Origin of the sequence: uncultured Gemmiger sp. (assembly GCF_934561205.1) — a bacterium.
Classification (GTDB): Bacteria; Bacillota; Clostridia; order Oscillospirales; family Ruminococcaceae; genus Gemmiger.
This window is the reverse complement of sequence record NZ_CAKTFU010000002.1, coordinates 56,125-113,795: the sequence shown is the minus strand read 5'-3', so window position 1 is coordinate 113,795 and position 57,671 is coordinate 56,125. Positions and strand designations below refer to the sequence as shown.

At 58.2% G+C, this 57,671-nt stretch carries 47 protein-coding genes and 1 tRNA gene (2 of these 48 only partly in view); 32 read left to right on the top strand and 16 right to left on the bottom strand.

The genetic code is table 11. The annotated features are described in order from the left end of the window. Together Q0I19_RS01935 and Q0I19_RS01930 are read right to left on the bottom strand one after the other, a co-directional pair. Positions 1-34: the 5' end (the start) of a biotin--[acetyl-CoA-carboxylase] ligase gene (locus Q0I19_RS01935; RefSeq protein WP_294758496.1), read on the bottom strand. The gene continues 947 nt to the left of window position 1, outside the view; 34 of the gene's 981 nt are visible here — the first part of the coding sequence; the start codon lies at positions 32-34; its stop codon lies off the left edge, out of view. Between the two features lie 146 nt (positions 35-180). Beyond that, a complete protein-coding gene (locus Q0I19_RS01930; RefSeq protein WP_294758498.1) occupies positions 181-948 on the bottom strand; it encodes an IclR family transcriptional regulator in 768 nt (255 codons plus the stop codon). Positions 949-1,221: 273 nt separating this feature from the next. Here Q0I19_RS01930 and eda point away from each other — a divergent pair, with 273 nt between their 5' ends. Further along, positions 1,222-2,184 (top strand): bifunctional 4-hydroxy-2-oxoglutarate aldolase/2-dehydro-3-deoxy-phosphogluconate aldolase, encoded by a 963-nt coding sequence (eda, locus tag Q0I19_RS01925; protein ID WP_294758500.1) that lies wholly within the window; start codon positions 1,222-1,224, stop codon positions 2,182-2,184. Positions 2,185-2,253: 69 nt separating this feature from the next. Beyond that, a complete protein-coding gene (locus Q0I19_RS01920) occupies positions 2,254-3,279 on the top strand; it encodes a sugar kinase (RefSeq protein ID WP_294758502.1) in 1,026 nt (341 codons plus the stop codon). Between the two features lie 125 nt (positions 3,280-3,404). Here Q0I19_RS01920 and Q0I19_RS01915 read toward each other — a convergent pair whose 3' ends face one another. Together Q0I19_RS01915 and Q0I19_RS01910 are read right to left on the bottom strand one after the other, a co-directional pair. Further along, positions 3,405-4,475 (bottom strand): hypothetical protein, encoded by a 1,071-nt coding sequence (locus Q0I19_RS01915; protein ID WP_294758504.1) that lies wholly within the window; start codon positions 4,473-4,475, stop codon positions 3,405-3,407. An 11-nt stretch (positions 4,476-4,486) separates the two neighbouring features. Further along, on the bottom strand, positions 4,487-5,896 hold the full coding sequence (locus Q0I19_RS01910; RefSeq protein ID WP_294758506.1) for an MBOAT family O-acyltransferase: 1,410 nt from the start codon (positions 5,894-5,896) through the stop codon (positions 4,487-4,489). 224 nt (positions 5,897-6,120) lie between these two features. Between Q0I19_RS01910 and Q0I19_RS01905 the strand changes: the two genes are divergently transcribed. From Q0I19_RS01905 to Q0I19_RS01805, 21 genes are all read left to right on the top strand, one after another. Further along, positions 6,121-7,101 (top strand): alpha/beta hydrolase, encoded by a 981-nt coding sequence (locus Q0I19_RS01905; protein WP_294758507.1) that lies wholly within the window; start codon positions 6,121-6,123, stop codon positions 7,099-7,101. Between the two features lie 32 nt (positions 7,102-7,133). Next, complete coding sequence (locus Q0I19_RS01900; RefSeq protein ID WP_294758509.1) at positions 7,134-8,384, top strand: hypothetical protein; 1,251 nt, start codon at positions 7,134-7,136, stop codon at positions 8,382-8,384. After that, positions 8,381-9,061 (top strand): DUF6320 domain-containing protein, encoded by a 681-nt coding sequence (locus Q0I19_RS01895; RefSeq protein ID WP_294758510.1) that lies wholly within the window; start codon positions 8,381-8,383, stop codon positions 9,059-9,061. Before Q0I19_RS01900 ends, Q0I19_RS01895 begins: the two co-directional genes overlap by 4 nt. Before the next feature lie 345 nt (positions 9,062-9,406). Further along, entirely contained in the window at positions 9,407-10,429 is a 1,023-nt protein-coding gene (pheS, locus tag Q0I19_RS01890; RefSeq protein ID WP_294758512.1) for a phenylalanine--tRNA ligase subunit alpha, read from the top strand. Between the two features lie 20 nt (positions 10,430-10,449). Further along, positions 10,450-12,873 carry a phenylalanine--tRNA ligase subunit beta gene (gene pheT, locus Q0I19_RS01885; protein ID WP_294758514.1) on the top strand — a complete coding sequence of 808 codons (2,424 nt, stop codon included), beginning with the start codon at positions 10,450-10,452 and terminating at the stop codon, positions 12,871-12,873. A gap of 103 nt (positions 12,874-12,976) precedes the next feature. After that, on the top strand, positions 12,977-13,645 hold the full coding sequence (locus Q0I19_RS01880) for a response regulator transcription factor (RefSeq protein ID WP_294758516.1): 669 nt from the start codon (positions 12,977-12,979) through the stop codon (positions 13,643-13,645). Continuing rightward, positions 13,642-14,967, top strand: a complete 1,326-nt coding sequence (locus tag Q0I19_RS01875) for a hypothetical protein (RefSeq protein WP_294758518.1) — start codon at positions 13,642-13,644, stop codon at positions 14,965-14,967. The genes Q0I19_RS01880 and Q0I19_RS01875 overlap by 4 nt, the downstream gene beginning before the upstream one ends. Positions 14,968-14,991: 24 nt before the next feature. Beyond that, positions 14,992-16,425 carry a HAMP domain-containing sensor histidine kinase gene (locus Q0I19_RS01870; RefSeq protein ID WP_294758520.1) on the top strand — a complete coding sequence of 478 codons (1,434 nt, stop codon included), beginning with the start codon at positions 14,992-14,994 and terminating at the stop codon, positions 16,423-16,425. Then, positions 16,415-17,176, top strand: a complete 762-nt coding sequence (locus tag Q0I19_RS01865) for a hypothetical protein (RefSeq protein WP_294758522.1) — start codon at positions 16,415-16,417, stop codon at positions 17,174-17,176. The genes Q0I19_RS01870 and Q0I19_RS01865 overlap by 11 nt, the downstream gene beginning before the upstream one ends. Then, a complete protein-coding gene (locus tag Q0I19_RS01860; RefSeq protein ID WP_294758523.1) occupies positions 17,173-18,447 on the top strand; it encodes a hypothetical protein in 1,275 nt (424 codons plus the stop codon). Before Q0I19_RS01865 ends, Q0I19_RS01860 begins: the two co-directional genes overlap by 4 nt. Before the next feature lie 19 nt (positions 18,448-18,466). Then, positions 18,467-19,711, top strand: coding sequence for a hypothetical protein (locus Q0I19_RS01855; protein ID WP_294758525.1), 1,245 nt, complete (start codon positions 18,467-18,469; stop codon positions 19,709-19,711). 273 nt (positions 19,712-19,984) lie between these two features. Continuing rightward, positions 19,985-21,826 carry a glutamine--fructose-6-phosphate transaminase (isomerizing) gene (gene glmS, locus Q0I19_RS01850; RefSeq protein WP_294758526.1) on the top strand — a complete coding sequence of 614 codons (1,842 nt, stop codon included), beginning with the start codon at positions 19,985-19,987 and terminating at the stop codon, positions 21,824-21,826. A 136-nt stretch (positions 21,827-21,962) separates the two neighbouring features. After that, on the top strand, positions 21,963-23,963 hold the full coding sequence (locus Q0I19_RS01845) for a nucleoside-diphosphate sugar epimerase/dehydratase (protein ID WP_294758528.1): 2,001 nt from the start codon (positions 21,963-21,965) through the stop codon (positions 23,961-23,963). Between the two features lie 5 nt (positions 23,964-23,968). Beyond that, positions 23,969-24,589, top strand: coding sequence for a sugar transferase (locus Q0I19_RS01840; RefSeq protein ID WP_294758693.1), 621 nt, complete (start codon positions 23,969-23,971; stop codon positions 24,587-24,589). Positions 24,590-24,836: 247 nt separating this feature from the next. Further along, positions 24,837-25,922: a helix-turn-helix domain-containing protein gene (locus Q0I19_RS01835; protein WP_294758530.1), complete on the top strand. Its 1,086-nt coding sequence runs from the start codon at positions 24,837-24,839 to the stop codon at positions 25,920-25,922. A 182-nt stretch (positions 25,923-26,104) separates the two neighbouring features. Next, positions 26,105-26,854, top strand: coding sequence for a cell division ATP-binding protein FtsE (gene ftsE, locus Q0I19_RS01830; protein WP_294758532.1), 750 nt, complete (start codon positions 26,105-26,107; stop codon positions 26,852-26,854). Positions 26,855-26,868: 14 nt separating this feature from the next. Next, entirely contained in the window at positions 26,869-27,774 is a 906-nt protein-coding gene (gene ftsX, locus Q0I19_RS01825) for a permease-like cell division protein FtsX (RefSeq protein ID WP_294758533.1), read from the top strand. A 14-nt stretch (positions 27,775-27,788) separates the two neighbouring features. Next, positions 27,789-28,997: a peptidoglycan DD-metalloendopeptidase family protein gene (locus tag Q0I19_RS01820; protein ID WP_294758534.1), complete on the top strand. Its 1,209-nt coding sequence runs from the start codon at positions 27,789-27,791 to the stop codon at positions 28,995-28,997. A 161-nt stretch (positions 28,998-29,158) separates the two neighbouring features. Further along, complete coding sequence (locus Q0I19_RS01815) at positions 29,159-30,373, top strand: S41 family peptidase (protein WP_294758535.1); 1,215 nt, start codon at positions 29,159-29,161, stop codon at positions 30,371-30,373. Positions 30,374-30,394: 21 nt separating this feature from the next. Next, positions 30,395-31,258 (top strand): 16S rRNA (adenine(1518)-N(6)/adenine(1519)-N(6))-dimethyltransferase RsmA, encoded by an 864-nt coding sequence (gene rsmA, locus Q0I19_RS01810; RefSeq protein ID WP_294758537.1) that lies wholly within the window; start codon positions 30,395-30,397, stop codon positions 31,256-31,258. Positions 31,259-31,295: 37 nt separating this feature from the next. Further along, positions 31,296-31,371, top strand: a tRNA-Thr gene (locus Q0I19_RS01805). Between the two features lie 52 nt (positions 31,372-31,423). On the opposite strand, the gene Q0I19_RS01800 is transcribed toward Q0I19_RS01805, so the two are convergent. From Q0I19_RS01800 to Q0I19_RS01785, 4 genes are all read right to left on the bottom strand, one after another. Further along, positions 31,424-32,806, bottom strand: coding sequence for an MATE family efflux transporter (locus tag Q0I19_RS01800; RefSeq protein WP_294758538.1), 1,383 nt, complete (start codon positions 32,804-32,806; stop codon positions 31,424-31,426). A gap of 210 nt (positions 32,807-33,016) precedes the next feature. Beyond that, positions 33,017-34,027, bottom strand: coding sequence for an aspartate--ammonia ligase (asnA, locus tag Q0I19_RS01795; RefSeq protein ID WP_294758539.1), 1,011 nt, complete (start codon positions 34,025-34,027; stop codon positions 33,017-33,019). 29 nt (positions 34,028-34,056) lie between these two features. After that, positions 34,057-35,805 carry an ABC transporter ATP-binding protein gene (locus Q0I19_RS01790; protein ID WP_294758541.1) on the bottom strand — a complete coding sequence of 583 codons (1,749 nt, stop codon included), beginning with the start codon at positions 35,803-35,805 and terminating at the stop codon, positions 34,057-34,059. Continuing rightward, on the bottom strand, positions 35,802-37,541 hold the full coding sequence (locus Q0I19_RS01785; protein ID WP_294758543.1) for an ABC transporter ATP-binding protein: 1,740 nt from the start codon (positions 37,539-37,541) through the stop codon (positions 35,802-35,804). Before Q0I19_RS01785 ends, Q0I19_RS01790 begins: the two co-directional genes overlap by 4 nt. A gap of 163 nt (positions 37,542-37,704) precedes the next feature. Between Q0I19_RS01785 and Q0I19_RS01780 the strand changes: the two genes are divergently transcribed. After that, positions 37,705-39,975, top strand: coding sequence for an ATP-dependent Clp protease ATP-binding subunit (locus Q0I19_RS01780; RefSeq protein ID WP_294758544.1), 2,271 nt, complete (start codon positions 37,705-37,707; stop codon positions 39,973-39,975). Between the two features lie 53 nt (positions 39,976-40,028). On the opposite strand, the gene Q0I19_RS01775 is transcribed toward Q0I19_RS01780, so the two are convergent. From Q0I19_RS01775 to nth, 4 genes are all read right to left on the bottom strand, one after another. After that, positions 40,029-40,457: an aspartate carbamoyltransferase regulatory subunit gene (locus tag Q0I19_RS01775; RefSeq protein WP_294758547.1), complete on the bottom strand. Its 429-nt coding sequence runs from the start codon at positions 40,455-40,457 to the stop codon at positions 40,029-40,031. Beyond that, complete coding sequence (gene pyrB / locus Q0I19_RS01770; protein ID WP_294758548.1) at positions 40,451-41,398, bottom strand: aspartate carbamoyltransferase; 948 nt, start codon at positions 41,396-41,398, stop codon at positions 40,451-40,453. The genes Q0I19_RS01775 and pyrB overlap by 7 nt, the downstream gene beginning before the upstream one ends. A gap of 62 nt (positions 41,399-41,460) precedes the next feature. After that, positions 41,461-42,213 carry a GntR family transcriptional regulator gene (locus Q0I19_RS01765; RefSeq protein WP_294758549.1) on the bottom strand — a complete coding sequence of 251 codons (753 nt, stop codon included), beginning with the start codon at positions 42,211-42,213 and terminating at the stop codon, positions 41,461-41,463. Then, the gene (gene nth, locus Q0I19_RS01760; protein WP_294758551.1) at positions 42,210-42,854 is read right to left on the bottom strand and encodes an endonuclease III; all 645 of its coding nucleotides are present in this window, start codon (positions 42,852-42,854) and stop codon (positions 42,210-42,212) included. The genes Q0I19_RS01765 and nth overlap by 4 nt, the downstream gene beginning before the upstream one ends. 110 nt (positions 42,855-42,964) lie before the next feature. On the opposite strand from nth, the gene Q0I19_RS01755 reads away from it, so the two are divergent. The 3 genes from Q0I19_RS01755 (at position 42,965) to clpB (ending at position 48,058) form a co-directional block, all read left to right on the top strand. Then, a complete protein-coding gene (locus Q0I19_RS01755; RefSeq protein ID WP_294758553.1) occupies positions 42,965-44,227 on the top strand; it encodes a replication-associated recombination protein A in 1,263 nt (420 codons plus the stop codon). A gap of 4 nt (positions 44,228-44,231) precedes the next feature. Continuing rightward, the gene (locus tag Q0I19_RS01750; RefSeq protein WP_294758555.1) at positions 44,232-45,164 is read left to right on the top strand and encodes an alpha/beta fold hydrolase; all 933 of its coding nucleotides are present in this window, start codon (positions 44,232-44,234) and stop codon (positions 45,162-45,164) included. Positions 45,165-45,445: 281 nt separating this feature from the next. Then, positions 45,446-48,058 (top strand): ATP-dependent chaperone ClpB, encoded by a 2,613-nt coding sequence (clpB, locus tag Q0I19_RS01745; protein WP_294758557.1) that lies wholly within the window; start codon positions 45,446-45,448, stop codon positions 48,056-48,058. 57 nt (positions 48,059-48,115) lie between these two features. Here clpB and Q0I19_RS01740 read toward each other — a convergent pair whose 3' ends face one another. From Q0I19_RS01740 to potA, 4 genes are read right to left on the bottom strand one after another with little or no spacing between them, the layout of a single operon-like run. Beyond that, positions 48,116-49,369: a spermidine/putrescine ABC transporter substrate-binding protein gene (locus Q0I19_RS01740; protein ID WP_294758559.1), complete on the bottom strand. Its 1,254-nt coding sequence runs from the start codon at positions 49,367-49,369 to the stop codon at positions 48,116-48,118. Between the two features lies 1 nt (position 49,370). Next, entirely contained in the window at positions 49,371-50,228 is an 858-nt protein-coding gene (locus Q0I19_RS01735; RefSeq protein ID WP_294758561.1) for an ABC transporter permease, read from the bottom strand. Position 50,229: 1 nt separating this feature from the next. Continuing rightward, positions 50,230-51,051, bottom strand: coding sequence for an ABC transporter permease (locus Q0I19_RS01730; RefSeq protein WP_294758563.1), 822 nt, complete (start codon positions 51,049-51,051; stop codon positions 50,230-50,232). Positions 51,052-51,054: 3 nt separating this feature from the next. Then, positions 51,055-52,101, bottom strand: coding sequence for a spermidine/putrescine ABC transporter ATP-binding protein (potA, locus tag Q0I19_RS01725; protein WP_294758565.1), 1,047 nt, complete (start codon positions 52,099-52,101; stop codon positions 51,055-51,057). A 344-nt stretch (positions 52,102-52,445) separates the two neighbouring features. On the opposite strand from potA, the gene Q0I19_RS01720 reads away from it, so the two are divergent. The 5 genes from Q0I19_RS01720 to Q0I19_RS01700 all read left to right on the top strand — a co-directional run. Next, a complete protein-coding gene (locus Q0I19_RS01720) occupies positions 52,446-53,183 on the top strand; it encodes an acyl-ACP thioesterase domain-containing protein (RefSeq protein WP_294758567.1) in 738 nt (245 codons plus the stop codon). A gap of 78 nt (positions 53,184-53,261) precedes the next feature. Continuing rightward, the gene (locus Q0I19_RS01715) at positions 53,262-54,128 is read left to right on the top strand and encodes a TraX family protein (protein WP_294758569.1); all 867 of its coding nucleotides are present in this window, start codon (positions 53,262-53,264) and stop codon (positions 54,126-54,128) included. A gap of 15 nt (positions 54,129-54,143) precedes the next feature. Continuing rightward, entirely contained in the window at positions 54,144-54,824 is a 681-nt protein-coding gene (locus Q0I19_RS01710; protein WP_294758571.1) for a response regulator transcription factor, read from the top strand. After that, positions 54,806-56,176, top strand: coding sequence for a HAMP domain-containing sensor histidine kinase (locus Q0I19_RS01705; RefSeq protein WP_294758572.1), 1,371 nt, complete (start codon positions 54,806-54,808; stop codon positions 56,174-56,176). The genes Q0I19_RS01710 and Q0I19_RS01705 overlap by 19 nt, the downstream gene beginning before the upstream one ends. 88 nt (positions 56,177-56,264) lie before the next feature. Further along, positions 56,265-57,671: the 5' portion of a fructose-1,6-bisphosphatase gene (locus Q0I19_RS01700; protein ID WP_294758573.1), read on the top strand. It continues 561 nt past the right edge of the window; the window shows 1,407 of its 1,968 coding nt (coding positions 1-1,407); it begins with the start codon at positions 56,265-56,267; its stop codon lies beyond the right edge, outside the window.

Genomic DNA, 57,671 nt, shown 5'->3' with positions numbered 1-57,671 from the left:
CGTCCAGTGCCGCCAGAACCTGCTGCTTAACCAAACTGCCGCCCCCTTTTCTTGCCGCATTGTGGGCAGTATACCGCGCCGCCGCGCCATATGTCAACCGATTTTCTCACTAAAGGTTGACAATCCCTGCAAAAAACAGGCACACTGCCCAAAAGCGTGTGCCTGTACTTGGTTATCCTGTCAAATTCGTTTGGCCAAACCCAAATCGGCCATAATATCGGTGCGGGCATCCTGCGCCAGCGTGGCAATGCGGCGGATACGCTCCGGCGTCATATACGGTGCCAGACCGCTGATGGAAAACGCGCTGTCCGCGCGTCCGCCGACGCCTGGGATCGCCACCGCGACACAGCGCACCCCCAACTCGTTTTCCTCATCGTCAATGGCATAGCCGTTGGTGCGCACCTCGGCCAGTTGGGCTTGCAGGGCGTCAAATTCCACGATAGTGTGCGCCGTCAGCTTTTGCGGGGTGGTGTGCTGCCAGATGTTCGTCACTTCATCGGCGGGCAGGGTGGCCAAAATGGCCTTGCCCACGCCTGTGCAGTACAGTGGGCTGCGCAGTCCCACGCGGCTGGACATCCGCATCGGGCCACTTTCCGTCTTATATATGTATACAATGTCCTGCCCGTCGCGTATGACCAGATGCACCGCCTCGCCCGTGCGCTGTGCCAAACGCTCCAGATGCACCTTGGCCACGTCCATAATGTCCATACTGTTGACAATGCCGCTGGAAAGCTCGAACATCTTCAAGGTCAGGCGGTAGCGGCCGTTTTCGTCCTGGGCGGCGTAGCCGAGCGAAACCAGGCTGGCCAGCAGACGGTGCACCGTGCTTTTGGCGAGGTCGGTATCCTGTGCCAGACGCTGCAGCCCTGCCCCCGCAGGGTGTGCCGCCAGACTTTCTATCAGCTGAAAGATACGCTCAACACTTTGTACGCCCGATTTCTCCGCCATGGGTGAGCCCTCCTCAAAAATTAACAATTTGTTCATAATTTGCGGAACTTGCTTTTTTCGGAATTGCGTTCCGCATAGTGGAATAATTATAGCAAAGTTTTTCTGTTTTTGCAACCCATATGCCGAATTGCGGAATTTCAAGCATCTGTGACAAAAAATGTCGGTTGTTCCTTGTCAAAATTGACCGATTGACGTTTTTCCCGGCGATGCGTATAATAAAACTAAAGAATTGCGCCGCAGATCGCGGTGCACATAGAGTAAAGGAGAATTGCTATGAATTCTGTTTTGCAGCGTGTGTATGAGATCGGCATCATCCCGGTCATTGCCTTTAACAGCGTGGACGAGGCCCTGCCCCTGTGCAAGGCCCTGATGGACGGCGGCCTGCCTGCTGCGGAAGTCACTTTCCGTACTGCCTGCGCCGAGGAGTGCATCAAGAAGATCCACGACGAGCTGCCCGATATGCTGCTGGGTGCCGGCACGGTCCTGACCGTTGACCAGGCTGACCGCGCCATGGCCGCCGGTGCCTCTTTCATCGTTGCCCCCGGCTTTGACCCTGAGGTCTGCAAGCATGTCATCGACAAGGGCGGCATCATGATGCCCGGCACCGCCACCTCCGGCGAGATGCAGCAGGCCATGAATATGGGCTGCGAGGTCGTCAAGTTCTTCCCCGCAGAGGCCAACGGCGGCGTGGACAAGCTGAAGAACATCGGCGCAGCTCTCAAGACCTGCAAGTGGATGTGCACCGGCGGCGTCAACGCCAAGAACGTCAACAACTACCTCGGCTACAACCAGATCATCGCTGTCGGCGGCACCTGGATGTGCAAGGGCGACAAGATCAAGGCCGGTGCCTGGGACGAGATCACTGCCATGAGCCGTGAGGCCGTTGACGTCATGCTGGGCCTGGAACTGGGCCACATCGGCATCAACTGCGCCGACGAGGCCGAGGCTGCCAAGACCGCTGAGGCTATCGGCGCTCTGCTGAGCATGGCTGTCAAGCCCGGCAACTCCAGCATCTTCGTGGGCAAGAAGGAATTCGAGATCATGAAGAAGCCCGGCCGCGGCACCCACGGCCACATTGCTATCCTGACCAACAACGTCGACCGCGCCATCTACCACCTGAGCCAGCGCGGTGTCAAGTTCGATATGGACAGCAAGAACGTCAAGGACGGCAAGACTGTTGCCATCTACTTTGCTGACGAGATCGCCGGCTTTGCCCTGCATCTGGTTCAGAAATAAGTAATTTTGTATCCGAAATGGGGCACACGCCCCGTACACAGATAAAAACTAATATTAAAGGAGTTCACCATGAAAGTCGTTACTTTTGGCGAATTGATGATCCGTCTGCAGCCGTTCAACTACGAGCGCTTTGTCCAGGCCAACAACCTGGAGTTCACCTTCGGCGGCGGCGAAGCCAACGTGGCCGTTTCTCTGGCTAACTATGGCGCTGATGCCGTTTTCGTAACCAAGCTGCCCAGCCACGCCATCGGCCAGTCCGCTGTCAACAGCCTGCGCCGCTACGGCGTCGACACCAGCAAGATTACCCGCGGCGGTGACCGTGTCGGCATCTACTTCAACGAGAAGGGCGCTTCTCAGCGTGGTTCTGTCTGCATCTACGACCGTGCCAACTCCGCTATCCAGCTGGCCACCACCGCTGACTTCGATTGGGATGATATCTTCGAGGGCGTGGACTGGTTCCACTTCACCGGCATCACTCCGGCCCTGGGCGAGAATGTTGTTGAGATCTGCCGCGAGGCCTGCAAGGCTGCCAAGGCGCACGGCGTCAAGATCAGCTGCGATCTGAACTACCGCGGCAAGCTGTGGACCCGTGAGCAGGCCCGCGCTGCCATGACCGACCTGTGCCAGTACGTTGACGTCTGCATCTCCAACGAGGAGGATGCTAAGGACGTCTTTGGCATCGAGGCTGAGGCTACCGACATCTACGCCGGTGAGATCAACCGCGAGGGCTACAAGAGCGTTGCCAAGCAGCTGGCTGACAAGTTCGGCTTCGAGAAGGTTGCCATCACCCTGCGTGAGAGCCACTCTGCCTTCGACAACGGCTGGAGCGCCATGCTGTACGACGTTGCTTCCGGCGAGTATGCCTTCAGCAAGAAGTACGACCTGCACATCATCGACCGCGTCGGCGGCGGTGACAGCTTCGGCGGCGGCCTGATCTACGCCCTGCTGAGCGGCAAGACCACGCAGCAGGCTGTCGAGTTCGCCGTTGCTGCTTCTGCTCTGAAGCACTCCATCGAGGGCGACTACAACATGGTCACCGTTTCCGAGGTCGAGAAGCTGGCCGGCGGCGACGGTTCCGGCCGTATCCAGCGCTGATTTTCGCACCTGTTTTCTCCGTTTTCATCTGCCCCCTGCGGTTTGCCCCGCAGGGGGCTTTTTGCACCCAAAAGAAAGACGCATACGCCGCAGCGTATGCGTCAGGATAAGAAACCAATATCGCCTTAAAAGTTTTCTACAATGTCCAGCAATTTGTCAAGATTTCTCTCATTACATTCCAAAATCAAAATCTGGCAGTCCGGGTCGTCCAAAAGGGAGGCGTCAAAATTTTCCAGCCGTTCCCATCGCGCCTGCGCAAAGCGGCACTGCAAAAAGGGCATATACTCCTCACCAAAGCTGTCACCGAATACCCGCACTGTACGGCTGTCGGCAGGGAACATCGTCTCATACTCCGAAATTTGCCAACAGGTTTCGTCCGGCACACTGTCGTACAGTGAGGTCGCGTAGGCCATATCCCCGGTAAGGGTACCGACAGGCGTCAGCTGATACTCCGTGGGCAGGCGGGTGGGCAGATTCAGCTCCTCCAAAATACCGTCCAGGCTCAAAAGTGCGCCCAGCGCGTTCCAGTGGCCGTCCGCTTTATAGTACAGCAGCCGGTCGGGATACAGCCGTGCCTGGCTGCGCAGCAGGGAACAGCGCCAGTTTATGGGCACCGTGGTGTGTGATTTCAAGTACGCCGCCAGGCAGTCGGTTCGGTTTTCCTCGCTCACAATGGGGTAGCCTGCCGGCAGATATTCACGGTAGATGCGCGCCTTGTCGGGGGTCATGTCCAACACCAAGGTACAGCCCGCCTCCGCAAGACGGTCGTGGATGACCTGCAATTTGGCGCTGCTCTGCGCCAGCGCGGCAAGGCTGTCCAGCGTATCGGGTCTGCCCTGATACCGCGCCAGAGGACGTGCCTCCGGCTCGTTTTCTTTGTAAAAGAACCATCCGTCCTTGCCGGGCAGCACCTTTTGGCTCTGGCTTGTGCCGAACAACATATAGTCCAGCTGTGCATTGACCCACGTCAGCTGAAAACGAAACGGCGCGTTGTCCACCATAAACAGGTTCAGCGTTTGGGGCAGCCGACGCGGGTCGGATTGCAGAGTTTGCGGCAGTTGGGTGCGCAGGCGGTTTTCATGCTTGTCGGTGGAAAAGCGCGTTGAGAAAAGGTTGTAAACCAAAAACGACAGCCCGATCACACCGCAAAACACCGCCACAAATAAATATTTAGCCGCTATACACAGTTTTTTCATAACATGACCTCTTAGAAGCGGATATACAAAAACTCGTTGTAGGTGCCCACCGACACCCGCATAATGCAAAGGAACAGCAGCACCAGCAAAACCGCCATGCTGGGTATTGACGGTACGCTTTGATCCCTCACCGCTTTTTTGCGGCGGGGCAAAAGACTGGGCAGCGGACCGCACAACAACAGTGCCGACACAAAAATCATCAGCAGCTTGGTATCGGCAAAGGCCTGCCACGCATAGCCGGGCGCACCCTTTTGCCAGGTCAGCACCCCGCGCAGCGCGGCCAGCGCCTCCCGCATACCGGGCGCACCATACAGTAAAAAGGTCAGCCACAAAAGGGCCAGCGTGTAAAGATGCTGCAGCGCACCCGGCAGTTTTTGCACCAACTGCCGCAGCCCCAGGCGCTCCGCGCACAAAATAACGCCGTGCATCGCGCCGAACGCCAGATATTTCCACGCCGCGCCGTGCCAAAAGCCCGTCAGCGCAAAGACCACCAGCAGGTTCAGGCAGGCGCGCCCTTCGCCCTTGCGGCTGCCGCCCAGCGGGATATACACATAATCCCGAAACCAATCGGACAGGGTCATGTTCCATTTGTGCCAAAAGTCGGTCACCGAGCATGCACAGTAGGGGTCGTCAAAGCTCTCCGGCAGGGTAATGCCGAAAAAGTGTCCCAGCCCCACCGCCATGTCGGCGTAGCCGGAGAACTCATAGTAAAGCTGCAGCATGTACGCTGTGTAGCCCAGCAGCAGAATCGGGGCGGGCAGCGTCGCGGCCGAAACCGAGGTCACCTTGGCACAAATCAAGGCCAGCTGGTCCGCCAGCAATACCTTTTTGGAAAGCCCCAGCACAAACCGCTTGATGCCGCCGCAAAAGCGGTCAACATCCACGCGGCGGCCCTCACTGCAGCAGGGAAGTTGGGCGGACTGCTGTTCCCACCGCACGATCGGCCCCGAAAGCGCATGGCCGAAGAACGCCAGAAACACAAAAAACCGCGCGGGGCTTTTTATCGGCTTGGCCTTCCCCTCGGCAATATCGACACAGTAGCCGATGGCCGTAAACAGATAAAAGCTGATGCCCACAGGCAGCACGGCGGAAACAGGCGGAAGCGTCAAGCCCAACACATCGTCAAGTGTTTCCACCAGCAGGGATGCGTACTTCAGCCCCGCCAGCAGCGCAATGTTACAGCCCACAAGCAGCGCCAGCAGAGGTTTTTTGTGCTCGGCATACCCCAAAAGCAGCCCGCCCAGCCAGTTGATGAACGCCGCCCCCAGCACCACGGCGGCACTGCGGTAGCCCGCCAGTGCAAAAAACAGCAGGCTGAACACCGCCAGCACACCGTTGCGGCAGACCCTTGGCATCAGATAATACACCAAAAGCGTCAGCGGCAGGAACACAAAAATAAATTGTACCGATGAAAAATCCAACACAAACATCCTGTCCGGGCAGGGAACCCCAAAATTTTACATTCTGTATCTATTATACGGACAATTTTCCGTTTCAGCAAGCGGTTTTATGCTGAATATTATGCGGTTTCTTTGTGCACAAACGACACTTTTTTGCTGTGTCGGCGGCACATTTGCATAGACAAACGCCTACAAAAACGCTATAATACAAATAACGTTCTACACACCGTTCAAAGGAGTCCCTTATGGCAAGAAGAAAACAGTCCGATTTGGCACAGCGGCTGGAAACCGTTATCAAAACATTGATTCCCCAGCGGGACACCAATGCCGAGGATCTCGGCCCCATGATGCGCGCCATCAAGGCGGTGCACAGCGCGACCGACCACACCTCCACCACGCCGGAAGATCTGGAGCGTCAGCGCAACGCACAGGAGCTTTTTGCCCGTCTGGTGACCCCCTCCCTAGGCATACGCAATGACGCACTGAATATCCACGGTCTGCCCGCCGAATGGGTCTGCCTGGAGCACGGGCACGACCGCCGCCACGCCGTTTTGTACTGCCACGGCGGCGGCTACACCTGCGGTCAGCTGGGATATGCCCGCATTTTGGCCAGCAAGCTGGCACTGTGCACCGGATATGACGTGCTTTCGTTTGAATACCGCCTGGCCCCCGATAACCCGTACCCCGCCCAGATTGAGGACGCGCTGACCGCGTGGGACTATCTGATGTATATGGGCTACGGTGCGCGGGATATCATTGTGGCGGGCGATTCCGCCGGGGGAAACCTTGCACTGGAACTTTGCCTGAAATTGAAAGAGCAGGGCCGCACCCAGCCGCGCGGGCTGGTGCTGTTCAGCCCCTGGACGGATATGACCGCCAGCGGCAAAAGCTACCGCACCTGCCGCACGCTGGACCCCATGCTCACGATGGAGTACATTGCCGCCGTGCGCGCCGCCTACACCGGGCCGGACGCCGATTGGAGCCGGCCCTGTTACAGCCCGCTGTTTGCCGACTTGCGCGGTTTGCCGCCGACGCTGATTCAGGTTGGCACCAACGAGATTTTGCGTTCCGACAGCGAGCGTCTGGCGGACGCACTGCAAAAATCCGGCGGTTACGCCGCGCTGGAGGTATACGAGGAATGCTGGCACGTTTTCCAGCAGATGCCGATTCACCGCGCCGCCGAGGCCATGGAGGCCGCCGGGCGCTTTGTACAGCGCCTGATGTGAGCTATTTTTACGCTGCAAGGAGATAATTCTTCATGTCCCAGAGTTGGTATAAAGTCGATAATGTTGCCAAGGTATTTTTGGCCACGGCCAGCCGCCGCGACCCGCGTGTCATCCGAATTTCCTGCACCTTGCAGGACCCCGTGCAGCCTGAGCTTCTCAACGAAGCGCTGCGCAGCACCGCACGCGAGTGGCCGCAGTTTCAGGTAACGCTGCACCGCGGTTTATTCTGGCATTATTTTGAATCCACCGATCTTCTGCCCACCGTACACGAGGAGGACAAGGCCCCCTGCGCACCGCTGTATGTACCGGAGCGCCGCAACCGTCTTTTGTATCGTGTGACCTATTTCAACAACCGCATCAATCTGGAAATGTTCCACGCCCTGACGGACGGCAACGGCGGCTTTTTGTTCTTAAAATCCATCGTACACAACTACCTTTCGCTGTGCCATCCGCAGGAAATGCTGGGGGCCGCCACCCCCAACAGTGCCTCGGCAGGGGAGCGCGAGCAGGACAGCTTTCGCAAATTTTACGGTGCCAGCAAGCGCAGCAACGTCCAAAAAGACCCCAAGGCCTGCCATCTGCGCGGGCTGCGTCTGCCCTATGACCAGCTGCAATTCTTTGAGGCGCACCTCAGCGTAAAAGAGGTTTTGTCCAAGGCGCGCAAGCTGGGCGTTTCGATGACAAGCTATATCGGTGCCTCCATGATGCTGGCCATCTATGCCGAGATTCCCGCGCTGGAACGCAGCAAGCCCATTACCATCAGCCTGCCGGTCAACCTGCGCAACTATTACCCCAGCGAAACCGCGCGCAACTTTTTCAATTCTGTCTATGTCGGCATCGTCGTCAAGGAAACCGACACGCTGGAAACCTTAGCCCCGCAATTTGATGCCCTGTTAAAGGAAAAGCTGCTGCCCGAAAACATACGCGCCCAGATGGACGAGTTTGAAACGCTGGAGCACATGCCCGGCATCCGCCCTGTGCCGCTGGTCATCAAAAATGCCGTGGTGAATCTGTTTACCCAAAATGCCGACAAGCGCGTCACGGCGGTGCTTTCCAATATGGGGCGGCTGTCCGTGCCCGAAAAGCTGACGCCCTATGTGCGGTCGTTCTCGGCTTTTTCCAGCGCTAAGACGCTGTTTACGGTGGTCACCTCCTACGGGGATGACCTTGTGCTGGGCACAGCCTCGGCACTGCGCAGCACCAACGTGCTGAGCCGGCTCTACCGCGGCTTTGTGCAAAACGGCTTGGCGGTCACGCTGTATGCCACGGAGGTGGAAAAATGATTACCTGCCCGCATTGTCATGTGCAAATCGGCGGTGACAGCGAATACTGCCCCCTTTGCCAGAACCGTCTGCCCGGCACGCCGGATGCTGCGTACTGGCCCGCCACCGCACCGCGCATACACCGCGTCGGTATGCTGTACAAGGTGGTGGCTTTTCTGGCGCTCGGCTCCTGCATGGCAGGGGGTGCCGTCGATTTTCTTTTGATCGACACGCCGCACACCCATTGGAGCCTGTTGGCTGTTTTGTGGGTCATCGTGGGGCTTTTGGTGCTGCGCGGCATTTTGCGCCGCCGCTACAACGGCCCGCGCCAGCTGTTTAACCTGCTGCTGATCGTTTCGGCCATGCTGGTTTTTACCGACTGGTTCCACGGCTACACAGGGTTCAGCCTGGATCTTGTCGTTCCCATTTTGTGCAGCATATCGCTGGTTTGCAACTTTATCTTTTCGATCGTGCGCAGCCGCTACACCGTCAACGCCTTGGTCTATATGCTGATGAACATCGGCATCGGCATTTTGCCGTATCTGCTGCTGTTTTTCCGTATAGGGGGCGGCACCATGAACGCCCGCAATATCCCGTGGGTGATTTGCCTGATCATCAGTATGATCACCTTTTTGGGGCTGGTCATCTTCCGCGGGCGGGACTTGCGCTGCGAGCTGGAAAAGCGGCTGCACCTGTAACGCTTGACAAACCCGCCGCAAAGGTCTATACTAAACAAGTTAAAACACTGTGACGAAGAAAGTACGCATCCGGCACCGGCACAAGAGAGGGCGGTCACCGGCTGAAAGCCGCCTGCAGGTAAGGGATGCGGAAGTTCACTTTTGAGTGGTGCGCGGGAAAGGCTGCAAAGCCCGGTAGTGCGCAACGGTGCTGCACCGTTATCGGCAGGCAAAGAGTGCCGCATTTCATGCGGAACACGGGTGGTACCGCGGAGTTTTGAATGACAAGACTTCGTCCCTGACAACAGCAGGGACGGGGTCTTTTTTATTTTGCCCTTGCCCCCAACGCAAAAAACGAGGTGTACTATGGAAGAAAAAATCAAGGAACTGCGCGCCGCCATAGAGCAGGCGGGCGCCGCTGTGGCAGACCAAGCCCAGCTTTCGGAATTCTGGCAGAAGTTTTTGAGCAAAAACGGCGAGGTCGCCGGGCTGACCAAGTCCCTGCGCGATGTCCCCAAGGAGGAGCGCCCCGCCGTCGGCAAGACCATCAACGAGTTCAAGCAGTGGGCAGAGGCGCAGTATCAGACCCTGTCCGCGCAGGTCGAGCAGGCTGCGCTGGCAGCCCGCAACGCCGCCGAGACCGTGGATATCACCATGCCCGCCAAGGTGCACCCCAACGGCAGCCTGCACCCCATCACGCTGGTCAAGAATGAGATCATCGATGTTTTTGCCGGTATGGGCTTTGAAATTTACGAGGGTCCCGAAATTGAGGACGACGACCACAACTTCACCCGCCTGAACGTACCCAAAAACCACCCCGCCCGCGATATGCAGGACACCTTCTACGTTGCTGATGACATCGTGCTGCGCACCCAGACCAGCGGCGGTCAGATTCGCGTTATGGACATGGAAAAGCCCCCCATCAAGGTGCTGGTACCCGGTCGTGTTTTCCGTTCCGACTCTGACGCAACGCATTCCCCGATGTTCCACCAGATGGAAGGTCTTGTCGTTGACAAGGGCATCACGCTGTGCGACTTGCAGGGTATGCTGGACAAGTTCGTGCAGGCGCTTTTCGGCTCTGAGGTCAAAACCCGTCTGCGCCCGTCCTACTTCCCGTTTACCGAGCCGAGCGTCGAGGTCGATGTTTCCTGCTTTGAGTGCGGCGGCAAGGGCTGCCCGCTGTGCAAGCATACCGGCTGGATCGAGGTCCTGGGCGCGGGCGTTGTACACCACAGCGTTCTGGAAAACTGCGGCATTGACCCCGAAGTGTATTCCGGCTTTGCCTTCGGCATCGGCATTGAGCGTATCGCCATGCTGAAATACGGCATCAACAACATTGGTCTGATGTTTGAGAACGATATGCGGTTCCTCAAGCAGTTCAAGGGCTAAGAAAGGGGAGGGAATACACCATGAAAGTACCGTTCAGTTGGTTAAAGCAGTATGTAGATATCGACGTCACCGCCCAAGAGCTGGAGGGCAAGCTGTTTGACTGCGGCTTTGAGGTCGAGGAACTTATCGACCTCGGCGGCGAGATCAGCAAGGTCGTTGTCGGCGTTGTCACCGAGTGTGTCCCGCAGGAGGGTACCCACCTGCACATCTGCAAGGTGGATTGCGGCGATTACGGTCACGACATCCAAATTTCCACCGGTGCCTCCAACGTTTACGCCGGTATGCACACTCCCGCCGCGTTGGACGGCTCCACGCTGCCCGGCGGCATTAAAATCAAGGCAAAGCCCCTTATGGGCATCGAGTCCAACGGTATGCTGTGCAGCGGCACCGAGCTGGGCCTGAATGATGACCTGTACCCCGGCGCCGAGGTATACGGTCTGCTGGATCTGCCCAAGGACACCGTACCCGGCACCCCCATTCAGGACGTTGTGGGGCTTAACGACTATATCTTTGATATCTCCATCACCGCCAACCGCGCCGACTGCCAGAGCGTTCTGGGCATTGCGCGTGAGGTTGCCGCCGTGCTGGGCAAGCCGCTGAAGATGCCCGCAACGGACTACACCGTCAGCGAGACCACCGAGCCGCGCCTGTCCATCACTGTGGAGTCCCCTGACCTGTGCCCGCGCTACATCGGCCACTATGTGCACAACATCACCCCCGGCGAGTCCCCGCGCTGGATGCGCCGCCGGTTGGCCCTGTGCGGGCTGCGCAGCATTTCCAACGTTGTGGACATCACCAACTATGTCATGCTGGAGATCGGTCAGCCGATGCACGCCTTTGATATGGACACGCTGGAAAGCTGCCAGATCATCGTGCGCCGCGCCAAGGACGGCGAGAAGATCACCACCCTGGACGAAAAAGAGTTCACCCTGACCCCCAACAACCTTGTCATCTGCGACGGCACCAAGCCCGTGGCGCTGGCCGGTGTTATGGGCGGCCTGAACAGCGAGATCAAGGACGGCACCACCCAGCTGCTGTTTGAAAGCGCCAAGTTCGCCCGCGACAACATCCGCAAGACCGCCCGCGGTCTGGGCCAGAACACCGATGCCTCCAGCCATTACGAAAAGGGCATCTCCGAGTATGCCACCGAACTGGGCATGGCGCGCGCCTTGCACCTGATCCAGGAGCTGGGCTGCGGCGAGGTCACCGCCACCCACTTTGACTGCTCTGCCGGTGCCGCGCGCGAGGGCAAGCATTTCACCGCAAAAATCAGCCGCATCAACAGTATTTTGGGCATCACCGTGCCTACCGATGCGATTCTGGATATCCTGAACCGTCTGCAATTTGAGGTCACCTTGGAGGCCGACGGCGACACCATGCAGGTCATTGCGCCCCGCTGGCGTGAGGACATCGAGGTCGGCGAGCCGGATCTGGCGGAGGAAGTCATCCGCGAATACGGCTACGAGCATATCAAGCCGACCTTCCTGAAAGCGGCGCAGGTCACCACCGGCGGTCTGACCGCCGAGCAGAAGGCGCACGACAAGACCAAGCGCACCATGTGCGCCCAGGGCTTCTATGAAGCGGAAACGCTGGCGTTCTACGCCGACGCCGACCTGGATATGCTGCACATTGCCGCCGACGCGCCCGAGCGCAAGGTCATCCGCATCGTGAACCCCATCTCCTCCAATCTGACCATTATGCGCTCTCTGCTGGCGCCGTCTCTGCTGAATGTCGTTGTGGACAACCTCAAAAAGGGCAACGGCGAGGGCCGCCTGTTTGAGCTGTCCAACATCTACATCCCCAAGCAGCTGCCCATCACCGAGCTGCCCGAGGAGCGTCTGCATCTGGGCTTTGCCGCTTGGGGCGCAGATGAGGATTTCTTCACCGTAAAGGGCGCTGTTGAAGCACTGGGCGAGGCTTTCGGCGCACCGCTGACCGTTGCGCGCTGCACCGACACGCCCTGGCTGCACCCTGGCATTGCCGCTTACATCCTGTGCAAGGGCGAGCGCGTGGGCGTGTTCGGCAAGCTGGCCAACGATGTGACCGGCGAGCTGAAATTGCCCAAGGACAGCCGCTCCAACCAGAACATCTATCTGGGCGAGATCGACTGGGTCGCCTTCCACGCCTTGGTGCCCGCCTCCATCCACTACACCCCGATCCCGGCGCTGGCACCCGTGCAGCGTGACCTTGCCTTGGTCGCGCCTGAAAGCACCGAGTGCGGCACCCTGATCAACGAGATGCAGCGCGCCTGCAAGCAGCTGAGCAAGGTCGAGCTGTTTGACATCTACCGCGGCGAAAAGCTGGGTGCCGGCAAAAAGAGCATGGCGTTCAGCCTGTACTTCCAGCCCACCGACGCGCCCTTTGCCGCCGATGAGGTTGACCGCTTTGTCAAGAAGATTCTGGGCAACCTCAAGTTCAAGCTGGGCATCGAGATCCGCGAGTAATTCTAACCCTTTCTATCCTGCGCTTCGGCGCAGGATTTTTTGTTTTCGGCTACAAAACGGTCACATCCTGCGGTATAATAAAAGAAGAAAGGAAGTGTACCCCGTGAAACCGATTTTAATTGTGGATGACGAGCCGTCCATCACCGCCCTGATACGCCGCGTGCTGACCACCGCCGGGTACACCTGCCAGACGGTCAACGACGGGGCGGCTGCCGCCGATTTGTTGGAGCAAAACCAGTACGACCTTGTTTTGCTGGATATTATGATGCCCGGCGTGGACGGCTATGACCTGCTGCGCTACATACGCCCCACCGGCACGCCCTGTATTTTTATTACCGCCAAGGCGACCGTAGCCGACCGCGTGCAGGGGCTGCACAGCGGCGCAGACGATTACATCATCAAGCCCTTTGCCCCCGCCGAGCTGGTGGCGCGGGTCGAGTGTGTTCTGCGCCGGGCAGGGCGGGGTATGGCGGTGTTTACCGCGTGGGATGTCACGGTGGATACCGCCGCCTGCACCGTAACACAAAACGGTGCCGCCGTGCCGCTGACCCCCAAGGAATACGAGCTGCTGTTGCTGTTGCTGCGCAGCCGTGGCAATGTTTTGTACCGCGACTATTTGTACGACACCATCTGGGGCGAACAGCTTTTGAACGACAACACCCGCACGCTGGATTCCCACATTCGGCGGCTGCGCAAAAAGCTGAACTGGGGCGATAAGATCCGCACCGTACAGCGCACCGGATACTGCCTGAAAAAGGAGGATTTCCGATGAAAAAGCTCTTGTGTATTTTGTCCGCCCTGCTGCTGTGCGCCTGCACGGCGGCTGCACCCGCCGGGAGCGATGCGGCACAGGCTATCCCCACCGCCGAGCCTGCCCCCGCAAGGGAAATGCATCAGCTTTCGATCCCGGCAGGCGGCTCAGTGGGGCAGGGTGGGTACTACCATGTCTACCGCCCCGATGACGCAGACTATGCCCTTGCCGCCGTGATCGACCCCGCCACCGGGCAGGATCGCGTTTTGTGTTCCCGCAGCGGCTGCGCCCACAACGAGGAAACCTGCCCTGCCTTTTTTGGGCGCATCACCGAGGATTCGCCCTATATTTCCGGCGGTCTGTACGCCGATGGGGACAAGCTGTACTGGCTGCGCGTCCCCATGGGCAACCAGATCAGCAACACAAACGATGCCTTTTTGGACGTCAGCGATCTTGACGGCAGCAACCGCCACCGTATCGTGGCGGGCGGCGCCATCCCCCTTTATCTGTCTATCGGCTGTTACGGCAATGACGAAAGCCTGTTCTGCTCCTACCGCTGCGGCAGTTATTTTGCCGTCTACCGCTTTAACGAAAGCGGCGTCAAAGCCATCTATGAGCGCCAAAGCACACAGCAGGTCCTGACCGACATCATCGGTGTCTGGCAGGACAAGCTGCTGCTTTCCTGGCGCGAGGATTACGTCACACCCGATTACCCGCCGGAGGGTTCCTCCGAGGAGCTGTGGTCCGCATGGGATGAAACCTGCCGCACCGCCATGAAGCAGGCACCCCTGCATCTTGCCATGCTGGACGCTGACGGAAATTTTACCGACACCGGGCTTATACTGCCCGCAGAGAGCTGCGAGGTATACCCCGTGCAGGGGGACTCTCTGTATGCGCTGGAGCATTCCGGGCGCCGCTGGCGCTATGACCTTGCCGCCAACACGATGGAGGAGCTGGAACCCCTGCCCGCCATTGAGGGTGATTATTGGGTATACGGGCAGCCCTACGGCGCATGGGTCACAGGCAGCTACTTTACGCCCGGGCAGGACGATTATACCGAATATTGGCTCAACCTTACCGACGGCAGCTATCTGGAACCCCAGCCCACATGGCTGAAGGACGAATGCGTTCCGCGCATTCCCTATACGGTCGCCGCCTTGGGCGACACCCTGCTGATGGAGATCGGCTGCCAATATTACGATACCACCACGACCGGGCAGGACGGACAGCCCTCCACCTTTACCACCAGCCGCTTTATCTACGGGCTGATCCCCGCCGAGGATTTTCTGGCAGGCAGCCAGAACTGGTCCCCGGTAACGCTGCTGGGCAACGACCTGATTTAACCGGAAAGGAGGCGGGATGTCCGTATGAAATTTTCCTCCAAGCTATCCATGGGCAGCATTCTGCTGCTTACGGCAGGGCTGTCCTTCAGCGGGCTGGCGCTGATCGGCTGCAGCTTTGCCGGTTCGCTGCACGGCGCGCGCACCGCCCTGCAGGCACGCCAAACCAAAGAGGTCCACGCGCTGGAACGTCTGATTTTATCGGACACCGGGTACAACGCCCGCGCTGACCGCAACTACCTGCTGGCGACCTACGCCCGCCAATTTGCAGCCTCGGCGCAGGATGACAGCCGCCTTTGCCTTTGGTCGGGCGACAACCTGGCGGTGTACAACGACCTGCCGCTGACCGTCAACACCGCCCTGCAAAAGGAATACGCTGCTGCAGGCGCCGACACATGGCGCATCGTGCCGGACAGCGGGCAGTATTACCTTGTACTCAGCCAGCCCATGAACCTGCCGGGGCAGCGTGCCGATTTGCTGTGCGCTTACGATATCAGCTATCTGTTTGTCACCCGCCTGACCCAGCTGCGCCTTTGGGCGGGCATTACGCTGCTGCTGTTGGCGGCGGGCAGTGCCGCTGCCGTTTGGTTCAGCCGCAAGCTGACTGCGCCGCTTTCGCTGCTGCAAACCGCCAGCGGGCAGATCGCAGCGGGGGACTACACCCGCCGCACGGCGCTTGCCACGGGGGACGAGCTGGCGGCTTTAAGCGCGAGCTTTGACGCTATGGCACAGGCGGTCGAGGACAAAATTGCCGCCATGGACGATACCGTGCAGCGGCAAAAGGATTTTATCGCCGCCTTTACGCACGAGATCAAGACCCCCATGACCGCCATGCTGGGCTACGCCGACCTGATGCGCGCCATGCCCGGCGACACCGAATTGCAGCAGGAATCCGCCGCCTACATCTACCACGAAACCCAGCGTCTGGAGCTGTTGAGCCGCCGCTTGCTGGCGCTGCTGGGTCTGGATGCCGAGGATGCCCTGCAGCCCGAAGCCGTCACCGACGCCGAGCTGTTCGCCCTTGTGCTGCGCAGCCTGCCAAAGGACGCGCAGCCCCTGCCCACTGTGCAAAGCTGCGGCTGCACGGTACAGGTCGATCCCAGCCTATGGAGCGACCTTTTGCGCAATTTGGTGTTAAACGCCCAAAAAGCCTGCCGCGGCAAGCAGGGGAGTGCGGTATTTCTTCGTTGCTGTGTGCAGGACGGGCAGGCAGTGTTCACGGTAACGGACACCGGCTGCGGCATCCCCGCCAAGGATCTGCCCCGCGTGACCGAAGCATTTTATATGGTGGATAAATCCCGTGCGCGCGCCGCCGGGGGCAGCGGCATCGGCTTAGCGCTCTGCGCCCGCATTGCCGCCGCCCATGGCGCGACCCTGCACATCGCAAGCACCGAGGGGCAGGGTACCACCGTGACCGCCGCCGTGCCTGTATATAAGGAGGTGTCCGCCCGTGAAGGCTAAAATCACCGCCTACTGCGCCGCACTGCTGGCGCTGCTTGTGCTGCCCTTTGGGGTGCTTGCCGCGTGGGACAAGCTGCTTTTGGGGCGCGATTTGCCCCAAGCCGTCCCCGCCGACACCTTGAGCGATGCCGGGCGCAGCAATGTGACCGCCTGTACGCTGTACAACTGCGCGCATATCTTCGGCGCACCTGCCGGCGGAGATTACCTGACCGACAGCTGGGCGACAACCGAAGCCGACAGCGCCGACCTTGCGCAGCTTACCTCTTTTTTGACAGACCTACACAAGGCAGGGCTTTTGGACGCTGCGCAGCTTCGCCTTTGCCTGAACGCCGCCAACGCGGGTCCCGATGCCGCGCACAGTCTTACCGCCCCCTGCGGGCTGCGGGGCTATTCCGTGCAGCTTCTCCGCGATGAGCCGTATACACACGACACCCTTCAGTTTTATTATCTGGAAAACGGTTCGCCGCTGTCGCTGCGGTTTTATGCCGCCGACCCGCAGGCGTTCGGCAGCTGCACGCCGGATGATGCCTTTGTGCAGACGCTTTTGCAGGTTCTTGGGCTGGACAGCTTTGCCGACTGGCAGCCTGCCACCTGGCGCGGGCGCACCCCCGCCACCGGTGCGGCGGCATACAGTGCCGAAGCGCAGCTGTATCTTTCGGTGACAGCGCTGGATGGCATCAGCTTTTCGTTGACAAGCCTGACCCCGCAGGATTTTGCGGCACTCTATCAGGAACAGGAGGTTCTTCCATGAAACGTATTTCCATACTGTTAGCGTCCCTGCTGCTTTTGGCGGGATGCACCGCCCCCGCGCAAAGCACGGCATCCGCCCCCGCCGAAACGGCTGCTGCCCAAGCCCCCGCCAGCGCCGGGGACGTGCATATGCTCACAAACCTGTATGACGGCGGGCAGTATCGCGCTCTATCCACACCCTATTACCCGGATTGCGTGCGCAAAATCGACTATGCCGCCGCCACGGCACAAAGTATGTGCCGGATTTCCGGCTGCCAGCACGACAGCGAAAGCTGCCCGGCATACGGCTCTGGCGTTTTTTACCAAGACGGCGATGTTCTTTTGCATTCCTACCGTGTAAATAGTGACGGCAAGCCTGACAGGGAAGTCCTGTCCCGCTACGCACCCGATGCCACGGCAGCACCCCTGTTCACACTCAGCGCACACACAGCAGACTTTGACCTTTCCGACGGCTGTCTTGCCGCCGATGACCAATATTACTATTTTGTGGCTTCCACCACGCTCGTCGGAACCAGTCCTATATGTGAAAGCAGCCCGGCACAAATTCCCGATGCAGCGCCCGGCGAGCCTGTTACCGGGGAAGGGGATTTCCTTTTCCGCGCCGACAAATCCACCGGGGAACTGACGAATTTAGCTGACCTTGGCAGCGTTTTGGAAGATACAAGCTACTGGTATTTGGCAACGGCAGGGGAACAGAAGCTGTATTTTTACGGAACTGCTATAAACGATGTTTTTCCCCTCGTTTCCTGCTATGACCTTGCGTCGCAGGAATACACCCTGCTGCCCGAATATTCCGACAAGAATGGTTTCTTTGCAGACGGCTATTATCTCAAGCCCGACACCTTGCAGGGTACGCTGACCGCCATCGACCCGATAACCGGGCAAAGCACCTTGTTGACCGATGCCTTCCCCACCGGGGAGGATCTCACCTACACCGTCAAGTCGTTTTGCGACGGCTGGGTCCTCAGCTATGATTTCTATGACGGTGAAAATCGTGTCGAACATCAGTTTTTCCGCACGCCGGACGGCACCCTGACCGAGCTGCCCCAGCAGATGTACTGCGATGCGCGCGGCAGCCAGCCCGTTCACATCTGGGACATCCAAAACGGCATGGTTTTTCTTCAGTACGACTACCGTTCCGATAGCTACCCCGGTTTTGATTATGACGGCAACCCCTGTATGTGGGAAAATATCAGCGATGTCTGCGGTATCATCCCCCTGCAGGAGCTGCTTGCCGGAAGCCAGAATTACCGCGAGCTGACCTATGACTGACCTTTGTCGGGAGGGTTCTATGAAACGTATTCCCATACTGTTAGCGTCCCTGCTGCTTTTGGCGGGCTGCACCGCCCCCGCGCAAAGCACGGCATCCGCCCCCGCCGAAACGGCTGCTGCCCAAGCCCCCGCCGCGGACGTCGGGGACGTGCATATGCTTACAAACCGCTATGACGGCGGGCAATACACAACGTGTATCGAGCCATCGGGGTCGTATTGTGTAAGCAAAATCGACTATGCCACTGCCACAGCGCACAGTATGTGCCAAATTCCCGGCTGCCAGCACACCACGTCCGACTGCCCCGTAGTATCCGCCGGGCATCTCTTAGTGGACGGCGACACCTTGTGGTACCCCTATATCGTCCACAGCGATTCCGAGTATGCCTACGCCCTGGCCGCCTACATCGATGGCGTAACACCCCCGGCACACCCCTTGTTTGCCGTGACCCACTACCAGACAGACTTTGTCTATTCCGTCAATGTGCTTGCCGCCGACGAGGAATTTCTCTATTTTGTCGGCAATTCCGGCTACGCCTTCGGCGGTTCCGGTCCCAACGGCGCAGAGGCGTATCTTTTCTCGGCAGAAAAATCCACCGGGCTGCTGGCACAGCGCCTCAGGCTGGACACTCTGCCACCCGGTCAAAACGCTTACTGGACGCTCTCGGCAGCAGATGGGCGCAGCCTGTATTTGGGGTACAACCTTTCCTCCGACAACACCTCCGGCGTTTACCGCTATGATCTGGACACGCGGCAATGCAGCCCGCTGCCACAGTTTGCCCAAAACGCAGATGCCCTTGGCGCAACGCTGTGCAACACGCAGGTCGTATATGACCCGCAGCAGGGCAGCATCACGGCCGTCGACCTTGTCAGCGGGCAGAGCACCTTGCTGACTGATGCATTTCCCACCGGAGACGAGTATACCTACTCGGCTGCATCGTTCCGCGACGGTTGGGTGCTGTCCCATTCCCTCTGGGACGAGCAGGATGCTGTCACGCATCAGTTTTTCCGCGCGCCGGACGGCACCCTGACCGAGCTGCCCCAGCAGATGTACTGCGATGCGCGCGGTACAACGCCTGTGAGTATTCTGGATATCCAAAATGGGTTGGTATTTTTGCAGTACGCCTACGACACCGTGTCGGTTTCCTCCTACGATTACGAGGGCAACCCCTACACCTACGACACCTACTTACCCGTTTACGGTATCATCCCCTTGCAGGAGCTGCTGGCAGGCAGCCAAAATTACCGCGAACTGACCTTTGATTGACCCAAAACTTAATTTTCTTTTGCATGTAACGGCAGGCACAAACTTCTTTGAACTTTGTACTTGCCGTTTTTTACTTTTTGTGCTATAATTCTTATGCGCGTTGACTTAATGGTATTTCTTATGGTGTAAGAAAACGGAAAAAGAGAATGCGCGGCGGACGGCCGTTGCCCTTGACGGCCGTCCGTTTTTTATTCAGCTGTACGGCATACTGTACAGTTTTGCTGATAAATGGATATATTGGGATAGGATCGTATTGCCAGAGGAGGGTTTCTTATGTGTGGAATTGTAGGCTTTACCGGTGCAGCACAGGCTGCCCCCATTCTGTTGGACGGACTGGAAAAACTGGAATACCGCGGCTATGATTCTGCCGGTCTTGCCGTGCAGAACGCCGCCGGAAAAATCGAGGTCGTCAAGGCAAAAGGCCGCCTGAAGGTCCTCAGCGAAATGACAGACGGCGGCCGCGCCGTGCCGGGCAACTGCGGCATCGGCCATACCCGCTGGGCCACCCATGGCGAACCCAGCGTGGTAAATGCGCACCCGCATTATTCCCGCGACCAGAAAATTGCCGTCGTGCACAACGGCATCATTGAAAACTACCAGCAAATCAAAGAGCGCCTGACGAACAAGGGCTTTACCTTTGTCTCGCAGACCGATACCGAGGTCGTGGCCCAGCTGCTGGACTACTACTATACGGGGGATTCCGCCGGTGATGCACTGGACGCCATCAGCCGCATGATGATGCATGTGCGCGGCTCCTACGCGCTGGGTATCCTGTTTGCCGATCAGCCCGGTGTCATCTATGCCGTGCGCAAGGACAGCCCGCTGATCGTCGGCCGCTGCGAGGACGGTGCCATCATCGCCTCCGATGTTCCCGCGCTGCTCAAATACACCCGCAATGTCTACTATATCGACAATTTGCAGATCGCCCGCCTCAGCGCCGAGGAAATTGAGTTTTTCAACATCGACAAGGAACCTGTCACCTGCGAGATGTCCACCGTGGAATGGGACGCCGAGGCTGCCGAAAAGGGCGGCTACGAGCATTTCATGATGAAGGAAATTCACGAGCAGCCCGCCGCCGTGCGTGACACGCTTTCGCCCCGCCTGAAGGACGGCAAAATCGATTTGTCCGAGCTTTCTCTCGGCGAGGACGACCTGCGCGCCGTGCGCCGCATCTACATCATCGGCTGCGGCTCTGCCTACCATGTGGGCATGGCAGCGCGCTATGTGTTTGAAAGTCTGGCCCGTCTGCCGGTCGAGGTGGACGTTGCCAGCGAGTTCCGCTACCGTGACCCCGTGCTGGAGCCGGACGCTCTGGCCCTGATCATCAGCCAAAGCGGCGAGACCGCCGACACCCTGGCCGCCCTGCGCCTTTGCAAGGAACGCGGTGTGCGCACCGTGGGCATTGTCAATGTGGTCGGCTCCAGCATTGCGCGCGAGGCCGACGCCACCCTGTACACCTGGGCCGGGCCGGAAATCGCCGTTGCCACCACCAAAGCCTACAGCACCCAGCTGGCCGCCTGCTACCTGCTGGCCACCGAGTTTGCCCGCGTGCGCGGGACCCTGGCCGACGGCCAGTACGAGCATCTTGTCGCGGAGCTGGAGGCCCTGCCCGACAAAATTGCCAAAACGCTGTCCGACAAGGAGCGTATCCAGTGGTTTGCCAGCAAGTACGCCAGCGCCAAGGACGCCTTCTTCATCGGCCGCGGGCTGGACTATGCCGTGGCACTGGAGGGCAGCCTGAAATTTAAGGAGATCAGCTATATCCACTCGGAGGCTTTCGCCGCCGGTGAAATGAAGCACGGCCCCATCTCCCTGATTGAAAAGGGGACACTGGTCGTCGGCGTGTTGACCCAGCCCGATTTGTTTGAAAAGAGCGTTTCCAACATGGTGGAGGCCAAGAGCCGCGGCGCGTTCCTGATGGGGCTTACCACCTACGGCAATTACAGCATCGAGGACAACGCCGGCTTCACCGTCTATGTGCCCAAGACCGACCCCCATTTTGCCACCAGCCTGTCGGTCATTCCGCTGCAGCTGCTGGCCTACTACGTCAGCTGCGCCAAGGGTCTGGATGTTGATAAGCCCCGCAACCTGGCAAAGAGTGTCACGGTCGAATAATAGAATTTGTGGTATTTACCAAAATTAACCGCTGATTTTTAGGCATTATTTGCTCCGTTTGTCTACGACAAGGCAAGACAAACGGAGCAGTTTTGTGTTATAATGAGGTAAATATTACATCGATAAAGGAACTGTTATGCATATATCCCATCAAATCCTCAAAGGTCTGCCGCGCAAGATTGCCCTGATGCTCCTGGACTGCGGGCTGATCGTCTTTTGCTACTGGCTGGCCATCATCGTACACTTTGACGGCGAGGACTCTGTCATCCCGGCGGCCGTCCTGCAGGCCGAGGTCATACGCGCCATGGCCCCCATGCTGTGGTACACGCTGCCCATCTACATGATCGTCTTTTGGTTCGGCGGCCTGTATGAGATCATGTGGGAATACGCCGGCATGCGGGACTTAGGGCGCTTGCTGTGCCTGTCCGGTCTCTCGACAGGCCTTGTCATGCTTATCGACCTCATGCTGCGCGAGCGCCCTGTCAGCGGCGCCGTGCTGATCTTCGGCTCCGTATTCAACACAGGTGCCATAGCGGGCGTGCGCTTTTTGTGGCGGCTTATCAAGACCATGCTGGTCATGTCGGCCTCCCGCAGTGAAAGCAACGACACCCCCATGCTCATTGTAGGTGCAGGCAACGCCGGTGCCTGGGCCGTAAACCTTTGCAAAAGCAAGAACCAGACCTTCGGCAAGCCGGTCTGCATCGTTGACGATGACCTGACCAAAAAAGGTCTGCGTGTGCAGGGCGTGCCCGTGCGCGGCACCATCTCGGACATTCCGGAGCTGGTGCGCAAATACCATATCATGGAAATCGTCATTGCCATCACCTCGGTGGGCGGCGACCGTATGCGGGAGATCATCAACCTCTGCAACTCCACGCACTGCCGTGTGCGGATGCTTTCCGACCCGCACGCGGTGGACGAAAACGGCAACCCGCTGGCTGCAGGCTTCCGCGAGCTGAACACGGCGGACTTCCTTTCCCGCGACGAGATCCAGCTCAACAACTCCCAGATTTCGGAATACCTGCATGATAAAATCGTTCTGGTCACCGGCGGCGGCGGGTCCATCGGCAGTGAGCTTTGCCGCCAGATCATGCGTTACCAGCCCCGACGCCTTTTGATTTTTGACATCTACGAAAACTGCGCCTATGAGCTGGAAACCGAGCTGCGCGGGCGTTACGGCGCCTCTGCGCCCATTTTGACGCTGATCGGCTCCATCCGCGACAAAGAACGTCTGGACGAGGTTTTTGAAACCTACCACCCCGAAGTCGTCTTTCATGCGGCGGCGCACAAGCATGTACCGCTGATGGAGATCAGCCCCGCCGAGGCTGTAAAAAACAACGTTGTCGGCACCAAAAACCTGCTGACCTCCGCCGCCGAGCACGGCGTGCAGCGGTTTGTGCAGCTTTCCACAGACAAGGCCGTCAACCCCACCAACGTCATGGGCTGCACCAAGCGACTGTGTGAAATGCTGATCCAAACCTTTGCCCAAAACACCGACATGAAGTGTGTAGCCGTGCGTTTCGGCAATGTGCTGGGCAGCCACGGCAGTGTTATCCCGCTGTTTGAGGAGCAAATCAAGCGCGGCGGCCCTGTCACCATCACCCACCCGGAGATCGTGCGCTATTTCATGACCATTCCCGAGGCAGCCCAGCTGGTGCTGCAGGCGGGCGGCCTGGCCGAAAGCGGCAGCATCTATGTTCTGGATATGGGCGAGCCGGTCAAGATCATGGATCTGGCCAACCGTCTGATCCGCTTTTACGGCTACGAGCCGGGCGTCAATATGGAGGTCAAGATCACCGGCCTGCGTCCCGGTGAAAAGCTGTACGAGGAGCTTATGATGGACGCCGAGCAGGACAAGATGGCAAAAACGGCGCATAACAAGATCTTTATCGCCCCGCCGATGCAGATCGACCTGGCAGCGTTTTACAGCGACCTGCAGCGTCTGCAGGCCGCCGCCCACCGCGATGACGATACGGTCATTGACATCCTGCAGCAGATGGTGCCCAGTTACCACCCCAACCGCCGCGTCTGCGCCGACCACACCGTTGTGGCTGCCAGCGGCAATACGGCGCTGCTTTCCAAGGCGGAACTGGCGCAGGCTCTCAACGAACGCAAGCCCACCGTGAAGGAGGAATGACCCCTATGTATCGCCACTGCATCAAGCGCTTGCTGGATATTGTGCTTTCTCTGGCCGGCATCTTTGTGCTGGCCATCCCCATGGCTTTGGTTGCGCTGTGGATCAAGCTCGACTCTCCCGGCCCGGTGTTTTTCCGCCAGCGCCGTGTGGGCAAGGGCAAGACCCACTTTAACATCCTGAAATTCCGCACCATGCGCGGGGACACCCCGCACGATGTACCCACCCATCTTTTGAAAAATCCAGACGCCTACATCACCAAAAGCGGTGCCTTTTTGCGCAAAACCAGCCTGGACGAGCTGCCACAGATTTTCAACATTCTCGTTGGGCAGATGAGCGTCATCGGCCCGCGTCCGGCGCTGTATAACCAGTATGACCTGATCGAGGCGCGCGACGCTGTCCACGCCAATGACATACGCCCCGGCCTCACGGGCCTGGCGCAGGTCAACGGCCGCGATGAGCTGTCCATTCCGGAAAAAGTCCGCTACGACGGTGAATATGCCGCCAACGTGACCTTTGCCATGGACTTTAAGATTTTCTTCCACAGTGTCACCTATGTTTTTAAGCGTCGCGGCGTTGTGGAGGGCGGCACCGGTGCTTTGCAGAATAAGCAAAAATCCGACCGCTGAACCGGCCTCATCGTCAAAATGACGGACGTTTTTACCGCCGCAGAACCTTGCGGCGGTAATATTTTTACGCGAAAAACAAAAATGTACAAGAAAATCTTTCAAAATTCGGTAAAATATGTTGCAAAAGTCAAGCGAATTGTGTAAAATATACATTAGATTGATTCGGTTTTCGGGCAGATTCACATAGGGCAAACTGTCCAAAGTGCTTTCCGCTGCCAACAATATACCAAAAGAGGAGTTGCTGATTATGGCAAACCGTGTGTTCCAGAACGTAGTATATCAAATGAAGGACGCTGTGGACCGTGTTGTCGGTGTTGTAGATGAGACCGGTGCCGTCATTTCCTGCTCTGAGCTGGGGCAGATCGGCGAGGTGCGCGACGGCGTGGCTGCCGTAAGCCAGGCTGCGGGGGAGACCTTTATCCTGGACGGCTACTCTTACCACCAGTTCTCCAACGCCAAGCACAACGATTACGCCGCCTTTGTGGAGGGCACCGACGAAACCGCCGCCCAGTTTGCGGCTATGCTGTCCATCAGCCTGCAGTGCATCAAGCAGTACCACGACGAAAAGTTTGACAAGACCAACTTTATCAAAAACGTCGTGTTGGACAACATTCTGCCCGGCGATATCTACGCCAAAGCGCGCGAACTGCACTTCATTTCCGACGTGCAGCGCGTCGTGCTGCTGATCCGCGTCACCTCCGGCAACGATATCTCCGCCTACGACGTTGTCAGCGGGCTGTTCCCCGACAAGCAGAAGGACTTCGTCTTTAATATCAGCGAGACCGACACCGTCCTCGTCAAGGAAATCAAGCCCGACAACAGCACCCGCGATATGGAAAAGCTCGCCGCCTCCATCGTGGACACCCTGCAGGGCGACCATTACATCAAGGCGATGGTGGGCATCGGAACCCCCATCAGCAACATCAAGGATCTGGCCTCCAGCTTTAAGGAAGCCCAAATCGCCATGGAAGTCGGCAAAGTCTTTGACACCGAGCGCCAGGTCATCTGCTATGACCACCTGGGCATTGCCCGCCTGATTTACCAGCTGCCCACCACCCTGTGCGAGGCATTCCTGCGCGAGGTCTTTAAGCAGGAGAGCATTGATTCCCTGGATGCCGAGACACTGTTTACCATCCAGCGTTTCTTTGAAAATAACCTCAACGTCTCCGAAACCAGCCGCGGCCTGTTTGTACACCGCAACACGCTGGTCTACCGCCTGGAAAAGATTCGCAAGCTGACGGGTCTGGATCTGCGCAACTTTGACGATGCCATTGTCTTTAAGGTAGCGCTCATGGTCAAAAAGTACCTGTCCGCCAACCCCGCCAAGTATTGATGACATAATTTAACAAAAATTCACAAACGGCGCTGTGACGCATAACAGCGCCGTTTTTCTTTTTGTCAAAGCCCTTTGTCGCTTGACGTAAAGCCGCTAAAATAGTAAAATACTATATGTATGGCTGTACCCAAAATTACGGCCTACCCAAGATTGTTCAAACCTACACAGGAGTTTGCCAAATGATTGATTTTGAACACGTTTCCAAAACATACGAAACCCATAATTCCGAAAATTTGGCGCTTGATGATATCAATATCCATATTGACGAGGGCGAGTTCGTCTTTATCTTAGGACATTCCGGCGCAGGCAAATCCACCTTTCTGAAATTGATGCAGATGGAGGAGCGCCCCACCGAGGGTAAGGTCTTTATCAACGGGCAGGACCTTACCAAGATCAAGCGCCGCAAGGTGCCGTATCTGCGCCGCCAGATGGGCGTGGTGTTTCAGGACTTCCGCCTGATTCCCACCATGACCGTCTACGAAAACGTGGCCTTTGCCATGCGCGTGACCAATATCTCCACCAAAAAAATCAAGGCCCGCGTGCCGTTTGCCCTCTCCCTGGTCGGGCTGGAAGATAAGCTCGACCGTCTGCCGGACGAGCTTTCCGGCGGCGAACAGCAGCGTGTTGCCGTGGCCCGCGCTCTGGCCCACGGCCCCAAGCTCATCATTGCGGACGAACCGACCGGCAACATCGACCCCGAAATGTCCATGGACATTATGCAGCTGTTTGAGGCCATCAACAAGGTAAACATCACTGTGGTGGTCGTCACGCACGAGCATGAACTGGTACATAAGCTGGCCGCCAAATACAACAACCGCGTTATCACCCTGTCGGACGGCATGGTAGCATCCGACACCGCGCACCCTGAGGTAGCCAAGGAGTATGCTGCCCGCATGGCAATGCGCGACCGTGACGATTGGGAAGAATAACAGGGGAGGATATTATGCGTTTTTCCAGCTTTACCTATCTGGTGGGGCAGGGGCTTCACAACCTGCGTGCCAACCGCCTTATGACCTTTGCCTCCATGGGCGTTCTGACCGTCTGCATGCTGCTGATCGGTGCCGCCTATCTTCTGGGTGTCAATGTGGACGCCATGGTCGATTACATCGGCAACCAGAACGAGACTGTTGTCTACATGGATCTTGACGCCAGCGAGGAGCAGCTGGCTGCCGCCGATGCCGCCATCCGCAGCACGGCCCACGTTACCGGCGTGACCTATGTTTCGCCGCAGGACGTGCTGAACATTTACAGCGACATGCTGAAGGATTACACCAACCTGCAGGAGGCCTTCGCCAACGACAACCCCTTTTACCCCAACTACCGCGTTGTTGTGGACAGCCCCGATAACATCGCAGCTGTGCGCAGCGAGCTTGTCAATATCGACGGTGTCTATCAGGTCAATGCCCCGCTGGACATGGCCAACATGTTTGTATCCCTGCAAAAGGTCGTCAGCTATGCCAGCTACACCGTGGTTCTGATTCTGGCCATCGTCAGTATTGTGGTCATCAACAACACCATTAAAATCACCGTCTTTAACCGCCGCAAGGAAATCGGCATCATGAAGCTGGTAGGTGCCACCAACGGCTTTATTCGGTTCCCGTTCTTTGTCGAGGGTGTGACGTCCGGTTTGCTGTCGGCCGCTATTGCCTCCGGCGTCATCTGCGGGGCCTACTATGCCCTGACCCGCTGGTATGCCGAAAACCCGTCCAACCTGTCGCAGATGCTGGGCGGGCAGCTTGTTCCGCTGACGGACGTCTGGTATTACATTGTGGCCGGCTTTGCACTGCTGGGCTTTATTTTGTGCGGCATCGGCACAGCCACCAGCATCCGCAAGCATTTGAACGTTTAAGAGGTCCTTACAATATGCAATTTTCACCCCGCACAAAAAAGCTGCTTTCCGGCCTTTTGGCGGTCTGCCTGACGGTCTCGGCAGCCTTTTCCTACCTGCCCTCCGCCAGTGCAGCCAGCACGGCGCAGGTACGCCAGGAACTGGCCGCCCTACAGCAAAAGCTGAATACCATCAACCAGCAGCTTAAAGAAGCACAGTCCAACACCGCCAACGCCGAGGCCATCAAAAAGCAGTTGGAGGAACAAAAAGCCACCATTTTAAACCAGATCAACCTGATCGCCGGGCAAATCGGCGAGCTGGACAACGAAATTCACGACAAAGAGGACGAGATCTCCGTCAAGGAGGACGAGCTGGTCGCCAAGCAGGCCGAATTTGACCGACGCTGGGCCGATTTCAAAGAACGCATGGGTGCCATGCAGATGCTCAACGACGGCGGCTCCATCGCCCTGCTTTCCAGTGCCACCAACCTGTATCAGCTCCTGACCTTTGCCCAGACGCTGGAGCAAATCACCGCCAAGGATCAGGCCATCTGCCAGCAGCTGGAGGACGAACATGCCGCTCTGGAGCAGCAGAAAGCCGACCTGGAGCAGGCCAAGACCGATTTGGAGACCGCCCGTGCCGCCATGCAGGAGCAGCAGGATGCTTTGCAGCAGAAAAAGAACGAGCTGCAGGGCAGTATTCAGCAGGCCAACGCCGATTTGACCGAGGCCCAGGCCGCCGAGGCTGCCGCCAAAGAGGCGCAGACCGAGATGAACAAGCTGGTGGACGCCAAGGCCGCCGAGTTGGATGCCATCCTGAACGCCGCCAACAAGCAGTACGGCAATTCTTCCATTACCTGCTCGCTGAACTTCGGCCCGCCGCTGGCTACCTATAAGTACGTTTCCTGCTATTTCGGCGGCAACGGACACCGCGGCACCGACTATGCAGCCCCCGGCGGCACCGACATCTACTCGGTAGAGGCCGGTGTCGTTACCGCCGCCGCCTACCATTACAGCTGGGGCTACTATGTGCAGGTCTACCACGGCACCGATTCCAACGGCAACAGCTACTCCACGCTGTATGCCCACATGAACGGCACCCCCGCCGTCAGCGTGGGGCAGCAGGTAAGCCGCGGTACCGTGCTGGGCCATGTCGGCTCGACCGGCTATTCCACAGGCAACCACCTGCATCTGGAAATGAAGGTCAACGGCGTGCTGACCAACGTTATGAACTATCTTTCTTAAAAACGGAGGCATCCTGTATGAAACCGCATAAGCGCAGCCTGTCGGTTCGCATTTTTTGCCTGATTATCGCCCTATTTATGATTTTGGGTCTGCTTTCCGGCGTGATTTTTGCGCTGGTATAACCTTGCGGCAGTACCGCACGAAGTTAGGAGTTTCCCTGTATGAGCAAAAAAATCAGTCTCGGTGTGGCGGCGGCCATTGCGCTGATCGCCATGGCCGTAACCTTTTCGCTGACCATGGTTGTTTCCATGAACATGTTCAACACTACGGTGTCCAGCGTCAAAAACAAGGAGCGTCAATATAATAAACTGTCGGAAATCGACCGTTTTGTTCGCGCCAACGAGTATTTTACCATCAATAACGATACCCTGAACGACACCATTGCCGCCGGTTATGTGCTGGGCATCAGCGACAAATACGCCCGCTACTACTCCGCCAAGGCCAACAGCGAGCGCCAGGCTGTGGAGTCCGGCAAGCTGACCGGCATCGGCGTTACCGTCGTCAACGATGCGTCCTCCGGCTATGCGCGCATCATTCGGCTGTTCGACAATTCGCCCGCAGGGGAAAGCGGACTGGAGGTCGGCGGCTTTATCACCGCCATCAACGGTGTCTCGACCCGTCAGATGACCGAAACCAATGCCATCACCTCCGCCCTGCTGGGGGAGGAAGGCACCACCACCACCATCGGCTACCTGACCCCCCAGCGCGAGGAGCAGACCCTTGACATTGTCCACACCAACTACAAAGCTCCCACGGTGTCCTATCAGGTCCTGAACGACTCGGTGGGCTATCTGCGGATATATTCCTTTGCAAGCACCACCGGCAGCGAGTTCAAATCCGCCGTGGATTCCCTGATGGACAGCAATGTCAAGGCCATGATTTTTGATCTGCGCGACAACAGCGGTGAAAACCTCAACGCCGCCTTGGTGGCGGCCGACTACTGCCTGCCCTCCGGCCTGATAGCCAGCCAACAGGGCAAGGACGGTGTCATCACCGACCTGCGCATGTCCGACGAGACCTGTCTGTCCGTGCCCGCTGTCTGCCTGGTCAACGGCAGCACCGCCGGCAGCGCTGAGTTGTTCGCCAATGCGCTGCGCAAGATGGGGGATGCCGTACTGGTCGGCACCGTCACCGCCGGCATGGGTGTTGTTATGAGCGACCCGCAGAGCTTCTCCGACGGTTCTGCCGCCGTCATCACCGTAGGCATTTTGCAGGATAATGAGGCCCAGACCTGGAACGACGTCGGCCTGACCCCCGATGTAGACGCCACGCTGAGCAGCGATGAGCAGAACTCCTACTATGACTTTACCATTGAAACCGACCCGCAGATTTCCAAGGCCGTTGCAGCTGCACAGATGGTTGCGGGCTTGAACTGATTTCCCGAAAGGATGTTTTTTGTGCCGAACCTTACCGATATGTCCACGATCCGCGACCTGTGTGCGCGGCACGATTTTGAACTTTCCAAAGGCTTCGGCCAGAACTTTATCATTAACCCCGGTATCTGCCCCCGCATAGCCGAGGCTGCCGGTATCACGGAAGGATGGGGTGCGCTGGAAGTCGGCCCCGGCGTCGGCGTCTTGACCGAGCAGCTCTGCAAACGCGCCGACAAGGTCGTTTCCGTTGAGGTCGACAAGCGTCTGCCGCCGATTTTGGCCGAGACCATGGCCGAATACGACAACTTCAAGCTGGTGTTGGAGGACGTCCTCAAGGTCGACCTGCGCACCCTGATTGCCGAAGAATTCGGGGATAAACCGGTGGCCGTCTGTGCCAACCTGCCGTACTACATCACCAGCCCCATTTTGATGCGCCTGCTGGAAGAAAAGCTGCCCATCCGCAACATTACCGTCATGGTGCAAAAGGAGGCCGCACAGCGCCTGTGTGCCGCCCCCGGCACCCGCGAGGCCGGAGCCATCAGCTATGCCGTAGCGTATTATGCCGAGCCGAAACTGCTGTTCAGCGTACAGCCCGGCAGCTTTTACCCGGCCCCCAAGGTGACCAGCGCCGTCATCCGGCTGGATGTACGCAAGACCCCACCTGTGCAGGTTCCCAACGGGGACGAGGCCGGATTCTTTGCCTTGATTCGGGCGGCCTTCTCGCAGCGCCGCAAAACCGCCGCCAACGCCATCTCCAACGGTCTGCATCTGCCTAAGGCCACCGTCATGCAGGCTTTGACAGACGCCGGTCTTTCTGCCACCGCCCGCCCGGAACAGCTTACCCTGCAGGACTATTGCGCCCTGCAAAGTATGCTGGCGGACCATTGACAACGCGCGGGGAATATGGTACAATAATTTAGTTCCCGCTAGTATAGCACAATTGGCAGTGCAGCTGATTTGTAATCAGCAGGTTGCAGGTTCGATTCCTGTTACTAGCTCCAAAAAACCGCCGCAGAACGATGAATTTCGTTCCGCGGCGGCTTTATTTTTTGATTAGGTTTTTACGGCAAGTTCTTCTGCAATTTTGTTTTGCTCAAATATCTGCACCGAGTGACGGTACGCGGACACAAAATAAACGATCTCGGCGGCGGCCGTGATAGCCCAAGAGCAGGGGTACAGCAGGTAAAGCGCAGGAATGGTGTGGATACGGGCAAAAATCGTGTACACCCAGATCACGCGGAACACGCAGGAACCCATGATCACGATCACCGTGGGCCCCACCGTTTTGCCAAGCCCGCGCGAGGCGGCGATCGTGCAGTCCATAAACGCCGAAATGCAGTATGCCAGCGCCATGACCTGTACGCGTTTCATACCGGCGTCCACAACGGCGGCCTCGGTGGTGAACAGGCTCAGGAATTGCCGCCCAAACAGCAGCAGCCCACCGCCCAGAACAAGACCCAAGCCAAAGGAATAGGCCAGGCTGATAAAGTAGCTTTTTTTGACGCGGTCGAGCTTTCCGGCGCCGAAATTCTGGCTCATAAAGCTGGCGCAAGCCATATAGAAGGCTGCCATAGCGTCGTAAATCACTGCATCGGCGTTGGCTGCTGCCGAGTTGCCCTTGACCATCAACGTGTCGAAGGAGTTGACGCCCGCCTGGATAAACAGGTTGGCAATGGCAAACACCGCGTTTTGCAAACCGGCCGGCACACCCAGCAGCAAAATACGGCGGGTGATGGATGCATCCAGCCCGATTTTGGCAAAATTCAGGGCGTAGCAGTCCTGCACCTTCGTCAGGGCGCGCAAAATCAGGGCGGCGGAAACGCACTGCGCAATCGTGCTGGCCAGCGCGACGCCCGCCACGCTCAGTTGGAACACAATGACGAACAGCAGGTTCAGTGCAATATTCAAAACACCGGCAATGCTCAGGTATGCCAGCGGCTTTTTGGTTTCGCCCATGGCGCTGAAAACGGCATTGCCGAAGTTGTACAACGCCAGCGCCGGCATACCCAAAAAGTAAATGCGCAGGTACAGCACCGCGCCGTCCATCAGGTCGGCCTTGGTATTGAGCAAACGCAGCATGGCAGGGGAGCCAAACAGCCCCACCAACAGCAGAGCAACGCCCGCCACAAGGCTGACCAGGAGACCGGAGTGCACTGTCTTGTCAACGTCCTTTGGGTGCTTAGCGCCGTAATAGCGGGCCACCAGAACGTTAATGCCGTTGCTTAAACCGATCAAAAAACCGGTAAACAGCGTGACAAAGGTACTGGTGGAACCCACCGCGCCCAGCGCTATGGAACCTGCAAAGCGGCCCACAACGGCAACGTCAGACATATTAAACAAGACCTGCAGCAGGTTTGACAGCGCCAGCGGCAGGCTGACCAGCAAAATTTGCTTGGCCAGGGGGCCTTCCGTCAGCGTTTTGGATGCGGAACTCATAATTTCTCCCTCTTTTTTACAAATCAACAGTGGCTTTTCATTATAGCAGATTGCCGCAGAAAAAGAAAGCCGTTTTCTGATTTTCACCCTGCATTTCTTGCTGCTTTTGTTGCTGTACTGCGTACAGCCTGTGGTTGCGGGCCGTGCCGCAAAAATACCCGCAGCTTACGGCTTTTACCCCAAGCTGCGGGTATGGTTTATATGGTCAAATTACAGCAGTTCGATTTGGTTCTTCCGGCAGATTTCGGTGGTGGCGTCATCCCACAGGCTTACCTGCACCTCACCGATATGCGCCTTGCCCAGCAGCAGCATGCACAGACGGCTCTGGCCGATGCCGCCGCCCATCGTCAGGGGCAGGGTGCCGTCCAACAGCAGCTTGTGGAAGGGAAGCTCGGCACGTTCGGGGCAGCCGGCCTCCACCAGCTGACGGCGCATGGCATCGGCGTCCACGCGGATGCCCATGCTGGACAGTTCCAGTGCACATTCCAGCGTTTTGTGCCAGAACAGGATATCGCAGTTCAGTGTCCAGTCATCGTAGTCGGGGGCGCGGCCGTCGTGCTTTTCGCCGCTTTTCAGCTTGCCGCCGATCTGCATAATGCAGACCGTTCCGTGTGCGCGGGTAATAATGTTCTCGCGCTCCTTGGGGGTCTTGTTGGGGTAGAGGTCCTCCAACTCCTGCGATGTGAAGAAAGTCACGTCACGGTTCAGGCGGATGACCTTTAACGCAGGGAATTTCCAGCGCAGCTCATCGGACGTTGCGCACACAGCGTCCACGATATCGCGCACGGTCTCCTGCAAAAATTCCAGCGTGCGGTTCTCCTTGGTGATGACGCGCTCCCAGTCCCACTGGTCAACGTAGATGCTGTGCAGGTTGTCCAGCTCCTCGTCGCGGCGGATCGCGTTCATGTCGGTGACAAGGCCCTGACCGGGGCGGTAGCCGTACTTGTACAGGGCAAAGCGCTTCCACTTGGCCAGGCTGTGCACGACCTCGGCATGGTCGTCCAGGCAGGGAACATCGAACTGCACGGGGCGCTCAACGCCGTTCAGGTCGTCGTTCAAGCCGCTGCCCTGCGGTACAAACAGGGGCGCGGTGACGCGGTTCAGGTGCAGCGCCAGGCTCAGCTTTTCCTGAAAGACCGTCTTGATAAGGCCGATGGCCTTTTGGGTGTCGTACAGCCCCAGCAGACTTTTGTAATCCTGCGGTACTACGGTTTTGCTCATAATAACCTCTCCTTTTTTCCCACTCTTTTTTATGCCTTTGCGAACTGGCTTTGGTACAGCGAAGCGTAAAAACCGCCCTGCGCCAGCAGCTCGTCATGGGTGCCGCGTTCAATAATGTTGCCGGCCTTCATGACCAAAATCTGGTCGGCATTTTTTATGGTAGAAAGCCGATGCGCCACAATAAAGCTGGTTCGGCCTTTCATCAATTCTTCAAAGGCGTCCTGCACAAGAACTTCGGTGCGGGTGTCAATGCTGGAGGTTGCCTCATCCAGAATCAAAATCGGCGGGCGTCGCAGCATAACACGGGCAATACACAGCAGCTGGCGTTGGCCTTGGCTGATGTTGCCGCCGTCCTCGGCAATGACGGTGTCGTACCCGTTGGGCAGGCGGCAGATAAAGCTATGCGCACGGGCCTTTTTGGCAGCAGCTATAATTTCCTCCCGGCTTGCATCGGGCTTACCGTAGGCGATGTTATCCGCCACCGTGCCGGATTTCAGCCAGGTTTCCTGCAAAACCATACCCAGGTTGGCGCGCAGGCTGTCGCGCGTCACGGTATCAATGGGATGTCCGTCCACGCGCAGGCTGCCGCCGTTTATCTCATAAAAGCGCATCAGCAGGTTGACCAGCGTTGTCTTGCCGCAGCCGGTGGGGCCTACCAAGGCAATGCGCTGTCCGGGCTGCACCGACAGATTCATATCCTCGATCAGCGGCACGTCGGGCAGGTAGCGGAATTTAACATGCTCAAACGTCACCTCGCCGGCACCTTTTTCCAGCACATGGGCATCGGGGGCGTCGGGCAGGATCGGCGTTTCGTCAATCAAATCAAACACGCGCTGGGCACATGCTACGGCGTTTTGCAGCTCGGTCATAACGCCGGAGATGTCGTTGAAGGGTTTTGTGTACTGGTTGGCGTAGTTCAGAAAAACCGAAAGCTGCCCCACCGTAATGCCGCCGCCGATGGCCACGAACGCCCCCAGGATACCCACTGCCGCATATACCAGTGCGTTGACAAAGCGGGTGCAGGGGTTGGTCATGGAGGAGAAAAACACCGCGCGGACACCGCATTTTTGCAGCGCCCTGTTGATGGTATCAAAGCGGGCCTCGGCGCGGCTCTCGTATCCAAAGGCGCGCACCAGCTGCTCATTGCCGACCAGTTCCTCCACAAGACCTGTCATCTCGGCGCGGGTCTCGCTTTGCAGCTTGAACATCGAGTAGGTGTGCGTGGCAATGTAACGCGCCATAAAGATGGAAAGCGGCGTCAGCGCCACGACCACCAGTGCAATGCGCCAGTCAATAAAGAGCATCACACCCAGGGTACCCGCAATGGTCAAAACGCCGGTGAACAGCTGGGTAAAGCCCATCAGCAAACCGTCGCTGAACTGCTCAACATCCGTGGTAATACGGCTGATGGCATCGCCGGGGCGGTGCGCGTCCATATATTTGAGGGGCAGGCTTTCGAGCTTTTCAAATGCCTGCACGCGCATATCGCGCACGACCTGAAAGGTAATTCGGTTGTTGACAACGTTCATCAGCCACTGCGCCAGCGATGTACAGCCGATGGTAACGGCCAATACCACAGCCAGCCTTGCCACACCGCCAAAGTCTACCGCATCGGGGCCGAGGATCCGATCCACCGCACGGCCTGTAATGACAGGCGCCAGCAGGGTAGTGACCACTGTGATAAGCGCCAACGTCAGCGTCAGAACCACCCAGCCGGTATACGGGCGTATCAGCCCCAGCACACGGCGCACAGTACCTGTATCAGTTTTCTTGCTCATAGCGTTTGGGCCACCTCCTCACGGCTGAGCTGGCTCAGGCAGATTTCCTTATAAACCTCGCAGGTTTTCAGAAGCTCTGCGTGGGGGGCATCGCCCACAAGGCGGCCATCGTCCAGCACCAAAATATGGTCGGCGCGCTGTACGCTGGCGGCACGCTGCGACACGATAAACACCGTCATGCCCTTGGTCTTTTCCTTGATTGCCTTGCGCAAAGCGGCGTCGGTGGCAAAATCCAAAGCCGAGGCGCTGTCATCGAGAATCAGGATTTTCGGCTGCGGCACAAGCGCGCGGGCGATGGTCAAACGTTGGCGCTGCCCGCCGGAGAAGTTGCGTCCGGCGGTCTCCACAGGGGCGTCCAGCATACCCGGCTTGCTGCGCACAAAATCGGCAGCCTGGGCAATCTCCAGCGCCCGCCAGATGGCATCGTCATCGGCGTTCGGGGCAGCCCACTGCATGTTCTCGCGTATTGTGCCGGTGAACAGCATCGCCTGCTGCGGTACAATGCCCACCATGCGGCGCAGCTGTGTAAAGCTATACTCCTTTACATCGCGGCCGAACAGCTTTACGCTGCCGGTATCGGCATCATAAAAGCGCGCGGCCAGGTTGACCAACGTTGTCTTGCCGCTGCCCGTGCCGCCGATAACACCCACCGTCTCGCCGTTTTGGGCGGTAAAGCCGACATCGGTCAGGCTGGGGGCACCCGCGCCGCGGTAGCCGAAGGTCACGCCGTCAAAGGCAACCGCCGGGGCATTTTCAATCGGGGGCAGTTCCGCCGCGGCAGGGTCAGGCATCGTGGTCCGGGTGTTCAGAATCTCATTGACACGCGCCCCGCTGGCCAGCGCCCGCGTGACCGAGATGACCAGATCCGCCAAACGCAGCAGGCTGACCAGAATTTGGCTCATATAGTTGATCAGCGCAATGATCTGTCCCTGCGTCAGCGCGCCGATGTTGACCTGCTGCCCGCCGCGCACCAAAATGGCAATGACGCCAAGGTTTACCACCAGATAGGTCAAAGGGTTCATCAGGGCGGAGATACGCCCTGCCTTTGTCTGGATCGCCTTTAACCGATCGTTGGTCTGCACAAAGTCTGCCAGCTCATCGGGCTGGCGTGCAAAGGCGCGTACCACGCGGGCGCCCACATAGTTTTCGCGGGTCAAGAGCGTAACGCGGTCCAGATGGTTCTGGGCATCGCGGTAGATAGGCACCGTGGTGCGCATAATGCCCCAGATGATCAGCGAGATCACCGCCGTCACAACCAGAAACAGCACCGTCAGCCGCGGGCTGATGGAAAACGCCATTACCAGCGCACCCAGCACGATAAAGGGTGCACGCAGCAAAAGGCGCAGTGTCAGATTGACGCCGTTTTGCACCTGATTGATGTCACTGGTCATGCGGGTGACCAGCGTCGGCGTGCCGATACCGTCCAGCTCGCTGTAACTTAAAGTATCAATATGCCGGAAAAGATCCTTGCGCAGCGCCGTGCCGAAGCCCAGCGCCGCCGTGGCGGAGAAATACTGCGCAGTCAGGCTGCAAGCCAGACCCACCGCCGCCAAAATCACCAGCAGCCCGCAGCGCTGCCAGATATACACGGTATCCGCATTTTTGATACCGGTGTCGATAATACCCGCCACCACAAGGGGAACGAACAATTCAAAGCAGGCTTCCAGCATTTTAAATAGCGGTGCCAGAATCGTTTGTATTTCGTAGCCCTTGATGTAGCGCAACAATTTACGCACACAACCACCTCTACAACTTCTTACTATTATATACAAGCGTATAGACTGTATTATAACACACATTTTTGCATTTGTCATGGCGGGATTGGCCCGATTTCGATGATTATTTGCGCTATCGCGGCCTATACTTGCAGTATCGGAAACTCAAAGCAAGGGGGACACCATGTTCTATCAATATAAAGGGCTTTCGCGGCAGACCAGCCGCACCGTGCGCACCGCCTTGGCGCTGGCCGGCAAACAGGGCTGTCATGAGGCCGATACCGGACATTTTTTGCTGGCGATGCTGCGCTGTGCCCAAGGACCCGCCGCAGACTTTCTGCACCGCAAGCATATCACAGCCGCCGCGCTGCAAAGCAATACTGCTTTACAGCCCGCCGCCGCACCCTGCCGCCTGCACAAAAACGACCTTGCCTGCGAAAGCCGCAAGGCTCTGGAATTTGCCGTGCTGGGGGCACATGCTGCCAACCGCCCCAAGGCTGAAAACGAGCACCTGCTCTGCGCCATGCTGGAGGATGCCTCCTGCACGGCAAGCGTCTGGCTGGCGTCCTTAGGGGTGGAGGTCACACAGGCCGCGCGGGAATGTCGGCAGCTCAGCGGGCAGACTGTCTTGCCTGTACAGCCCCGCATGAGTGCCCCGCGCACCAACCGTCCCAGCGAGAAATACGGCCGCGACCTGACCCGCCTTGCGCAGGAGGGCCGCCTGGACCCCGTGCTGTGCCGAGACGACGAACTGGAACGCATGATTGAAATTTTATGCCGCCGCCGAAAAAACAACCCCTGTCTGTTGGGCGAGCCGGGAGTCGGAAAGAGCGCCCTGGCCGAGGCGCTGGCGCAAAAAATCGCTGCGGGGCAAATCACCCCTGCATTGCGCGGCAAGCGGCTTTTGTCGCTGGACATGGCGTCGATGGTGGCGGGCACAAAATACCGCGGTGATTTTGAGGAGCGTTTCAAAAGCCTGTTGGAGGAGCTTTACCGCGACCGCAGCACCATCCTGTTTATTGACGAGATCCACATCATTGCGGGGGCCGGTGCCGCCGAGGGTGCCATTGACGCCGCCAGCATCTTAAAACCGATGCTGGCGCGGGGCGAGATCCAGCTGATCGGTGCCACCACACCGGAGGAATATCGCAAGACCATACAAAAGGATTCTGCGCTGGAACGGCGTTTTGGCAAGGTCATGGTCGAGGAACCCACGCCGCGCCAGGCCGAAAAAATCTTGGCCGGGCTGATGCCCCGATACGAGCGCTATCACGGGGTGGTCATGCCGCCCGAAACCATCCACGCCGCCGTGGAGTTGAGCGTGCGGTATCTGCCCGGCCGCTTTTTGCCCGACAAGGCCATCGACCTTTTGGATGAGGCTGCCGCCGCCAAACGCATTGCCGACATTGGCGGCGAGGGCAAACGCATCCTGACCGAAAACGACGTGGCACACATTGTCAGCAAGGCAAGCGGTGTGCCGGCCGACCGTGTAAACGAAGCAGAGCGCGAACGCCTGAGTTGCCTGGAGGCACGTCTGAACGAACGGGTAGTCGGCCAACCCCGCGCCGTAGCTGCCGTGGCTGCCGCCATACGCCGCAGCCGCACCGGTCTGCGTGAAAACGGCAAGCCCATCGGAGCCATGCTGTTTTTGGGGCCGACCGGTGTGGGCAAGACCCAACTGGCCCGCACACTGGCCGACTGCTGGTTCGGCAGCGAAAAGGCCCTGCTGCGCTTTGACATGTCCGAGTATATGGAACGCCACACTGTCGCCCGTTTGATCGGTGCACCGCCCGGCTATGTCGGACACGAGGAGGGCGGGCAGCTGACCGAGGCCGTGCGCCGCCGTCCCTACAGCGTCGTGCTGTTTGATGAGATCGAAAAAGCCCACAGCGATATCCAAAACATCCTGCTGCAAATTCTGGAGGACGGCTGCCTGACGGATTCACAGGGGCGGCGGGCGGATTTTTCGCACACGATCTTGCTGCTGACCTCCAATTTGGGGGCGCGGTATCTTTCGGGGCAGACTGCACCCCTGGGCTTTGGTTCCGCCGACACCGCTGCGGCGCGTCGGGGTCAGCAGGCCCTGCAGGAGGCGCGCGCGTTTTTCCGCCCTGAGCTGATGGGACGGCTGGATGACACGGTGCTGTTTTCTCCGCTTACGCCCAAGGAGCTTACCGCTATCGCAGACCGTCTGCTGACCGAGTTGGAAGCCCGCGCTGCCGCCCAGGGGTATGCCCTGCGCCACACCGCAGCTGCCGCGCAAGCCTTGGCGGGGGACACCGTGCCGCCCTACGGCGCGCGTGAGCTGCGCCGCAGGGTCAACCGCGCCGTAGAGCAAGCCCTTGCCGACCGCATTGCCGAGGGCACGGCACATCCGGGCACCGTCTACACCGCCGACGCCGATGCCGAGGGGCATATCATTTTGACAGAGAGTGACTTAGCCGCCTGCGTGTAAAGCAGAAAAAGGTTTCCCCGAAAAACAGGGAAACCTTTTTTGTTTTATGCTTTTTACGGCTTTACGCTGAATTCCTGTTCGCAATAAACGCAGCGGTAGCGGCCGCTGGGGGTCAGGGCAAAGATATGGTCGCAGCCTTCCTCCATAGAGGTTATGCAGCGCGGGTTCTTGCACTTGATGACATTGACCAGGCGCTTGGGCTGTTCGGGGCGGATCTTTTTGCTGACATGGCCGTTCTCGATGACCGTAATGGAAATCTGCGGGTCGAGATAGCCCAGAATATCAAAGTTCAAGCCGGACACATCGCCCTCGATTTTGATGATATCCTTCTTGCCGGTTTTTTGGCTGCGCACGTTCTGCAGCAATGCCACGCTGGCGTCGTTCAGCTTTTCCAGCTCCATCAGGTGGTACAGTGCCAAGCCCGTACCTGCGGTAATGTGGTCGATAACCACGCCGTTTTGAATTTCGTCAATGTTCAGCATTCCAGTACCGCCTCCCCGGTTTTGGGGTCTTTCAGACCCAGCAAAGTCATGATCAATGCCATGCGCATGTACACGCCGTTCTGCACCTGCTCAAAGTAGGCAGCGCGGGGGTCATCGTCAACGTCCAGTGTAATTTCATTGACGCGGGGCAGGGGATGCAGCACCGCCATGTCGGCGGGGGCCAGTTCCAGCTTTTCCTTGGTCAGGACATAGCTGTCCTTCAGGCGGATATAATCCTCCTCGTTGAAAAAGCGCTCGCGCTGCACACGGGTCATGTACAAAATATCCAGCTGAGGCAGCGCCTCCTCCAAACTGCGGGTCTCCACGAAGGAGATGCCGTTCGGCTCCAGGATTTCGCTGATAATGTAGTCCGGCACACGCAGCTCCTCAGGGCTGATAAGAACGAACTTCATACCGGGCAGGCGGGACAGGCTCTTGATCAGGCTGTGCACCGTGCGGCCGAATTTCAGATCCCCGCAAAAGCCGATGGTCAGATTGTCCAGCCGACCCTTGCGGTGGCGGATGGTCATCATGTCCAGGAGCGTCTGGGTGGGGTGGCTGTGGCCGCCGTCACCTGCGTTGATGACAGGGATACGGCTGTACCGTGCGGCGCGCAGCGGGGCGCCCTCTTTGGGGTGGCGCATCGCGGCAATGTCGGCAAAGCAGCTGATAACGCGGATGGTATCAGCCACGGTTTCGCCCTTGGTAGCGCTGGACACACCCGCATCGGGGAACCCCAAAACCTGGCCGCCGAGGTTCAGCATGGCCGCCTCAAACGAAAGGCGGGTGCGGGTGCTCGGCTCGTAAAACAGGGTAGCCAGCCGCTTGCGGGCTGCCACATCCTTGTACGCCGCCGGATCATCGTGGATACGGTCGGCAAGGTCCATAAGGCGCAGGGTTTCTTCCAGCGTAAAGTCTGACGGATCGATAAGATGTCTCATAAACAATCCCCTCAAAGTAAAAGATTCCTATCTATATAACAGGGCGCGGCCGCCCGGTTACCTTATAATAGCTTGCGCACCATCGCAAAATCAAAGAAATCGGTATACCATGTCTGGCAGCAGATGACCGGCTTGCACAGGCGGGAATAGCAGGTTTCGTCCAACCGCAGCAGCGCCTGGTCAGGGCGCAGCCCCAACTGACGGCGCACCCCCGGCGAGCCTGTCACAGCGTGCAGATGCGCCAGTGTCTGGGTGATTTCCGTGTGGCAGTAAGCGGCGGCAATTTCAAAAATCGGTTGGCTGAAATCGATCCGATCCAGCCGCTTTTCCTCAAACAGCGCCAGCGGCAGAATATCGGTCGAGAACAGCACAGGGATATCATCTGCCAGCACACGGCGGCGCACAAACACCAGTGTCTGCGGGCCTTCGTGGGGCAGCTTTAGGCGACGTATCATTTCGGCGTTGGCAGGTTCCTTGGTAACGGTCAGGCTGTCACTGTGGGGTTCCTTGCCGATGGCACGGATCATCTTGTAGAATTCCAGCTTTTTGTCCATGCGGTTTTCTACATTGGCAATATCACGGTTGATGAGCGTGCCGATGCCGCGCACGCGCTCCAGATATCCCGCACGCTCCAGTTCACTCAGCGCATCGCGCACGGCCGTGCGGCTCAGGCCCAAAAACTCGGCCAGTTCCACCTCGCTGGGCAGCTGCTCGGCCTCGGCATACACGCCGTGCCGCAGCTCATACGCCAGACGGTCGGCAGCAGCGCGGCTGCGCAGCTCGCCGCCAAGGCGGGTTTCGGTTTCTTTTTTCATTCGGCAAATTCCTTTCGTGCCCGGCAGATGTCCGCCAGGCAGCATTTGTCGCAGTAGGGTTTGGTGCGGGCGGTGCAGACCGCGCGCCCGTGATCCACCAGCCGATGGCAAAAGTCGTTGCTTTCCTCCGGCGGGATCAGCTTCCACAGGGCTTTTTCGACCTTGGCGGGTTCCTTGATGTTGTCCACCAGCCCGATGCGGTTGCACAGGCGTATGCAGTGGGTGTCCGTCACAATGGCAGGCTGCCCGAACACATCGCCCATAATCAGGTTAGCACTCTTGCGCCCCACGCCGGGCAGGGAGAGCAGGGCATCAAAATCCTGCGGCACCTTGCCGCCGAACTCATCGCGCAGCTTGCGCATACAGGCTGAAATATCTCTTGCCTTGCTATGCCCCAGGCCGCAGGGCCGCACGATGGCCTCAATGTCCGCAGGGTCGGCGGCCGCCAATTCGTTTACGCCGGGGTACTTGGCGAACAGCTCCTGCACCACAACGTTTACGCGGGCATCGGTGCACTGTGCCGCTAGGCGCACCTCTACCAGAAGCTGCCACGCGTGGTCGTAATCCAGCGTGCAAACCGTCTTGGGATATTCGGCTTTCAGGCGCTCAATGCACAGCGCCGCCCGTTCGTTTTTTGTCACTGCTTTTTCTCCGTTTCTGCTCTTTCCCCTTGATTCTACCACGCGAATCCACTATAATCAAGTATAGAAGTCGGATTGTTTGTAATACTTTTATAAAAAGGAACACAAAAATGGAACCTTTAGCACAGCGTCTGCGCCCCCGCACGCTGGACGAAGTCTGCGGGCAGCAGCATCTTTTGGGCAAAAATCAGGTATTTCGCCGCACGGTGGACAGCGGCAAAATCCCCAATATGATCTTTTACGGTCCCTCCGGCGTGGGCAAAACCACGGTGGCCAGCATCATTGCCGCAGGCAGCGGTATGCGTCTGCACAAATTAAACGGCACCACAGCGGGCACCGCCGACATCAAGGCCGTGCTGGCGGATATCGGCACGTTGGGGGCAAGCGGCGGCATTTTGCTGTATCTGGACGAGATCCAGTATTTCAACAAGCGCCAGCAGCAAAGCCTGCTGGAATGTGTCGAGCAGGGTACCGTCACGCTGATCGCCTCCACCACCGAGAACCCGTATTTTTACGTCTACAACGCCCTGCTTTCGCGCTGCACGGTGTTTGAGTTCAAGGCGCTGACCGACGCGGATATCCGCAAGGGGCTGCAAAACGCCGCCGCGCGGCTTGGTGCCGAGGAACAGCAGCCTGTGCTGATTCCCGATGATGCACTGGACTATCTGGCGCAAAGCGCGGGGGGCGATATGCGCAAGGCGCTGGGCAATCTGGAATTTGCCGTGACCGCCGCCCCCATTGAGAATGGTGCCCGCACCATTACCTTAGATATGGTGCAGCAGGTTGCCGTGCGCACCGCCATGCGATACGACAAGCTGGGCGATGACCACTACGACATTGTTTCGGCGTACCAGAAATCCATGCGCGGCTCTGACCCGGACGCGGCGCTGCATTACCTTGCGCGGCTGCTGGAAGCAGGGGATCTGCCCAGTGCCTGCCGCCGCCTGATGGTCTGCGCGTGCGAGGATGTTGGTCTTGCGTGGCCGCAGATCATCCCCATTGTCAAATCGGCGGTGGACATTGCCAACGCCGTCGGTATGCCCGAGGCACGGCTGCCTCTGGCGGATGCTGTCATTCTGGTTGCCACCGCGCCCAAATCCAACTCCGGCCACGATGCCATCAACGCCGCCATGGCGGACGTACAGGCGGGGCGCACAGGGCCGATTCCGCGCCAGCTGCAAAACAAGCACTATGACGGCGCCGATGCCAAGGTCAAGGGGCAGCATTACCTCTACCCGCACGACTACCCCAACCACTGGACAGCGCAGCAGTACCTGCCCGATGCCATCAAGGACCGCCGCTACTACGAACCCGGCGACAACAAAAACGAACAGGCATTTGCCCAATACTGGAAAAAGATCAAAGGAGAATAACGCTATGTCTGAACTCTGCTGCGAAACTCTGCATTTTGCCTCCGCTGACAAAAAGCATCAATGTGCCGCCTACATTTACACCATGCCCGATGTACCTGTGCGCGGTGTGCTGCAGCTCAGCCACGGCATGTGCGAATATGTGCAGCGCTATGCCCCCATGGCGCAGTTTTACGCCGCGCATGGCATTGCGCTGGCCGGCAACGACCATCTGGGCCACGGCGGCAGTGCCGCCGAAAACGAGCGCGGCCACTACGGCGAGCCGAACGGGCGCTTTAACCTGCTGAACGACCTGCACACAATGAACACCCTGCTGCACGAGAAATTCCCCAATGTTCCGATCATTTTATACGGCCACAGCATGGGCAGCTTTTATGCGCGCTGGTACGCCGAAACCTGGCCCGAAAGCATCAGCGCCGCCATCTTCTCCGGCACGGCAGGCCCCGCTGCCGCCAACCTTTTGGGGCAGCCGCTCTCCGCGCTGATTGCCGCCGTCAAGGGCAACGACCATGTTTCACCCTTTATGGTCAAGCTGAATTTCGGCAGCTACTGCAAGCGCATCCCCGATGCAAAATCCCCCAATGCGTGGCTGACCCGTGAGGAAAGCGTCGTCACCGCCTATGACGCCGACCCGCTGTGCACCTTCCCGTTCACGGCGGGCACCTACCGCGAAATGCTGACGGTGCTCAACCATGTCAGCAGCAAAAAATGGGCGCAGAACTTCAACAAGGATCTACCTGTTCTGCTGATTGCCGGTGACGGCGACCCCGTGGGCAACTACGGTGCCGGGGTGCGCGCGGTCTGGGCTATGCTGGGCGATGCAGGCGTCAAGGATCTGACCTGCCAGATTTGGGAGGACGCCCGCCACGAACTGCACAACGAAACCAACTGTGCCGAGGTCTTTGACTATGTGCTGACTTGGATCGAGAATTATCTGTAAAAAACAAACGTAGCTCCCCGACCCACGGTCGGGGAGTTTTTGTATCCGCCGCCCGGTACCGCCGCGCAGCGCATTGAATTAGCACATTGTATTCTCTTTTGCCAATTTTGCGGTAAAGCAGTCAAAATCGTTCACAAATTCTTTTCAATTTACCCTATTGACATCTCCCACCAAAGTGGTACAATATTAGCAGTCGAGAGGTTAGAGTGCTAACAGGCACAGGAGCCCCGCGACTCGCAACCGTAAATCCGCCGTATCTGCAAAAAAGGAGGTACGCTTTTATGAACATGAACCAATTCACCCAGAAAACGCTGGAGGCTCTGCAGAGCGCACAACGCCTTGCGGTAGAGTATTCCAACAACGCCGTGGAGCAGGAGCATCTGCTTGCGGCACTGGCACAGCAGCAGGACGGGCTGATCCCGCAGCTGCTGACCAAGCTCGGCGCCGACCCCAATGCCTTTGCACAGGCCGCCCTGCAAAAGGTCGAGGCCTTGCCCCGAGTCACCGGCTCCGGCCGTGACCCCGACAAGGTCTATATTTCCGGCGACCTCGACCGCGCCTTAAACGCCGCCGAGCAGCAGGCCAAGCAGATGCAGGACGAATATATCAGCGTCGAACACGTATTCCTTGGCATTTTGCAGCGCCCCGGCAAGGCAGCCGCCGAGCTGTTCAAGGCGTTCGGCATCACGACCGAGCGCTTTATGCAGCAGCTGTCGCAGGTGCGCGGCAACCAGCGCGTGACAACCGATAACCCCGAATCCACCTACGATGCCCTGAAAAAATACGGGCAGGATCTGGTGGAGATGGCGCGTGCCAACAAGCTGGACCCTGTCATCGGGCGCGATACCGAAATTCGCAACGTTATCCGCATTTTAAGCCGTAAGCGCAAGAACAACCCTGTTCTGATCGGTGAGGCCGGTGTCGGCAAGACCGCCATTGCAGAGGGGCTTGCGCAGCGTATCGTGCGCGGTGACGTGCCCGAAAACCTCAAGGATCGCACGGTGTTCAGCCTGGATATGGGCGCACTGGTCGCCGGCGCCAAATACCGCGGCGAGTTTGAGGAGCGCTTGAAGAGTGTTCTGAACGAGGTCAAGAAGTCCGAGGGCAAAATCATCCTGTTCATTGATGAACTGCACACCATCGTCGGTGCAGGCAAGACGGACGGCGCTATGGATGCCGGCAACCTGCTCAAACCTATGCTGGCGCGCGGCGAGCTGCACTGCATCGGCGCCACCACATTGGACGAATACCGCGAGTATATCGAAAAAGACCCCGCGCTGGAGCGTCGTTTCCAGCCCGTTATGGTCAACGAGCCTACCGTGGAGGATACCATCTCCATTCTGCGTGGTCTGAAGGAACGGTATGAGGTCTACCACGGCGTCAAGATTCAGGACGCTGCATTGATTGCCGCCGCCACGCTGTCTGACCGGTATATCACCGATCGTTTCCTGCCTGATAAAGCCATCGACCTCGTGGATGAAGCCTGCGCCATGGTCAAGACCGAGCTGGACTCCATGCCCGCCGAGTTGGACGAAATGAACCACCGCATCACCCAGCTGCAAATTGAGGAAGCCTCCTTGAAGAAGGAGACGGACGAGCTTTCCAAGCAGCGTCTGGACGCGCTGGAAAAAGAGATGGCCGAGCTGCGCGACACCTTCAACAGCAAAAAGGCACAGTGGGAAAACGAAAAGAACGCCATCAACAAGGTGCAGAGTCTGCGCGCCGAGGTGGAATCCACCAAGGCGGAAATCGAAAAAGCCACCCGCACCGGCGATTACGCCAAGGCCGGCGAGCTGCAGTACGGCAAGCTGCCCACTCTGCAAAAGCAGCTGAACGAGGAAGAAAAAATTGCCGCCGAAAAGAAGGAATCCAGTCTGCTGCGTGACCGCGTGACCGATGAGGAAATCGCCCGCATCGTGGCGCGCTGGACGGGCATCCCCGTCGCCAAGCTGGTCGAGGGCGAGCGTGAAAAGCTGCTGCGCCTGCCGGACGTGCTGCACAAGCGCGTGATCGGTCAGGACGAGGCCGTACAAAAGGTTTCGGACGCCATTCTGCGTTCCCGCGCGGGTATCGCCAACCCCAACCGCCCTATCGGCAGTTTCCTGTTCCTCGGCCCCACGGGCGTTGGCAAGACCGAGTTGGCCAAGGCACTGGCACAAGCCCTGTTTGACGACGAAAAGAACATGGTGCGTATCGACATGACCGAGTACATGGAGAAATTCAGCGTATCTCGTCTGATCGGTGCACCTCCGGGATATGTCGGCTATGAGGAGGGCGGCCAGCTGACCGAGGCTGTGCGCCGCCATCCGTACAGCGTTGTGCTGTTCGATGAAGTCGAAAAAGCACATCCGGACGTCTTTAACATCCTGCTGCAGGTACTGGACGACGGCCGCATTACCGACAGTCAGGGTCGCACGGTGGACTTTAAAAACACCGTCATCATCCTGACCTCCAACCTCGGCTCCGATTTGATCCTGGAGGATTTGGAAAAGAGCCGTGCTGCCGGCAAGAACGAGCTTTCGGACGAGGCAAAGAGCGCCATCGACCAGCTGCTCAAGCGCCAGTTCCGCCCCGAATTCCTGAACCGTCTGGACGACATCGTCTACTACAAGAGCCTGACCAAGCAGGAGATCGGCTCCATTGTCGACTTGATGCTGGCCGATCTGCGCCGCCGTCTGGCGGACAAGCAGCTGAACCTGACCGTCACGGACGCTGCCAAGAATGCCATCATCGACGGCGGGTACGACCCCATCTATGGTGCCCGCCCGCTGAAACGGTATATCCAGGCCCACGTTGAAACGATGATCGCCAAAGAGATCATCGGCGGGGCACATGCGGCAGGGGACACCCTGACCGTGGACGCCGGTGCCGACGGCAAGCTGTTTCTGCGCTAAACATCCATAAAGCAAGGGACCCCGAGTCGCAATGACTTGGGGTCCCTTTTTGTTTGCTTAGTAACTGTCGCGGGATTTTTTGCGCAGCTTGCGCCAGATGTTAAAGCCGGAAATGGCAAGCGCCACCAGCAGCATCACGATAACCATCCAGCCACTGCCGCCCTCCTCGAAGCTCTTCATTTCGCTCCATTGGGCATCCATGGCGGCGTTGATCTCGTCAGGCAGGGTGGTGAACACTTCCGCCTTGTCCAGCACCTCCTGGTCGGGGTAGGCGATCTCGCTGTACTTCAAATCATCGTCCAGCATTTCCCACACGGCGGTGATGGGCGTCGAGTAGCCGATGTAATCGCAGTTGGCAAGACCCACCGACGGCTCGCACATATAGTTGATGAACATCTCCGCCGCCTCTTTGTTTTTGGCATTGGCAGGGATGCACATGCTGTCCACAAAGAAGTTCACGCCTTCCTCGGGGTGAACAAACGCCAGGTCGGGGTTTTCGTCGATCATCGTCAGCGCATCGCCGGCGTAGTAGGGCGCCATGGCAGCCTCGCCGCCCTCCATCTTGTCGAAAATTTCGTCCATAACGTAGGCTTGCACAACGTTTTTCTGCTGCTTCAGCGCATCCATGACGGTGGACACTTCCTCGACCGACTGCGGGTTCAGCGACAGCCCCAGCATCTTGGCGGCAATGGCGTAGGCATCGCGGGAGTTATTGAACATCAGCACATTGTTGGTGTACTCGACATCCCACAGCGCCGACCAGCTTGTGGGCGGTTCCTCCACCATGGCGGTGTTGTAAATCAAGCCCGTCGTGCCCCAGGTATAGGGCACACTGTACACGTTGGCGGGGTCAAAGTCCCAGTCGGTGTACTCCTCGCCAATGTTGGCAAAGTTCGGGATATTGTCGTAGTTCAGGGGGGCAAGCATACCCTCCTTCGCCATTTTGCCGATCATATACTCCGACGGAAAAATCACGTCATAGGACGCGCCGCCCGACTTCATCTTGGCATACAGGCTTTCGTTGGAGTCAAAGGTCGTGTAGTTGACCTTGATGCCGGTCAACTCCTCAAAGGCGGCGATGACGTTCACGCTGTCGTCGCTGCCGTCCGAAATATACAGACCCCAGTTGTAGACATTCAGGGTGATGCGGTCGTTGGCAAAACGGCGCCAATCGTAGTCGCCGGACACCGAAATATCCTCATTCACCTCGATCTCGTCAGCCGCCAGGGCGGGCGCGGCGGTAAACACCGCCGTCATGCCGACAGCCGCCAGAGCCGCGGCAAGTCTGCGGAATTTTGTCAGCTTTTTCATATCAGCGCACCCCCTCGCCCTCGGCCTGCATGGCCTTGCGGATGGCTTTCTGGTTGCGCCGGTAAGCGCGGGAATCCATCGCGTTGGAAATGAGGATGATGGTCAAAATCACGCAGAACATCACCGCCGACAGGGCATTGATCTCCGGGCTGACCTTTTTGCGGGTCATCGAGTAGATGGCAATGGGCAGCGTCTGCATCGTGCCGGAGTTGAAGTAGGAAATCATAAAGTCGTCGATGGAGTAAGTCAGGCAAATTAAGAACGCCGACAGGATAGCAGGGGACAGCTGCGGCAGAATCACCTTGGAAAACGCCTGCCGGGGCGTGCAGCCCAAGTCCAGCGCGGCATTGTACAGGCTGGGGTCAAGCTGGCGCAGCTTGGGTGCCACGTTAAAAATCACATACGGCACGTTAAAGGTGATATGCGCAATCAGCAGCGTAGTCCAGCCGAAGATGCCGCCCTCCCCGCCGATGCCGAAATTCTGCGCCATAACGAACAAAAGCATCAGAGAAACACCGGTGATGATCTCCGGGTTGACAACCGGCACATAGCTGATGTTGTTGATCAGCAGCTGGCTGCGGCGGGACATCGAGTTGATGCCGATGGTCGCCAGTGTACCCAGCACCGTTGCCAATATGCTGGATGCCAGCGCCAGTACCAGGCTGGAACCCAGCGCCGACAAGATCATCTCGTTATGGAACAGGCTCTTGTACCAATCCAGCGTAAAGCCGGTAAAGTACGAGCGGGACTTGCTCTGGTTAAAGCTGAACGCAATCATAACCGCGATCGGCAGGTACATAAAGCAGAACACCAGCACAATGTAGGTGCGCTGCAAGAGAACAGATTGCTTTTTGTTCATCTTACATCACCCCTTCCATTTCCGACTCGTCAAAGCTGGAGGTAAAGCTCATGCACAAAAGAACAATGACCATCAGCACCAAGCTCATGGCAGAGCCAAGGTTGAGGTTGTAGGAGTTGCCGAGGAACTGCAGCTCGATCAAATCGCCGATCAGCAGGTTGGAGCCGCCGCCCAGCATACGGCTGATAATAAAGGTAGACACCGCCGGCACAAACACCTGCGTAATGCCGGTGGCAATGCCGGGACCGGTCAGGGGTACCAGCACGCGCCACAAGATCTGCCAGACATTGCAGCCGAGATCCTGCGCCGCTTCGATGATGGAATCATCAATTTTGGTCATCGCCGTGTAAATTGGCAGGATCATAAAGGGCAGGTAGTTGTACACCATACCCAGCACCACCGCGCCGGAGGTGTTGATCATCGTAAAGGGGCCAAGGCCGAACAAGCCGAAAAATTTATTGATCAGGCCGTTCTTTTCCAGCAGGGTCATCCACGCATAGGTGCGCAGCAAAAAGTTCATCCACATCGGCAGCATGACCAGCATCAGCATAATGTGCTGCTTGTTGGCGCGCAGGCGGGACAGAAAATACCCCACGGGGAACGCCAGAACCAGGCAGATGACGGTGGACACCGCCGCCAGGATCAGGCTGCGCATAAACACGCTGGCATACCGCCCGATTTGGGTCAGGTTTTCGAGGGTAAACTGCCCTTCGGCGTTAGTCAGGGCGTACCACACCACGATAAACAGCGGCACAACGATAAATATCCCCATCCACAGCAGATAGGGACCTGCCAGCCAGCGGGAGGCTTTGGATTTGAGCATCGCTTACACCTCCGAGCGCTTCATAATATGAATTTCGTCGGGTCCGATGTTCATACCGATCAGCTCGCCCGGCACACTCGCTTGGGTGGAGTGGATCAGCCACTCGTACCCTTCGACGTCAACGTGCATCTCAAAGTGAACGCCTTTAAAGATGACCTCGCGCACAAGACCCGTCAGCATACCGATGCTCGGCGGTACGATCTGTACGTCCTCGGGGCGGATAACGACCTTGACCGGCTCGTTGATTTTAAAGCCGCGGTCCACGCAGGTAAAGTCATGCCCGCCGAAGTTGACCAAAAAGTCCTTGAGCATCACGCCGTCCACGATGTTGGAATCCCCGATAAACTGCGCCACAAAGGCATTTTGCGGTTCGTTGTAGATATCCTGCGGCGAGCCGATCTGCTGGATGTTGCCGCCGGACATAACCACAACGGTGTCGGACATGGTCAGCGCTTCCTCCTGATCGTGGGTAACATACACAAAGGTAATGTTCATCTCACGCTGCAGGCGCTTAAGCTCCAGCTGCATTTCCTTGCGCAGCTTTAAATCCAGCGCGCCCAAAGGCTCGTCCAGCAGCAGCACGCGGGGCTGGTTGACCAGACTGCGGGCAATCGCAACACGCTGCTGCTGACCGCCCGAAAGCTGGTGGATGCTGCGGCGCTCGTAGCCCTTCAGACCTACGATCTCCAGCATTTCCAGCACCTTGGGGCGGATCTCCTCCTCCGGCAGCTTTTTCAGCCGCAGACCGAACGCCACGTTCTCAAACACATTCAAATGCGGGAACAAGGCGTATTTCTGGAACACCGTATTCACCGGACGCTTGTACGGCGGCAGGTCGGCAATATCCTTGCCATCAAAAAAGACATTGCCGGATTTCGGCGTAACAAAACCGGCAATCACACGCAGAGTCGTTGTTTTTCCGCACCCGGAAGGTCCCAGAAAGGTAACAAACTCTTTGTCGTGAATATCCAGCGAAAGCCCGTCAAGGACCTTTTGCCCGTCAAACTCTACAACAATGTCTTTCAGCGATACGATACAATTTTCATTCATTTTTACTGCATCCCCCTTTGCGGAATTTCCAGCCGAACCCCTGCAAAGGGCGCCCGGCGGGTCAGTGCCTATTATGCCGCCCCGCAAAGGTTTGTTACACGGAAGATCCGCTGCAGCAGCACATACAACACCAATGTGTCAAGGCAGAGATATTTGCCCCCAGATGCACACATACACATTTATTATAAAGGATGGGAAATGTTTGTCAACCGTATTTGACCCAAAAGCACTTATTTTTTGAACATTTTGTAAAGACGCCCTGTATTTCAACATCCGCTTTGCATTTTGCAGCGCCTTGTGGTATACTTTTGTCAAGATTCACAATTTGGCAAGGGGGATTTTGTATGCCGCAGCCTATGACCACCTACACCCAAAAATTCACCGTATATCGTCACGATGGGGACCACCGCGGTCTTGTCAAGCCCGGTGCCTTGCTGCGCTACGCCCAGCAGATCGCCACCGTCCACGCCGAAGCCGTGGGGCTGACCGATGAAGTCTACACCGCCACCCACACCGCCTTTGTGCTGGCAAAGCTCGCCCTGCACGTCACCCGCACGCCCAAGGTGGACGAGGAGCTGACCGCCGTCACCCAGCCCGAAGCCTGCAAACGCGCGGTAAACAAACGCATCACCCGCTTTTTGGACGCCGCCGGGCAGGAGGTTGCCGTGGTTGACAGCCGCTGGGTACTCATCGACACCGAAAAGCGCATCATCCTGCGCAAGCATCCGCCGGAATTTCAGGATTTCTGGGCGTCCGACGTTCCCTTTGAGCTGCCTTTAAAAATGCAGAAGCCCGCCCCCGAAAGCTGCACCTCGCTGGGGCAGCGCACCGCCGGGTACAGCTATTGCGATATGAACGGGCATATGAACAACACCCGCTATGTGGACGTCATCTGCGACGCCCTGCCGTGGTCGGTGTGGGACACCGCGCAGCTGCGCGATCTGCGCATTTTCTACCACCGCGAGGTTCCCCGCGGGGAGAGCTTTGCCCTGTCCTGCCTGCAAACCGAGGACAATCGCTGGTATTTCAGCGGCGAGCGCGACGGCAAAAGCGCCTTTGAGGCGGAAATGATTTTCGGTTGATTTTTCGTTGTTTGCTTAGAGTTTCTACATAAATCCCTGTTATGCTGTTCCTGTAACCACAGAAAGGGGATTTATTCTATGAAACAACGTATACAAAACGGGCTTTCCGGCACGGCACTCAAAACCATTGCCTTGGTGTTGATGCTGCTGGATCACATCCACTACTTTTTTGAATTTACCGGGCTTGTACCCGTTTGGTTCAGTATGCTGGGGCGGCTGGCTGCACCGCTGTTTTTGTTCTGCACGGTCGAGGGCTTTGCCCACACGCACGACCGCAAGCGCTATATCCTGCGCATCTGGCTGTTGGGCGCCGCTATGGGTACGGTGGAATTTTTTATGATGTACGCAGGTGCGCTGCGCCGCGGGGACGATTTTTACCCCCAAAACGCTATCTTTCTGGCATTGTTCTGGCTGTGCCTTGTCTGGCAGGGCATCGACTGGCTGCGCCAGAAAAAGTGGCTGCCTGGTCTTGCCGCCGTGCTTGGACCCATCGTGTGGCCGTTTATCGTGGCGGGCATCCTGACAGCATTTGCGCCGCAGATCACCCAAACCCCCGCAAGTTCCTCGTGGTTTGCTTATCTCATCACCGCTGTGCTGCCGATGTGGTCCACCATCACGGACGGCGGGTGGTTTTTCCTGCTGAGCGGCATTTTGCTATATGCGCTGTACAACCACAAAACGCTGCGCCTGCTGGCGTGGGCAGGGATGTCCTTCTTGGGCGATTTTCTTTTGCCCTATCTGCAGGTGCGCAACCTGCCGGGCTTTACCTTTGCGCAGATGTTCACCGTGTATTATGAGTGGCTGAGCATTTTTGCCGTTGTGCTGATGCTGCTGTACAACGGCAAGCGCGGCAGGGGATGCAAGCCGCTGTTTTATATCTTTTACCCGGCGCACGTCTATATTTTGTACGCACTGTCCTGCCTGACCTATACGCTGATGCTGTAAAAAAGAGGGGATATTATGGCGAACATTCTGGCTGTCGATGATGAGCGCGACCTCTGCGCCCTGATAAAAACCACGCTGGAACGCGATGGGCATTTGGTGCAGACCCGCACCTGTGCCGCTGACGTGACCGCCCCGCTTTGCCGCTGGGCGGACTGCATCCTGCTGGATATTATGATGCCCGGCGAGGACGGCTTTTCCCTGTGCCGCCGCATCCGCGCCGATACCGATGCCCCCATTTTGTTTTTGACCGCCCGCACCGATGAACCCTCGGTGCTGACCGGGCTGGGGCTTGGCGCGGACGATTACCTGACCAAGCCCTTCCGCCTGGCAGAGCTGCGCGCCAGAGTCGCCGCCCATCTGCGCCGCAGCAGCCGCACCCCCGCCCACACGCTGGAGCGCAGCGGCGTGCGGTTTGACTTAGCTGCCAAAAGCGCCGCCGTCAGCGGGCAGACCCTGCCCTTTACCAAGTCAGAGTATGCCATCTGCGAGTATCTGGCACTGCACGCCGGGCAGACCTTCAGCAAGGAACAAATTTACGAAGCGGTGTTCGGCTACGACGGCAGTGCCGATGATACCGCCGTGACCCAGCACATCAAAAACATCCGCGCCAAGCTGCGGGCAGCCGGGCTGCCGAACGCCGACAGCATCATTAAAACTGTGTGGGGAGTGGGGTATGTATGGCAAAACGAAGGCTGACCTCCCTGTACCGCGTACTGGTGCGGTATCTGGTGTGCTGCGGCGGCGGATGCGTCCTGCTGGTGCTTATCTGGTGGAGTCTGCTGATGGCGCTTATCCGCCACGGGTTTTTGCTGTCTGCCAATGCCGGCGCCGTAGCCTGCTACGATGCACGGCAAACGGTGGTCACGATGACCGCCGACACCTTTGACGAAACGCAGATCAGCGACCTTTGCCGCTGGGCAATTGTGGAAAACGACGCTGTGACGCGAACCAATATGACAGCCCGGCAGCTGAAAATTGCCCTGAACGCCTTCCACGGCGGCAGCGGCAACCTGGGATATACCACCCAGTACCAATACGACGTAAAAATGGCGGACGGCAGCTTTTGTATTCTGGCGTATGATTATTCCTTGCCCTACGCCGACAAAGCGCTGCGCAGCAGGCTGCCGGATTTTCAAACCAGCTCTATTCTGCTTCTGGTCGTCCTGCTGTTGGGCTGGACAGCACTGACAACGGCACGCACGGTGCGGCGGCTGGCTGCCGACACCGCCCGGCTGAACCGCGCCATTGCGCAGATCGCTGCCCACCGCCCCGATGCCGTGGACGCCGACAGCTGCCGCATCCGCGAATTTTCCGACACGCTGCACGCCATGCAGACGATGGGCAGCGAACTGACCGACAGTCTGCGCAGCCAGTGGCGGCTGGAACAGCAGCGCACCGAGCAGCTGGCAGCGCTGACCCATGATTTAAAAACGCCGCTGACCATCATACGCGGCAATGCCGAGCTTCTCGCCGAGGACGAGCTGACCCCTGCACAGACCGGGCAGACCGATGCGATCCTGCGTGCCTGCGACCGCGCCGGGGAGTATCTGGCGGCGCTGCGCACCGTGAACGCCCAGCCCTCCGCCAAGACGGATTTTGCGGCAGGGGAGTGGCTGGCAGAGCTTTCCGCTGCTGCCCGTGACCTGTGCGCTGCCAAGGGGCTTGCGTTTTCGCTGGTGCAAAAGGACGTTCCCGCCACCCTGACCGCCGCCCGCAGCGATGTGACCCGTGCTGTGGTAAACCTGTTGGACAACGCTGTGCGCTACAGCCCGGCGGGCGGGCGCGTTACGCTGACCGTGCAGCGGCAGGGGGAGTTTCTTTGCCTGACCGTGCAGGATTCCGGCGAAGGCTTTACCGCCGAGGCACTACAAAAAGCCGGGGATTTCCTGTACACCGACGCCGCCCGCCCCGGCAACGGGCATCAGGGTCTGGGGCTGTATTTTGTGCGCTGCACCGCCGTAAACCACGGCGGCAGGCTCGTGCTTTCCAACACGGCCGAAGGCGGTCGTGCCGCCATGACCCTGCTGCTGCAAAGCCCCGGTTCCTGAAATTTGCCTTTTTCTTGTCCTTTTGTTTTTCCCAAAAATGTGCTATACTCCTTATAGATGAAACATAAGGACAGAGAGGAGCTTGCCCGTGCAGTATTCCGATGAACATTTGCGCTATCTGCGCCTGCTTTCGCAGACGTATCAGACCGTGGCGGCCGCCGCCAGTGAGGTCATCCGCATTGAGGCTTTGCTGCGTCTGCCCAAGGGCACCGAGCATTTTATGAGCGACCTGCACGGTGAACATGAGGCGTTTGTACATATCTTAAACAGCGCATCGGGCGTTATCCGCGAGAAGATCGACACCGTGCTGGGCGCGGAGGTTCCCGCCGAGGAACGCGCCGAGTTGGCGACGCTGGTTTACTATCCCAACCAAAAGCTGCCGGAACTCAAAGCACATCGGCAGGACCTGAACGCCTGGTACCGCCTGACACTGCTGCGGTTGATCGATTTATGTCGGTTTGTTTCCAGCAAGCACACCCGCGACCATGTGCGCCGCTGCCTGCCGCAAAACTGCGGCTACATTCTGGATGAGCTGCTGCACGCACATTTTGAGGACCACGACAAGGACCAGTATTACGGCGAAATTATTGAGAGCATCCTGCGCTATGACCGCGCCGACGCCTATATTGTGCGCTTTTGCGAGGTCATCAAGCGGCTGGCTGTGGATCGGCTGCATATCGTAGGCGATCTGTTCGACCGCGGTCCGCGCCCCGACCGTATTCTGGACAGCCTGATGGCGCACCATCAGGTGGACATTCAGTGGGGCAACCACGATGTTGTCTGGATGGGTGCCGCCGCCGGAAGCCCGCTTTGCATTATGACAGTGCTGAAAACGACGCTGGCGTACAACAACCTGGATACGCTGGAGGGCGGCTACGGCATCAGCCTGCGCCGGCTCGAACGGTTTTCCCAGAATACCTATGCCGATTCCGACGTGTCGCGCTGGATGCCCCACGCTGACCCGCGCACGGCATCCGGTGATTTGACCGCTGCCGCCCGTATGCACAAGGCTGTGACCGTTATGATGCTGAAATTGGAGGCACAGGTCATTGCCCGCAACCCGGACTTTGCCATGCAGGGGCGCGACTTTTTGAACCACATCGACTTTGCGGCGGGCACGGTGGACTACCACGGCACGGTTTACCCGCTGCTGGATTGCGATTTTCCGACCGTGACCCCCGCCGACCCCACGGCACTGACCGCCGAGGAACAGTACATTCTGGACGGGCTGGTGCGCAGCTTTGCCGAAAGCGAACGTCTGCAGCGCCATGTGCAGTTTCTCTACGCGCACGGCGCATTTTACAAAATCTGCAACGGAAACCTGCTGTACCACGGTGCCGTGCCGATGACCGAGGACGGTGCCTTTGCCGCTATCCGGTTTGAAGGGGTGGCGCGCAGCGGCAAGCAGCTGTTTGACTACTGCGACCGCCGCGCCCGGCAGGGCTACAGTGCGCCGCTTGGCAGCCCCGCGCGGCTGGCCGGGCAGGACTTTTTG

What these genes read in the sequence shown, in the direction of transcription:
- Q0I19_RS01930 (WP_294758498.1), bottom strand. Translation starts at nt 948, where the DNA reads ATGGCGGAGAAATCGGGCGTACAAAGTGTTGAGCGTATCTTTCAGCTG.
- eda (WP_294758500.1), top strand. Translation starts at nt 1,222, where the DNA reads ATGAATTCTGTTTTGCAGCGTGTGTATGAGATCGGCATCATCCCGGTC.
- Q0I19_RS01920 (WP_294758502.1), top strand. Translation starts at nt 2,254, where the DNA reads ATGAAAGTCGTTACTTTTGGCGAATTGATGATCCGTCTGCAGCCGTTC.
- Q0I19_RS01915 (WP_294758504.1), bottom strand. Translation starts at nt 4,475, where the DNA reads ATGAAAAAACTGTGTATAGCGGCTAAATATTTATTTGTGGCGGTGTTT.
- Q0I19_RS01905 (WP_294758507.1), top strand. Translation starts at nt 6,121, where the DNA reads ATGGCAAGAAGAAAACAGTCCGATTTGGCACAGCGGCTGGAAACCGTT.
- Q0I19_RS01900 (WP_294758509.1), top strand. Translation starts at nt 7,134, where the DNA reads ATGTCCCAGAGTTGGTATAAAGTCGATAATGTTGCCAAGGTATTTTTG.
- Q0I19_RS01895 (WP_294758510.1), top strand. Translation starts at nt 8,381, where the DNA reads ATGATTACCTGCCCGCATTGTCATGTGCAAATCGGCGGTGACAGCGAA.
- pheS (WP_294758512.1), top strand. Translation starts at nt 9,407, where the DNA reads ATGGAAGAAAAAATCAAGGAACTGCGCGCCGCCATAGAGCAGGCGGGC.
- pheT (WP_294758514.1), top strand. Translation starts at nt 10,450, where the DNA reads ATGAAAGTACCGTTCAGTTGGTTAAAGCAGTATGTAGATATCGACGTC.
- Q0I19_RS01875 (WP_294758518.1), top strand. Translation starts at nt 13,642, where the DNA reads ATGAAAAAGCTCTTGTGTATTTTGTCCGCCCTGCTGCTGTGCGCCTGC.
- Q0I19_RS01870 (WP_294758520.1), top strand. Translation starts at nt 14,992, where the DNA reads ATGAAATTTTCCTCCAAGCTATCCATGGGCAGCATTCTGCTGCTTACG.
- Q0I19_RS01860 (WP_294758523.1), top strand. Translation starts at nt 17,173, where the DNA reads ATGAAACGTATTTCCATACTGTTAGCGTCCCTGCTGCTTTTGGCGGGA.
- Q0I19_RS01855 (WP_294758525.1), top strand. Translation starts at nt 18,467, where the DNA reads ATGAAACGTATTCCCATACTGTTAGCGTCCCTGCTGCTTTTGGCGGGC.
- glmS (WP_294758526.1), top strand. Translation starts at nt 19,985, where the DNA reads ATGTGTGGAATTGTAGGCTTTACCGGTGCAGCACAGGCTGCCCCCATT.
- Q0I19_RS01845 (WP_294758528.1), top strand. Translation starts at nt 21,963, where the DNA reads ATGCATATATCCCATCAAATCCTCAAAGGTCTGCCGCGCAAGATTGCC.
- Q0I19_RS01840 (WP_294758693.1), top strand. Translation starts at nt 23,969, where the DNA reads ATGTATCGCCACTGCATCAAGCGCTTGCTGGATATTGTGCTTTCTCTG.
- Q0I19_RS01835 (WP_294758530.1), top strand. Translation starts at nt 24,837, where the DNA reads ATGGCAAACCGTGTGTTCCAGAACGTAGTATATCAAATGAAGGACGCT.
- ftsE (WP_294758532.1), top strand. Translation starts at nt 26,105, where the DNA reads ATGATTGATTTTGAACACGTTTCCAAAACATACGAAACCCATAATTCC.
- ftsX (WP_294758533.1), top strand. Translation starts at nt 26,869, where the DNA reads ATGCGTTTTTCCAGCTTTACCTATCTGGTGGGGCAGGGGCTTCACAAC.
- Q0I19_RS01820 (WP_294758534.1), top strand. Translation starts at nt 27,789, where the DNA reads ATGCAATTTTCACCCCGCACAAAAAAGCTGCTTTCCGGCCTTTTGGCG.
- Q0I19_RS01815 (WP_294758535.1), top strand. Translation starts at nt 29,159, where the DNA reads ATGAGCAAAAAAATCAGTCTCGGTGTGGCGGCGGCCATTGCGCTGATC.
- Q0I19_RS01800 (WP_294758538.1), bottom strand. Translation starts at nt 32,806, where the DNA reads ATGAGTTCCGCATCCAAAACGCTGACGGAAGGCCCCCTGGCCAAGCAA.
- asnA (WP_294758539.1), bottom strand. Translation starts at nt 34,027, where the DNA reads ATGAGCAAAACCGTAGTACCGCAGGATTACAAAAGTCTGCTGGGGCTG.
- Q0I19_RS01790 (WP_294758541.1), bottom strand. Translation starts at nt 35,805, where the DNA reads ATGAGCAAGAAAACTGATACAGGTACTGTGCGCCGTGTGCTGGGGCTG.
- Q0I19_RS01780 (WP_294758544.1), top strand. Translation starts at nt 37,705, where the DNA reads ATGTTCTATCAATATAAAGGGCTTTCGCGGCAGACCAGCCGCACCGTG.
- Q0I19_RS01775 (WP_294758547.1), bottom strand. Translation starts at nt 40,457, where the DNA reads ATGCTGAACATTGACGAAATTCAAAACGGCGTGGTTATCGACCACATT.
- pyrB (WP_294758548.1), bottom strand. Translation starts at nt 41,398, where the DNA reads ATGAGACATCTTATCGATCCGTCAGACTTTACGCTGGAAGAAACCCTG.
- Q0I19_RS01765 (WP_294758549.1), bottom strand. Translation starts at nt 42,213, where the DNA reads ATGAAAAAAGAAACCGAAACCCGCCTTGGCGGCGAGCTGCGCAGCCGC.
- Q0I19_RS01755 (WP_294758553.1), top strand. Translation starts at nt 42,965, where the DNA reads ATGGAACCTTTAGCACAGCGTCTGCGCCCCCGCACGCTGGACGAAGTC.
- Q0I19_RS01750 (WP_294758555.1), top strand. Translation starts at nt 44,232, where the DNA reads ATGTCTGAACTCTGCTGCGAAACTCTGCATTTTGCCTCCGCTGACAAA.
- clpB (WP_294758557.1), top strand. Translation starts at nt 45,446, where the DNA reads ATGAACATGAACCAATTCACCCAGAAAACGCTGGAGGCTCTGCAGAGC.
- Q0I19_RS01740 (WP_294758559.1), bottom strand. Translation starts at nt 49,369, where the DNA reads ATGAAAAAGCTGACAAAATTCCGCAGACTTGCCGCGGCTCTGGCGGCT.
- Q0I19_RS01735 (WP_294758561.1), bottom strand. Translation starts at nt 50,228, where the DNA reads ATGAACAAAAAGCAATCTGTTCTCTTGCAGCGCACCTACATTGTGCTG.
- Q0I19_RS01730 (WP_294758563.1), bottom strand. Translation starts at nt 51,051, where the DNA reads ATGCTCAAATCCAAAGCCTCCCGCTGGCTGGCAGGTCCCTATCTGCTG.
- potA (WP_294758565.1), bottom strand. Translation starts at nt 52,101, where the DNA reads ATGAATGAAAATTGTATCGTATCGCTGAAAGACATTGTTGTAGAGTTT.
- Q0I19_RS01720 (WP_294758567.1), top strand. Translation starts at nt 52,446, where the DNA reads ATGCCGCAGCCTATGACCACCTACACCCAAAAATTCACCGTATATCGT.
- Q0I19_RS01715 (WP_294758569.1), top strand. Translation starts at nt 53,262, where the DNA reads ATGAAACAACGTATACAAAACGGGCTTTCCGGCACGGCACTCAAAACC.
- Q0I19_RS01710 (WP_294758571.1), top strand. Translation starts at nt 54,144, where the DNA reads ATGGCGAACATTCTGGCTGTCGATGATGAGCGCGACCTCTGCGCCCTG.
- Q0I19_RS01705 (WP_294758572.1), top strand. Translation starts at nt 54,806, where the DNA reads ATGGCAAAACGAAGGCTGACCTCCCTGTACCGCGTACTGGTGCGGTAT.